The following is a 57,671-nucleotide window of genomic DNA, read 5'->3' as shown; positions in this document are numbered from 1 at the left end:
CAGTTAAACGCTTTGCTGATATCTTAGAGTATCCCTTGTCAACCAATGGGAAGTTTCTTTTTGAAAAACTTCAGAATATCAAAATATCAAAATTAAAATTTGGGTATAACTTAGGCACAATTACAATCGAACTTCCAGATTTAAACATTAAAAAAGGAGAGAAAATCGCATTAATTGGAAAAAGCGGATCTGGAAAGTCTACTATAACTAAAATCATTGCAAAATTAATTGATTGCGATGATAATCAAGTATTTATCAATGGTGTAGACATTAACAAACACAGTACTAAAAATTTAAGAGAAAAGATAACATACGTTGGCAGCCAACCCTTAATGTTTGATGGTACTCTGTTTGAGAATATCTGCATGGGTTTTACTGCAGATGAAATGGAAATTAAAAAGGCTGTAAGGATAACTAAATTAGAGGATCTCATACACAGCCTTTCAGCAGGAATATATACCAGGGTTTACGAAGATGGTGGCAATTTATCATCAGGTCAAAAACAACGTATCAATTTAGCGCGTGCATTAATTCAGAAACCAGAACTTTTAATTTTGGATGAGACTCTCAGCAATGTTGACCAAGAAACAGTGAATTCTATAATGGAAGAGTTATATAAATCTGACCTGACAATAATTTATATATCCCATAAAGAGTTACAACACGATCGATTTGATCAAGTGATAAACATAGATTCTCTAAACAATTACAGAGAAATTCCGACTCCTAAAAACACCATTCATCAAAAGGAGACATTCATGAGCTTTCAAAATTATAAGTTAGAATTGGAATCTAAATTTGAGAGTTCAAATTTTTACAAAGACATTTCTCTAATAGTGGATCAGGAAGTACTTTTTGAATTAATTAGTAATCAATCAGAAGACTTAGAAGAATTCATATTACGATACGAAAAAGAAGAAGAACCAAAATTAACCTGTGGAATTTTAACCTTAAATGAGGAAAAAAATATTAGAAGAGTTTTGGACTCCGTAGTCGGAGAGTTTGACCAAATAATTGTTTTAGATACTGGTTCCACGGATAAAACTCTAAATATTATTAACCAGGAATATAACAATATTGAATTACATTCGAGAAACTGGAAGTATGATTTTTCTTTTCATAGGAATGAAATTATAGAATTGTCACATAATGACTGGATATATTTTATTGATGCTGATAATGTTTTTCTTAAGGAAAATAAAAGCAAGTTAAAACGTATCGCTAAACTAGTAAATTTTCTTAAAGTAGATGTGGTTTTAAGCCCTGTTATTTATGAGTACGATAGAACACTTACAACTGACAATAGAAGATTCTTTTCTAGCTCTACAGGAATTCGCTTTAATGGTGTAGTTCACGAGGAACCTCTCTTGCCTAATGGAAAGATACCTGTGAGTTTAAACATGAAGGTAGAAATTACACACGATGGGTATACGCCTGAGGAATTAGAACAAAAGAAAAAGAAAGAGCGTAACTATCTTCTCGAAACTAGAATGATAGAACAGGAACCGAATAATCCTAAATGGTATTATTACTTGGCAAGAAGTTTATATCATTTATCTCCAAAAGAGAATGCTCAAAAATGCCTTCATTACTTGGAAAAGGGTTTCACCCTTTATGAAATTTCAGATAATAAATCTTATTATCTGCAAAATTTGCTGTTGCAAATATCCATTAATATGGATATGGCTAATATAAACAGAGCAAAAATTTTAATACCAATATTAGAACAATATAATGAACAACTTGTAGATGTGCACTTTTATAAAACATTGGTTCTTTTTAATGAAACAAGAATGGAAATAGCTAATTTTTTATATAAGTCATTTCAGAGTATAAAAATTAACGAAACATATTTCAGTTTAATTGATCCTAGATTTAATCACATATATTCTTTATTCAGACAAATAGCAAATTCATTAGAATTAAATGAACTTCAGGATCTATTTTCGAATGAAGTCGTTGAATCAAATGAACATCAAGATATTCCTGTCCCTCAAAAATAATATAACAGATCATATGTTTATCTCTTGTTTTTAAATTGGGCTAGCTCTTTCCTTAGTAAGAGCTAGCCCTTTTATATTGTCTACAATTTACCCAAAAGATAATTATCCGCCATTTACATAAACGTAAACGAACTACTTTGTGGCTAAATTAAAAAAGATTGTTATTCAGTAATTTTTACAATCCCTTCTTCTTTAGCATCAACTTTACCTGATTTCTCAATAACTACATGCTCGCTTTCTTTTAAGTTTGTAAAAACGATTGGTGTAATAGTTGAAGTTGCATTATTTTTGATGTAATCAAGATCTACTTTTAATAAAGGCTGGCCTTTAACAATCCGGTCATTTTCTGCGACCAATGTCTCGAAACCTTGTCCTTTAAGATTTACTGTATCAATACCAACGTGTATCAGGATTTCACGGCCTGCATCTGAAAGAATTCCTAATGCATGCTTTGTAGGAAACAGGTTAATGATTTTTCCATCAACAGGAGCAACAATTAATCCTTCTTCCGGAATAATCGCAAATCCGTCACCCATCATCTTACCGGAAAATACCTGATCAGGAACTTCCGTAATAGGTACCACTTCTCCTTTAAGAGGAGCAAAGAATACTTCTTCACCAATTACTTCGTTTTGAAGTGCTGCTGGATTTACTTCTTCGATCTGCTTTTCTACACCAGTTTGTGGGGAGACAGGCTCTACAGCTCTTGGTCTTTTACCACTCATGATGTCTTTCATTTGGCCTTTAATTGTTTCGGAACGAGGGCCAAAGATAGCCTGGATGTTGTTTCCTACTTCAAGGACACCAGCAGCACCGAGCTTTTTCAAACGGTCTTTATCAACATTTTTTGCATCGTTTACAGAAACACGAAGACGTGTAATACATGCATCCAGGTGAGCAATGTTCTCTTGTCCGCCCATTGCATCAAGGATATTCGAAGCAAGATCACCAGCCGCCGTGGCAGGTTTTCCTTCTTCAGCATCCTCGTCTGTATCTTGTTCGCGTCCCGGTGTCATGAGGTTAAACTTACGGATTGCGAAACGGAAACCGAAGTAATAAATAACTGCAAATACTAGCCCCACTGGAATAACAAGCCAGGCATGGGTTTGAGGATAAAATAATCCGAACAATACATAATCAATTAGTCCACCGGAGAAAGTCATGCCTATTTTTACATCTAAAAGGTGCATAACCATAAACGATAGACCAGCAAAAACTGCATGGATACCAAATAAAACTGGTGCTACAAACAGGAATGAGAATTCAATTGGTTCTGTAATACCAGTAAGGAAAGATGTCAAAGCAGCAGAACCCATTAAACCTGCTACAAATTTCTTTTTCTCAGGCCTAGCTTCCTGGTAAATTGCCAAAGCAGCTGCAGGTAGTCCGAACATCATAAATGGATATTTCCCTGTCATAAATGTTCCTGCTGTAAGATTTTGTACTCGATCTTTAATCTGTTCCATGAAAATATGTTGATCCCCATGGACCACTACACCTGCATTGTTTGTATAACTTCCAAACTCAAACCAGAAAGGAGCATAAAAAATATGATGCAACCCGAAAGGAATTAAAGAGCGTTCAATTACACCAAAAATAAAAGCAGAAAGGGTTAAATTCGCATTAACCATATTGTTAGAAAAAGCATTTAAGCCAGTTTGAATTGGCGGCCAGATAACAATCATAATTAATCCAAGCACTAAAGCACTTGCCGCTGTTACAATTGGAACAAAACGTTTTCCCGAAAAAAATCCTAAATAGGATGGAAGTTCAATTTCGTAAAATCGATTATACATAGATGCAGCGAGAATACCGACGATGATACCTCCAAATACACCAGTTTGCAGTGTCGGGATACCAAGAATGGCCGCGTAGCTTTGTGGGTTGGATTTTAATGATTGATCATCAATCCCCAAAGCAGTACCCATAGTTACATTTAGAATCAAGAAACCAACGATAGCCGCAAGACCGGCAACACCTTCTCCTCCAGCAAGACCTACCGCTACCCCAACTGCAAACAACAAGGCAAGGTTACTAAAAACAATCCCTCCAGCCTGTTCCATGATTTTTGCAACCATGCTAATCGCGTGATTATGAAGAAATGGAGCCATATCAAGTAAAGCTGGATTTTGTAATAAGTTACCAAATGCCAGTAAAATACCTGCTGCCGGAAGGATCGCTACCGGAAGCATTAATGCTTTACCGACTTTTTGCAAGACGCCAAATGCTTTCTTAAACATAGAAGTACCTCCTAATAATTTTTTACCCATTAAGCGTTTTCAAGCAAAAGCGCTAAAAATAAAAAAGGCATGAGGAAAGAAAACAATTGATGGAAATTACATAGGGATATATTACCCCAAAAATTCCATTTCAATTATCTTCTTCACTCATGCCTGATCGAATCAGTAACACGTGGAAAGATAATAACTATTTCACTTTTTTCTGAAGCCTTTGCAGATGCATGGTTAAATAAACAGCTTCTGCATCGAATACAGGTTTTTTTAGCGTTTGCTGCATTACCTTAATGAGCTTCCACGAGAGATTGTAACACACAGGGTATTCCTCTTTCAATAGAAAAGCAATTTTTTCTGGCTCGTTCACTTTTTCTCCATTATTTACTCTTTCAATAGTAAAGCGAAGATGGCGGACTAGCCTCATATAATCTACGCTTTCCTTATCTATTTCGATGTCTAGCTGCTCTTCCGTCATATCAATGAGCCTGCTGACCAGCTGAGAATGCTGGTTAACCTCTGATAAATTTTTATTTGCAATTGCACTATGGATATGAAGAGCTATAAAACCTATCTCGCCTTTAGGAAGGTCCACATGTATTTTATCCTTTAAAAGCTCCACAACTTCTGCAGCTATATCATATTCGATCGGATAAAGCGTTTTCGTTTCAATCAAAAAAGGATTTTTCATTTCCATCCCGGTTGAAATCCTATTAATGGCAAACATAATATGATCTGTTAAAGCAACATGAATATGCTCATTTAGTGAATTGCCTGTCCTTTGTTTAATAAGCTCAATTGCAGATATAATAACTTCCTGGAGATCGGTCTGCAAAAAGGGCAAAAGTTTTATATAGTTTGCCTGCTCTTTTTCATTTCTTAAAACAAAGAGTTTTTCAACAGAATAGGATTCGATGATATCATCCCGCTTTCTGTTAAAACCAATCCCTTTACCAATAATGACGACTTCCCCGTACGATTCGTGAGCAGCGATGATTACATTATTATTTAACACTTTTTTAACTATAAAATTCATCCTGCCACTCCCTCGCACAAATTGTATTTAGTCTGATTTTCATGTTAGTCATGGGAAACAAAGAAGTCAATCATTCTACATTAAAATTCTCTTGATTGTCGAAAAATAAAAAGACCGCCTGAAAGACGGTCTTACTGAAACTATTATTCGAAGGACGCAGTTAACGGCGGAACAATTTGTTTTTTACGGGATACAACACCTTTTAGAACGGCAATGTTATTATCTAAAGTTATATTGAATGCTTTTTCAACATTTGCGACTCCCTTACCAAGAGCCAAAACCACAGAATCATTTGTTAAAATGTCAGTTACAACAAAAACAAATAAGTCTAAATTCTTTTCCTCTATTACAGTGTTGATAACTTCCTCAACTTCTTTTTGGCGGGAAAGAACATCATTTGTGTCAACGGCATTCACCTGTGCTATTTCTACCTTCGCATTTCCCATTGGAAAAACTTTAGCATCTAATGAAATCAGGTCCTTAACAGATTTATCGTTTAGGTTAGCTCCTGCTTTTAACATAGATAGTCCATAGGAGTCTGCATCAACACCGGCGATTTCAGCTAGTTCACGCGCAGCGTCGATATCCTGTTGTGTACAGGTTGGAGATTTAAACAAAAGTGTGTCAGAAATGATAGCGGAAAGCATTAAACCTGCAATTGACTTTTCGATGTTAACACCGTTTTCTTTGTACATTTTATTTAAAATTGTAGCCGTACAGCCAACTGGCTCAACACGGAAGTATAAAGGATCCTTTGTCTCAAAGTTAGCAACACGATGGTGGTCAATAACTTCTGCTACACGGACCTCTTCCAGATCATCAGCACTTTGCTGACGCTCATTATGGTCTACTAAAATAACCTCTTTTACTTCGGCTGCAACTTTTTCAACAAGACGGGGTGCAGTCATCCCAAAATGATCAAGCGCAAATTGTGTTTCTTCGCTTACTGTACCCAAGCGGACAGGTTCAGCATTGAAGCCCAATTTATTTTTTAAATCAGCATAAGTGATCGCGGAACAAATGGTGTCTGTGTCCGGATTTTTATGGCCGAAAATGAATATTTTCTCCATGATCTCTCTCCTTTAATTAAGATTCCATTTATAATACTATCATTCTTTTTAAAAGAAAAAAACCGCGAACCATCGCGGCTTCTTTCGCAATATAAAAATTACTTCAGGAAGATAAAATAAAGGACGAAAATCACGAAAAACACATACATAATTGGGTTAATTTCCTTTACCCGTCCTTTAACCAGCATTGTAATTGGATAGAAGATAAAACCAACGGCAATACCAGTTGCAATGCTATAAGAAAGAGGCATTGCAATAATAGTTAGGAAAGCTGGGACTGCAATTTCAAACTTAGTCCAATCAATTTTTCCTAAAGATGAAACCATCAGCACACCTACAATGACAAGGGCAGGTGCTGTAACCGGTGCTGTTACTACAGATAATAACGGGAAGAAGAAAAGTGACAGGATGAAAAGTGCTGCTGTAACTAATGACGCAAACCCTGTTTTTGCTCCTGCTGCAACCCCAGCAGATGATTCAATGTATGATGTTGTTGTAGAAGTTCCAAGGATAGAACCAGCAATAGATGCGATGGAATCTGCAAATAATGCTTTTCCTGCTCGAGGAAGTTTATTGTCCTTCATTAACCCCGCCTGGTTGGCAACTGCAACCAATGTACCTGCGTTATCAAAGAAATCAACGAATAAGAATGTAAGAATAATACCAAGCATTGATGTTGTATAGAAAGAACTGTCACCAAAAGAACTAAAAACTGCTCCAAAAGTTGGTTTAATACTTGGCACTGCAGAAACTACTTTATGCGGTGTATCAATAAGACCAAAAATCATACCTACGATAACCGTAATGATCATTCCGTAAAATACTCCACCCTTAATGCCTCTCGTCATTAAAATAACGGTTATTATAATACCAAAAATCGCTAATAAAGTGTTGCCATTTGAAAAATCACCTAAACCAACAAGTGTTGCATCATTTTTAACTATAATACCTGCGTTTTGGAAACCTATAAAGGTAATAAATAAACCAATTCCCGCTCCAACGGCGTGTTTTAATTCAACTGGAATGGCATTTATTATTTTTTCACGTAAGCCTGTTGCAGTCAGTAAAAAGAAGAACACACCGGAAATAAATACAGCACCGAGCGCGTGCTGCCAAGGGATTTTGCTTCCAAGCAGTACAGAATAGGCAAAGAATGCATTTAATCCCATACCAGGTGCCAACGCCAGCGGATAACGCGCAAGCAAGCCCATTACAATTGATCCAATCGCAGCAGCTAATGCTGTTGCGACAAAAACGGCACCGTAGTCCATATGCATTACAGCCGGAAGACCTTTAATATTCTGAAGTGTTAATGTGATCGGATTTACGATAAGTATATACGCCATTGCAAGGAAGGTAGTGATTCCTCCCATCGTTTCACGGCGGTAATTTGTACCGAGCTCTTCAAATTGGAAATACTTTTTCATTTCTCTTTCCCCCTGTTTCTTGTAAATACATCGCGATCCGTATTGTCGTTCCCCAAAAAAGAAATAAAAAAGCGCTCCATTCTACCGGAGCGCTGACTTTGGCATGTGTATAAACCACAAAAAGGAAAGAGGAAACATTCCTTAATCTGACACTGCCTCGTAGTCAAGCCATTTACGGTAGCTTGGTAGAAACTTTTGGGCCTTATTCCCAACATTATACGATGCGTATGTTTTTCATTAATCTATCTGGATTTTAACAGGAAAAAAGTACTATGTCAACATAAAACACGAACATTTTACAAATTTCTACAACTTAACATTCGTATATTAAGAAACTATTCCCATTCAATTGTTGCAGGTGGCTTACTGGTTATATCATAAACGACCCGGTTTACATGAGGAACCTCATTAACAATTCTTGTCGAAATCACCTCTAGTACGTCCCAGGGAATTCTCGCCCAGTCTGAGGTCATTCCATCAATGGATGTAACAGCACGGATTCCAATTGTGTAATCATAAGTGCGGGCATCCCCCATTACTCCAACACTTCTGATATCAGGAAGAACCGTGAAGTACTGCCAAATTTCCCTCTCAAGGCCGGCTTTTTTCACTTCATCGCGCAAGATAGCGTCTGACTCCCTAACAATCTCAAGCTTTTCATCAGAAATTTCTCCTAGAACCCTTATTCCAAGTCCTGGTCCAGGGAATGGCTGTCTCCAGACAATCTCATCAGGTATGCCAAGCTCTGTACCAAGAGCACGAACCTCATCTTTAAACAAAGTATTTAATGGCTCGATTAAAGTAAATTGCATGTCTTCCGGAAGCCCGCCCACATTGTGGTGGGATTTTATTGTTTGCGCAGTAGCTGTTCCGCTCTCAATAATGTCAGTATAAAGAGTACCTTGAGCAAGAAAATCGATTCCCTCAAGCTTGGCTGCTTCATCATCAAACACATAAATGAATTCGTTGCCGATGATTTTCCGCTTTTGTTCCGGGTCGGAAACTCCCTTTAATTTGCCAAGGAAGCGATCTTTTGCATCAATTTTAATAACATTCATGTTGAACCCATCAGCAAATGTTTTCATTACCTGATCAGCTTCATCTTTGCGAAGCAGGCCATGGTCTACAAAAATACATGTAAGCTGGTCGCCTATAGCTTTATGGATTAAAACCGCGACAACGGATGAATCCACACCGCCGCTAAGGGCACATAAAACGTTTCTATCTCCAACAGTCTGCCGGATCTTTTCCATTTCAATTTCAATAAAGTTCTCCATCGACCATTTACCCTTACACTCACAAACCTCAAAAACAAAGTTTTTAAGAAGTTCATTTCCGTACATGGAATGGCGAACTTCAGGATGGAATTGAACTGCGTATAAGCGCCGTTCTTCATCACTCATAGCCGCAATTGGACATGAAGGGTTAATTCCGTCTACCTTAAAGCCTTCTGGCGCCTCCATAACAAGATCTCCATGGCTCATCCATACAATTTGCTCTCTAGGCAATCCTTTGTAAATTTTGGACTCATGCTCCAGGGTTAATAATGCTTTGCCATATTCACGATTTTTTGCCTTTTCCACTCTTCCGCCAAAATGAACAGTCATTAGCTGCATCCCATAACAAATACCAAGGATAGGAAGACCCAAATCAAAAATACGCTCATCACAGCGGAACGAGTTTTCATCATAAACACTGTTTGGGCCACCTGAGAAAATGATCCCCTTTGGGTTCATTTCCTTTATTTCTTCAGCTGTAATCGTATGAGGATGCAGTTCACTGTATACACCCAACTCACGAATCCGCCTGGTAATTAACTGATTATATTGGCTCCCAAAGTCCAGAACCACTATTTTCTCTTGGTTTTGAAGCTCTATTTTCCCCGTCAAAACGGCCACCTCTTTCTTCTATTTCTTCCTCTTATCTTTTGCCTTCAGTACAAAAACATTTCATCCTTTAAGAAAACTTTGCATAAAAAGCCTCTCTCTATTTTAATAGGCATAAAAAAAGAAAACTAAAATTTGCCCGTATAAAAATAAACGAAGGCAGAATTCCAGTTTTCTTAGATTTTAATAAAAGAAATTTCTGCCTTCATAGTCAGGCCATTTACGGCGGCCCGGTAGAGACTTTCGATCCATATCATCGAGGATATATGAAGGTAACGCACAATATTAAATTTGATTAATATTGTAGCAATAGATTAAATTTCAGGTCAAGCAATTGTCTTTTTAATTAAATTTTCCCATAATTCCCTATTTTCATTCCAGCTTCCTTTAGGCAAGCTGTTGTTGTAAATCATCTGCTCATAACGGTTTGTCAGACGACCCATTTCATTGCTAGTAAAAAAAGAATCGACATATTTGGCATAGCTTCTTAATGTTTGATCGTCTCTACGTTTTAGACCATACCGTTCGAGCTGCTTTAGCAATACCATATAGGCCTTCGCAAATTGAGTATCGTTTTTTCTCCACTTAAACAGGAAGATGAAGTAGTGAGGCAGCCATCGGTAGCGAATGTTATACAATAAATATGCAAGAATACCTATAGCCAAAAATCCAAGCAGCACTTTTAACCATTGCATCTGAATAAAAACAGTTGCCTTTTTCAAGGCCGTTTCTTCCTTTTTAACGGCTTTACTTTTAACCGTGTTTTTCTCCATTTCTTCAAGCCTGTTTTTCGGGGTTTTTTTCTGGATCGTAACAGGTGCCGCCTCAGATTTATTTGTTGAGTGGGAATTAATCTCATAGTTCAGCTTAATACTGTTATCAAAGCCCTTGGTTGGCTCGAAAGGAATCCATCCCTGCCCTGGAAAATAAACTTCAACCCAGGAGTGGGCATTATTATTGGTAACTTCGAATACCTGTCTGTTGGAATTTTCGCTATCGTATTTCTGAAACTCGCCTTGCGCATAACCTTTTACCCATCTTGCCGGAATACCAAGTGTTCTTAGCATAACAGTCATGGAACTGGAGAAGTTATCGCAGTAGCCACGCTTTGTTTTGAAAAGGAATTGATCTACGTAGTCATCCTTCTTTCCTGGAACCGCTACCTTCTTTTGATCATAGGTAAAGTCGGGCAGATCAAAGTAATCCTCAATTGCATTTGCTTTATCCCACCAATTTTCTTTGCCAGCCGTAATTTCCTGAGCAAGCCGTTTCACCCTGGAAGGTAGGGAGTTTGGCAGCTGCGTATAGCGAGCCATAAACTCCGGAGACAGCACAGTCTGTTCGTCTCCAGTTATACTTCTTAAAGCAGATACCTTATATTCAGGTACCTCAACATCCATTGAATATTGGGTTGCACGATAGGGCTCTCTGTTTGGCATATAGCTATAAATCTTTTCCAAAACAGGATCCGCTTCAAAACTTACATTTTTACCTGCATTAATCTTCACAGTGCCGTAAGGATATACAATATGGTTGTATAGGAGATTCATGTTTAGTTCAACTTTTTCCTTTTCGGTTTTTATATCCCCAGGAAAACGGCCGAACGGTACTTCCTCGTCCTTATTAAAAAGTTCTCTTGCCTCTTTACGCGGAGAAGTCCACCCCTTACCCGTATAAACCTCTTTTGATTCGACCTTCCAATAATGGCTGCTCTCCGTGTTGGCAGTAAAAACGACACTGTTATCCGGAATAAATGGCCCTCCCAGCCTGGAGTCGTTAGTCCCGTAACCAATTCTAGCTATGCCGCCAGAATTTCCTTCATCTCCGCTTTTGTTGTTAAGCGACGTTAAAAAAGGAACAGGGTCTGGCCAAACGGGTGCTGCCTTTGGTGCTATCATACCAACAAAACCGCTTAAAAAAAGCATAACGGCAAGCGGAATCATCCATTTACGCCTCGAGGTAGAATCCTTTCCAACGTTCTCTTTATTAATAATCCGTGAAAAGGTGAGTATACCCATCACTGTAAAACCAGCGAGAACTGTTCTTACAATTGCCCACTTTGCATTATATGGAGTAAAAGTATCCAAAACAGTTATATATATAATAGTCATAAGGAAAAACACAAAAATTCGCTGCCGGTTAAGAAGCCAATACTGCAACAGATAAACCATCAGCCACAGCAAAGTAAAAAATAGAATTGTCCGGAAGGGATCTGAGAGGGCAGTCCAATCCCCACTTCCAATAAAACCTGCATTTTTACTTAAATCAGTAAAGAAGAGGTTCCACCAGTTAAAATGAAAAAATCCGCCGGAATAGTAGAAGTTGTAGACACTTCCCAGAATGTAGAGTAATTTGATTGTGACCTTCAGTCCTTTGTTTATTTGAAAATAGCCCCCGGCAAAGGACAAGGCAATAAAAACAATAAAAACTCCCAGATAGCTGGTTTCCGTTACTTTACCAATCGGTCTCAGCCATTCCCACAGCATAAAAAAGGCAATGGCATATAATTGCATCGAGGTTTTCCCTCGTTCACCTGCCTGGTTTCTCATCGCAAATTCACCTCCGAGAAAGCCGAGGCAAACTGGCCGTCATGAACTAATACAAGTTTGACACCTCGGGCGTTCGCCATAGCCTTTAAAGTAACTTCGTTCTTATCAGGTGTTTCTTTTGCATCCTTCATTAGAAAAATGGTTGCTGCTCCTTTTCTTTGTCCAAGAGCGCCCGCTTTTTCAATTAACTCCTTTGATACCTTAGCTGTTATTAACATAAAAGCTACAGACTGATGTGCTGAAAAAATCTCTGTCTCCAGCATCTTTTCAAAAGGAACGGAATGATAGGGCTTGATTTTAGCAAGATGATAAAAAATCTGCTGCATCTGCTTTTCCCCTCCCCTGATGGGGAAGGAAGCGGTATCTTTTGTATTCGTCATCAGCCCGGTTTGTGCTCCCTTTTTTAAAATAGCTCTTACAAGAGAAGCTGTAAACGAAACAACCGTTTCAAACCGGTGATCAGGCTGGCAGTCCATAATCACAAATACATCGTGGGACTGACGCTGCTCAAATTCTTTCGTCATTATCTCATTACGCTTGGCGGTCGCCTTCCAATTGATCCAGGAGAATCGGTCGCCTGGCTGGTATTCTCTTACTCCAATGACCATGGTGCTGTCCCGCTGTACTCTTTCCCTTGAAGCCGTCATTCCCTGATCATAATGGTTTTCAAAGGGCTGATAAATTAAATCAGTATAGGCAGGATAAACAAGAATCCTATTTTCCGCGTTCGCCTTTTCTTCTTTTTCAATCAGTCCAAGAGGATCCCCGGTGGTCAGCTTACAAGATTGAAAGAAATGTTCTCCGCGGATGAGATGGTCAATTGTATATTTATAGGAGAACTCTTTTTTAAATCCCGGAAAAAGAAGAACCTTGGTGTTCTTACTGAGGTTTGATTGTTTAAGTTCATCAGATAGCTGATCTTCAACCAAAAGATAAAATAATGGAAAGGAAGATTTTCTTGTAATTCTAATTTCAGCTTTTAAAGGTTCGCCTGCGTTAAAATCCGTTTTAGGAAGAAGCCGTTCAACTTCTATTTCTCCTATGCGGTAAAAGGCCATGCCTAGGCTGTAGATCCCAAAAGGCAAAAAGCTGTAAAACAAAAACCAGCTTACAAAACCCCCTTGAAACATGGCATAGGAAAATGCCCCCGCAAACAGCAGGTATAAAACTAGCCCCTTCCAAATTCTTTTCAATAAAGACGACAATTTTTCCATTTAATTCACAAGCCTCTGAACCGGAACAGGCACACGGGCAATAACCCGGCTAATAACTTCCTCAGCAGTAATACCTTCAAATTTAGCTTCCGATTTCAAAATAATCCTGTGTGCAAAAACAAATGGAGCAAGGTACTGGATGTCATCAGGAAGAACATAGTCGCGTCCCCTCATAAATGAATAAGCCTGGGCTGCCTTCATTAGTGCAATGGAACCACGCGGGCTTGCACCGAGATAAACACTTCCATGGTGTCTCGTTCCATACGCAATATCTACAATATACCGCTTGACGCTGCTGTCCACATAAACCTCTTTTATTTCCGTCTGGATTGCACGCAGTCCTTCAAGGTCTATAACTGGTGTGAGATCTTCAATTGGCGGCACTTTCTGAGCCCGGTTTAAAACTTCCATTTCTTCGCCAATTTCAGGATAACCCATTTTCATTTTTAAAAGAAAACGGTCCAACTGAGCCTCAGGCAGCGCAAAAGTACCTTCATATTCAATCGGGTTTTGAGTGGCCATAACAAAGAACGGCTTTTGAAGTATGTGGGTGACACCGTCAATCGTCACACTGCCCTCTTCCATACCTTCTAAAAGGGCTGATTGAGTTTTTGGGGACGTACGGTTAATTTCATCTGCAAGAATAATATTTCCCATCAATGGGCCCGGTCTAAATTGGAATTCCATATCCTTTGGATTATAAATAGATATACCCGTCACATCGGATGGCAAGAGGTCAGGAGTAAACTGAATCCTTTTAAACTTCGCATTTACAGATTTGGCAAGTGCACGAACCATCATGGTTTTACCGACACCTGGCACATCCTCCAGCAGTACGTGTCCTTCGGCGAGCAAAGCCACGAGGCTTAATTCAGCAACGTTTCGCTTCCCAATCATTACTTTTTCGATATTATTTAAAATTTTCTCTATATCAAGCCGCATTTGTTCCTGCTTCACGAAAATCCCCCTTATGAAAGTTCATAAAAAAAGCATATTTACCCTATATAATTCTATATTTTCTAAAAAAAACCTTTATCGCCATACCTTTTTTTAAAATTTTCCATTTAAGGGACCTGGACTTTCTTAAACAATACTAAAAAGACCCACCTCGTAAATATAGGGAGATGTATTAACATTTTAATAATTAGGCTTAATTGTAAATCCCTTTTATTTCATCATTTATTTGCCATTTCTTTTGCATGGATGCCTTTAAACTTGACTGGTTATTTTCGCTCGCGTGCTCACTTTCCGCAGGCGATCAACCTAGCGAAAAATCAACCATGTGCTTTAAGCACAGCTGGCACTATATGCCCCTTTAGTTACCCCTTTTGCTTTCGAAGAGACATTTGGGGGCACTATACGCCCCTTTAGTTACCCCTTTTGCTTTCAAAGAGACATTTGGGGGCACTATACGCCCCGCCAAATGAAGGGTATCAAATTTATGTATACAAATTAAGAGTTCCGGCAGAGGGGGAAACCATTCATATAAAATCAACAATCATCCAATTTGGTCCCTATTCTGGACGTTAACCATTGGATATGTTTAAGCTAAAAAAGCTGCTTCAAAGACCAGATTAACGGCCCTTTGAACCAGCTTTTTATTACTTCATAACACTGCAAATTATTGATTCTCAAACACAAAGTTTCCGTTCTCAAATACTTTAATTTCTTTACCTGATTTAGTTTTTCCAACAATAGAAAGGTCACTAGTGCCAAACATGAAATCGGCATGTACAAGAGAGTCATTTACACCCATTGCGGCCAATTCTTCCTTGCTGTACTTTTCATTGTTTTTTATATTGATTGGATATGCCTTACCGAGTGCCAGATGGCAGGAGGCATTTTCATCAAACAATGTATTATAGAAAAGAGTGTTCATGCTTGAAATAGGTGACTGATATGGCACGAGAGCAACTTCTCCGAGTCTTGATGAACCCTCATCAGTATCAATCAGTTTACTAAGTGTTTCAATTCCGATCTTGGCATCAAATTCAGCCACTTTACCATCTTTAAATACGAAGTAGAAATCCTCTATCAGACTCCCGTTATAATGAAGCGGCTTTGAAGCTACCACTTTTCCATTAACACCTGTATTTTTGGGAACTGTGAAAATTTCTTCTGTTGGCATATTGGCAATAAATTCAACGCCATCAGCTGCATGCTCCGAACCCCCGACCCATTTATGCTCTTCATGGAACTCAATAGTCAGGTTTGTTCCTAACGAATTTATGTAATGAAGCTCTATAATTTCATTGCTGTGCATGAATTCAATTCTCTGCTTTAATTTTTGCTTATGCTCTTCCCACGCCTTTATAGGATCGGAAAGATCAGACCTAACTGCCTTTAAGATTAATTCCCAAAGCTTTTCAATGGCTGCTTCTGTATCATGCTCTGGAAAAACCTTTTTTGCCCAAGCCGGTGTTGGCACTGAAACAACTGACCAGCGGTTTTGGTTGCTCATTCGTTTTTCCTTGTATTCCTTAATGGCATTTCCCATTGCTCTTTGTGCCTTTGCTATCCGCTCAGGATTAACTCCTTTAAACATCTCTGGGTCTTCAGCATAAACACTTATATAAGCCGCACCAGCTGCAGCTGTCTTTAGATAAAAATCCTGGTCCCATTCAGGATATTTGTCGAGGGAATCTTCCTGTGCATAGAGGAATCTGACTTTGTCCAGTTCAGCAGCATCCCACTTCACGGCAACTTGCCCTGCCCCTTCTTTATAAGCCGCTTCCGCAAGCATATTTACAAAATTAGCTGCTTCAATCGGGGCCAGTATGACCAACAGCTGATCCTTTTGCAGATTCACACCTTGTTTCACGATTAATTGGGCATAATTTTCAATTTGTTCTTGTTTCATGTGTTAATCATCCTTTCAGGCTATTAATCCTCCATATATATTCTTTCCTTTAGCGGACTACACCTCTTATTATTCCCAAATTTAAAAAGCCGCTTAAACACCTTAGTGTCTAAACGGCCTTTATTCTATTATTTTTGGAAATCAATTGCTTCTTCCTTATCCAGATAAATCATTGGAGTGCTTGGTTTTGTTTCAGCAATTACTTCTCCGTTGCGGATTGAGTATCGCACGGATACCTGGCGGCGGATTGCATCATATGAATCCATTGCAGGGAGAACAATAAAGTTAGCTGGTTTTCCAACTTCAACACCATATTGATCTTCAATTTGAAGTGTTTTGGCACTATTCTGCGTTATTAAATCAATAGATTCCATGATTTGCTCATAGCCCATCAATTGGCAAACATGAAGTCCCATTTGAAGTACTTGAAGCATGTTGCCTGTTCCCATCGGGTACCAAGGATCAAAAATATCATCATGTCCGAAGCAAACATTAATTCCAGACTCTAAAAGTTCTTTCACGCGGGTTACTCCGCGGCGTTTAGGGTAAGTGTCAAATCGGCCCTGCAAATGAATATTTACTAACGGATTAGCCACGAAATTAATATTGGAAAGCTTAAGCAGCCTAAATAGTTTAGAAGTATAAGCTCCATTATAAGAATGCATAGCTGTCGTGTGGCTCGCCGTTACTTTTTCGCCAATACCGTAACGATAAGCTTCGGCCGCAACTACTTCAACAAATCTGGATTGCTCATCATCGATTTCATCACAATGGAAGTCTAACGGACGATCATATTTAACTGCCAGTTCAAATGCCTTCTTAACAGATTCAACACCGTATTCCCGTGTGAACTCATAGTGCGGAATTCCTCCAACCACATCCACACCCATCTTTACGGACTCCTCAAGAAGTTCGAAACCATTTGGATAGGAAAGAATTCCTTCCTGCGGAAAAGCTACGAGCTGAATGTCTACCCAGGGTGCCATTTCTTCTTTTACCTCAAGCATAGCTTTTAGAGCTGTCAGCTTAGGATCGGTAACATCAACGTGTGTCCTTACGTATTGAATTCCTTGTGCAATTTGCATCTTCAGTGCTTTTTTTGCCCGAGTTTTAACATCCTCAAGTGTTAAAAACTGCTTGCGTTCCGCCCAGCGCTCGATTCCCTCAAACAGAGTCCCGCTCACATTCCAGCTTGGCTCTCCTGCTGTTAATGTTGTGTCCAGATGGATATGCGGCTCGATAAATGGAGCAAGGACAAGTCCTCCTTCTGCATCAATTACATTTGTGCCAGCCTGCTCGCTGGCGTTTTCTGCTATTTTTGTAATGTTGCCGTCTTCGGCTTCTATCTGCCAAAGACCTTCTTTTCCGCGTAATCTGGCATTTTTTAATATCATCCAATTCACCTTATTTCGATAGTTTTGAGAGAATATAATAGATTACTCCTGTTAATGCGATTGTTGGGTAAGTAGCACCAATTGTGCCTGTAAACATCGCTTTGTTGTGAACTAAGAGGAAGAAAACAACTCCGATTACCCATACAGCCATTGCCTTTAGATTAAAACCGCCCTGGAACCAGTACTTGCCTTTTGTCTTATCAAATTCGTTAACATCGTATGCCTTCTTACGTACAAGATAGAAGTCAACAATCGTGATGGCGAATATTGGTCCAAATACCATTCCGATATAATCTAAGAATCCGATAAAGGAATCAAGGAAGCTTCCAATATACAAAGGTACTACAGTTAAAATGGCAGCGATAATCGTAACCAGCCATAAAGCAGGCATCGGCTTAATTTTTTTCGTGACATTTGTTAAAGAAATTCCTGCAGCCATCAGGTTTACCGCATTGGCTGTTGTACTTGTTAAAATAATAACCAATAGAGCAACTGGCCCAAGTCCCAGCTTCGTAACAATCGTACTTGGATCTGAATTGTTAGGATCATATACACCTGTAGAAATGGCAGTACCGATAGCGCCAATTACACCGACTAAAGCGAACCAGAAAACACCAATATTTGCACCAATCATCGGAGCTACGGTTGCAGTAGCACGATTTTTTCCATAGCGGGTAAATTCTGCAATTGCCGGTACCCAGCCAAGACTGAAGGCTGCCATAGCATCAAATGCTGATCCAATCGGCAGTAGTTTTCCTTTTGGCGGCTGCCAGTTCATGATGTCATGAATCGAAATATGCTGAAGTACTACAATAGTTTCCCAGATTCCCAGGATAAGAATGAAAACAACACCGATACGTTCTACTAATTTAACTGATTTATGTCCCATAGCAATGGAAAGCAGATGAAGAACACTCATGACAACAATTCCAAAAATCATGGTTTTATTTCCGCCTGGCTCACCAAATGCTGGCCATCCTAGGTACTCTTTACAAACCAGACTGACGGATATTGCGGCGATAAATGTGTTAACCGCTGTCCACCCAATAAACTGTGTACTGTTTAATACTGATGGAAGGTAGCTTCCCTTTACACCGAAGGATGGTCTTGTAAGAGCCATTGTGGAAGTTCCAACCTTATAACCCATAAATCCAATTAAAGCCATGATTAGGTAAGCAATAGGGTTCGCTACTAAAGTGACCAGTACAGATCCGCCAAAAGCGGCACCCGCGACGACTCCCCCAACATACCAGGAACCATTATTTGCATTTGCCCCAATCCATGTGGCAATCATATCTCCAAAACTTAAGCTTCTTTCACTCATTGGAACAGCTTCGACTGCTCCATATTCCTTATGTTCCTGCTGAGTCTTATTTGCAACTACAGCTGTTCCAGTTGTTGTTTCCATGACGTTTACCTCCAATAATGAAATTGAAGAGGTACAAAATTCCTTTAACCTTGACCATTTTTGGCATAAAAAAAACTTTCTGCTATGAATCTAACAGAAAGTCTCCGCAAAAATATACTCTACCCAGGGTAGAATAGCCGTCAACCTTGTTAGCCTCACAGGACTAAATTAAAGGTACCTCTTATTGAACTATTGAAAATATACTGCATTTTTCGACAAGTGTCAATGGTTTTTAATCGAAAAACTATAACACTCTTTTCTCTAAGTTCTTCACTGTTTTACTAGTTTCAACCTCTTTTTCATTTCTAAAAGTTCCAAATAGATAATCTGCAAAAGGGGTGCTTACGCCAAACCAGTAATTTTCATTTTTATAATGATGAAGGATATGAACCTTTTTAATCCATCTCCCAAACCTTGTCTTCGGTTTCAGCGGTCGATGTGCAACGTAGTGCTTCCACTCATAGACCAGAAGCATGCCGATCAAGCCCGTTCCGAAAGAGATAGTATTGAGGAATTTTCCATTAAAATAATAAAAGATTGCGCAAAGAATGAAAAAGTTAGGAAGGCTGTACCAGATGGGAAGGAATAGTAGCTTTAAATCATCAGGATAAGTATGGTGATCGTAATGAATTCTTTTTAAAAATTTAAGCAAAAGTAGATTTTTAGGTGCTTTAACATGAAAGAGAAAACGGTGTGTGAAATATTCACTTATTGCAAATACCAAAATGCCAAACATAAAATAGACTAGCACCCATACATTTTGTCCCTGCCATAATACAGTAGCAGCTCCGCTTAAAAATATCAGAAATGCAATTAGAATATCAGAATGAAAAAAGAAGTTTTTATACAAACCTTTCATAGACATTCCCCCTTAGTTGATCTAATTCTAAAGTATTTGGAAATTTCAATCAATATAGCGGAGAGGATTTTAACAGTAAAAAAGCATTTACAGAGTTTAATCCATAAATGCTCTTTTCACTAATTTACTGCAAGTGCACGCTTGCCCATGGCATTATAAATATTTATAAATGTTGATTTTGATATTTTTACATTTTCCTTTACTACTTCACTGTCATTGAAGTACACATAATTAGCATCCACTCCCGTTACCACGATGCAGTGTAATGGAGTTGGGGTATAAATCGATTTTCCTCCAGGAGTCTTCCAATATCGGGCAGAAGGCATCTTGAAATTGATCGTAAACCATGCCAGCACCGGTTTCCCCTGCAAAATATACTGCTCTACTGAGGAAAAGTCTCTGCCTGTTAAGTTAACTCCACCAGGACGGTATCGGTCGAGCAGCCTTTTTAAAGGAGCTGGATTGATGGTATATCCGTTGCCAAATGGCGTTCCAACAAACCCAACGTCAGGGTCACCCCATGTTCTAATGGTTCCGTTTGTATTTCTTACTAATTTAGTAGAGTCATAACGCATTTGCTTTGCTAATGTCGTTTTGTTTACATGGACTCCGTAGTAGGCAAGTGCCATAGCGAGCGAGGTTACCTCACAGCCACTCGGCAGTTCAGGTCGCTGTGCAATAAGCGGCACATTAAGTATTCTGCTGGCAGGTGTTTTGACTGGACTGCCGGTTGTTACATATTGACCGCTTACATATCCAGTTCTTCCATTAAAGTTAATTTTATACCATCCGTTGGTTTCTTTATGTATAACATTAAGTACTGAGCCATTTTTTAATAACCCTAATTTGCTGTATTGTACGCCGGGACCTGACCGAACATTTAATCCGTTTGTATTTAATCTGTAAACTGGCGAAGGTGATGAGGAAGAAGAAGTGACCCTTATATATTGGCCGCTGACATAGCCAGTTTTCCCATTATAAGAAATCTTGTACCAGCCATTGCTAAGTTTTTGGATGACTTGTACAGCTGAACCTTGTCTCAAGCTGCCAATGCGGGAGTAATTCGTTCCAGCCCCTGACCGTACGTTTAAATTGGTAGCTGTTACAGTATAAGCTACCGATGCGGCGTTTACGACCGTTTGATTTGAAAGATTTATAGGCAATTGTGGGAGCAGTACACTGCTTGCAAGAATGGACGCGGAAATTACACCTTTTGATACAGTGCTTTTGATTGGTATTCGTTTTTTCTCAAAGCCGTCAAATTGGGTCATTACTTTTTCTCCTCCAGTTTCCGTTAAATGTCTGATTATTCTGTATTATACATTGACCTACCTACAAAATATAAGGAAATATGTCGATAGTCTAACGATAAGCCCTTACAATTACATAAATGAACCAATTGGCTTAACGGATTTTTTCTAACAGGAGGATTGACTCAGGAAGCAAGTAGGCTGCTATTTCAAAAACTTTCCAACCGAAGAGAATGATATAAATAGAATATGACTCCCAAGCATTTAAACATTCTATTCTTATTTTTCAAATATAAAATTAAAAAAAGTTCATATAATGTTCACATTTCCATTTTTGCATGATATATTATTTACCGTTGATAGAAAACGAAATGGTTCATTGATGTTCAGATAATGAGAATTGTTTGGGTATCCTGTTCTACTTTTCGTCTATGGCGGGAAAGATTGCAAGTATGGTTAAAATGCTTAAGCTGTCACCCCACTGTAAAACGGTTCATGTTATGCATGAATACCGATTTATGGTGGGGTTTTTTGTATTTTAATTTTACAAATTATCCATAAACTCAAAATACTGAGTCGACGCCTATTTCACTAAGAGTTTTCAAAAAATAAGACAGCTGATAAAAATAACCTATATAAGGAGGAGAAAAACATGGCATTTCACAGTCCGCAGTCTATAGCAAAATTAGCTGTAGAAGCTGGTGCCAAAAAGGCAGCAATGCCCACTGGACAAACACTTTTATTAGGATTTTTAGGAGGAGCCTTTATTGCCCTTGGATTTCTGCTGGATATTCGTGTCATCGCAAATTTACCAGCTCAGTGGGGTACTTTAAGCTCACTTTTAGGAGGATCCGTTTTCCCATTAGGACTTATGTTAATTGTCATTGCAGGTGGAGAATTGTTAACAGGAAATATGATGGCACTGCCAATTGCTGTTCTCGCAAGACGTGCTACGGTAGGACAGCTGTTCAGAAATTGGCTGTTAATTTTAATTAGTAATTTCATTGGTGCAGTATTTGTTGCTTATTTCTTTGGACACATTGTCGGATTAACAGAAACAGGGCCGTTTTTAACTAAAACTGTAGCAATTGCACAAGCGAAAATTGATGATACCTTTATTAAGAGTTTAATTTCCGCTGTGGGTTGTAACTGGCTCGTATGTTTAGGCGTTTGGCTCGCCTATGGTGCTGAGGATATCGGCGGGAAAATGCTGGCTATTTGGTTCCCGATAATGGGATTTGTGGCAATTGGCTTTCAGCACGTTGTGGCGAACATGTTCGTTATACCCGCCGCTATCTTTGCAGGTCACTTCAGCTGGGCAGATTATTTTTCAAACTTTATTCCGGTGGTAATTGGAAACGCTATCGGTGGTGCTGTATTCGTAGCACTAATCTATTGGGTCTCTTATAAGGATTCTTTGCAAAACCAGTCTGATGCAAAATTAAAGAAGGCTGCTTAATATAACCATTAAATTTTAAAGTTTTATATATAAAAAATTTGTATTAATAGCAAAAATGACCGGATGTATTGATATTAGGTAATGGACATTGCCCGGATATTCTGCTTCCCTCATTAAAAAAAGGCAGGCTATTGCTTGCATTTTATATGCTTATCGAATCCCCCTGAAACGATTTGCCGCTTTTTAGCCATCCGTTTTACAGGGGGTATTTCTAATGAATTTTTAATAACTAAACAGAGAGATAAGAAACAGTTCTTAGAAAGTTTTGTTTCTAAAGAGTAACGAAATCAAAGGGGGAATTAAAGTGGCAGAAAAAGTGAATGTACATATTAATGGAACAGCTCATGAAATTGAAAAAGGGACTCGCATTTTGGATTATTTATTACAGCAGGAAATGCAGCATCCCCATATTTGTTATTCTGATATTTTAGGACCGGTCCAAAGTTGTGATACATGTATGTGTGAAGTGAACGGAAACATTATGCGCGCTTGTTCTACAGTTGTAGAAGATGGCATGGAAATATTAACGTCCTCCGAACTTGCGAAAAATGCACAAGAAGAAGCAATGGACCGTATTTTGGAAAATCACTTATTATACTGTACAGTTTGTGACAATAACAATGGAAATTGCCGAGTACATAATACGGCTGAAATGATGGGAGTCGAGCACCAAACACGCCCGCATCGATCTAAAAATTATGAAGTAGATATGTCTCATCCGTTTTATCGCTATGATCCAGATCAATGTATTCTGTGCGGACGCTGCGTTGAAACCTGCCAGGACCTTCAAGTCAATGAAACGTTAACAATCGACTGGGAAAGCAATCAGCCACGTGTTTTATGGGATGGCGGAAAAAGCATTAACGAATCATCCTGTGTATCATGTGGCCAGTGTGTGTCTGTTTGCCCATGTAATGCATTAATGGAAAAGTCCATGCTTGGAAATGCAGGTTTCATGACAGGAATCGAAGATGACCTGCTAACACCGATGATTGACCTTGTAAAGACGGTTGAGCCTGATTACCAAACCATTTTTGCCGTTTCTGAAGTGGAAGCTGCAATGCGCGATACACGTATCAAGAAAACAAAAACAGTTTGTACATTCTGTGGTGTGGGCTGTTCGTTTGAAGTTTGGACAAAAGACCATGAAATTCTAAAAATAGAACCTTCCGAAAATGCTCCTGTAAACAGTGTTTCCACTTGTGTAAAAGGGAAATTTGGCTGGGACTTTGTAAACTCACAAGAAAGAATTACTTCACCGTTAATTCGCAAAGGCGATGTGTTTGTGGAAGCAAGCTGGGATGAGGCACTTACTCTTGTCGCAGAAAAACTTGGCGGAATTAAGGAAACTTACGGAAGCGATTCTATCGGCTTTATTTCTTCCTCCAAAATGACAAACGAGGAAAACTATCTAATCCAAAAGCTATCCCGGCAGGTATTTGGAACAAATAACGTTGACAACTGCTCCCGTTATTGCCAGTCACCGGCTTCATGGGGCTTGCAGCAAACCGGCGGCATCGGCGGCGATAGCGGAACCATTAAAGATATTGCGGGCGCAGGTCTTGTTATCCTTGTGGGATGTGCTCCTGCGGAAGGACACCCGGTTCTTGCAACACGAATTAAACGAGCACAAAAACTTCACGGCCAAAAATTAATTACCGTTGACGTGCGCAGACATGAAATGGGTGACCGCGCAGACTTATTCGTTCGTCCAAAACAAGGTACAGACTATGTATGGCTTTCAGCCATTACAAAGTACATGATTGACCAAGGCTGGCATAATGAGAAATTTATTAAAGAGCATGTCAATCAGTATGATGAGTTCCTGCAAATGATTCAGCCTTATTCTCTTGAAGAGGCTGAGAAGATAACAGGTATTTATAAAGAAACTCTCATTCAAATGGCGGAAATGATTCGCGATGCTGATGGAACAGCGGTTTGTTGGGGAATGGGTGTAACCCAAAATATAGCTGGCTCGCACACTTCTGTTGCCATTGCCAACCTGCTTCTTGCAACAGGCAACATGATGCGTCCAAATGCAGGTGCTTATCCTTTACGCGGACATAATAATGTACAAGGTGCCGCTGACATGGGAACAATGCCAAATATTTTCCCTGGATATCAATCTGTAACAGATGACCAAATCCGTGCAAAATTTGAAAATGCTTATGGAGTAAATATCCCTGCAACACCTGGACTAGACAATATTCAAATGCTGGAAGCAATTGATGAAGGTCATATGAAGGCGATGTTCATAGCTGGGGAGGATATGGCATGGGTTGATGCTGACTCTAATCATACACAGGCAATGCTTGAAAAGCTTGATTTCCTTGTTGTACAAGAAATCTTTTTAACTACAACCGCTCAATTTGCGGATGTTATTTTACCTGGAGCTCCTTCTCTTGAGAAAGACGGAACCTTCACTAATACAGAGCGTCGCGTTCAGCGCTTATACCAAGCGCTTGAACTAACAGGAAACAGCAAGCCTGACTGGATGATTCTTACAGAGCTGGCGAATAAAATGGGCTTTGATTGGAATTATTCGCATCCTAGCGAAATCTTTGCGGAAATGGCAAGCTTAACACCTTTCTTCAGCCAGTGTAACTACGATGTCCTAGAAGGATGGAACAGCTTCAACTGGGGTTCAACAGATGGATCAAACACACCGTTACTTTTCACAGATGGCTTTAATTTCCCGGATAAAAAAGCTCGCTTTGGTCTGTTTGATTATGTGGCTCCAGTAGAGTTCCCGGAAGAATTCGATCTCTCATTAGATAACGGCCGTCTCTTGGAACACTTCCACGAAGGAAACCTAACACATAAATCAGAGGGGCTTAATTACAAATTCCCGAAAGTGTTTGTGGAGGTATCACCTGAGCTTGCAAAAGAGCGGGGCGTGAAAGACGGATCTCTCGTCCGCCTTGTATCACCATATGGTGCTATCCGTGTTCCTGTTCTGGTAACAAACCGTGTGGAAGGAAAAACCGTCTATGTACCAATGCACTCGTCCAGTCACGAAAGTGCGGTAAATCTCCTGACCGGTGGAGCTGTTGATGTGGTGACACATACACCGGCATACAAACAAGCAAAAGTCCGTATGGAAATTCTTGAATTGGATGGAGAAAATCCACTTCCAAAATTCAACCCGCGTAATGCCACTCGTACCCCGCAAATGGGTCTTGAAATTTACCGTAAGTGGGAACGCGGCGACTATGCCCCTATTGCAAGCGTAAACGAGCATGTACAGCCAGGTTTGTATGATGGGAGGAATGCATAATGGCAAAACCAATTAAAACAATTCAAAGAACAGAGATAACAGAGGAACACATAAAAGCGGAATCCTTGGAGAGTATTCTCTCCGGGGTTGCGCAAAATAAAGATTCACTTCTTGAGACGCTGCAGCTATTGCAGGAATTACATGACAGCGGCATAATAGATGCTTTAGGAGGTCTCGTTAAAGCCAAAGATAAAGTAGCAAAAATCGCTGTCGGCCAACTGACGCGCAAACCTCTCACAAACATGATTAATAATGCTATGGCTGCAGGTGGTATTTTAACGGAAACTGAACCGGAAACAACAAAAAAGCTTATCTCAAGCCTGTCAGCTGGATTGCAAAAAGCAGAGGAAGGCTTAAAGTCGGACGTTAAGTTTGGGCTTTTTGACTTAGTCAAAGCATTAAAAGATCCTGATATCAATCGTGCCTTAGGATTTGGAGTTAATCTTTTAAAGGGACTTGGGGAAGGCTTAAAAAAATAACAAGGAATAAGGAAACCCACACACATTCGTTAAATGAGTGCGAAATGGTTTCCTTATTGTTACTTTAAAAAATGTCTGGTGAGAGCAAAGGAGGATTAGAAATGACAAAAAACAGCCTGGAACATCAATTCAGTATGCTTGTTCGTGAAATAAGGAAAGAATATGTAGGAAATGGTCCGAAAGAGATCAGCACAAAGTTCGTTGGCACCTGGGCGATTAGTGAAATGAAAGGGAACTTAACCAATGTAGAAAAATTTATGTTAAACACTTCTAACGGCAAGCAGATGGTCCATGAAACGCGGACAAAATTGGTAAAACAAATTTATAAAAAGCCGGAAGTTCTTCTCAAATTTGAAAAATTAATGGGCGCCAGGGTATTAAGGTTATTTTCTGATATCGATCTCGATGAGGATACCGCCATGACTATATTTGTATTTGATCAGCCGATCGAGGGAAGTACCAAGGGGTGACAGGAATGGATCAGCCTATGAAAATGGACAGTGAAGTATGGCGCTATGAGAGTGGCGCCTTGAGTAAAGTCATAGATACGATCGTAACTGAATTTCCTATTACCATTATCTTAAATGACCAGGAATTTGCGACATTGGTTTGCAGCCCTGATCATATAGAAGAGCTGGTAATTGGCTTTTTAGCTTCAGAGGGCATCATCAGGAGTATGTCGGAAATAAAAGAACTTACAATCATCGAGACAACTGGACGTGCAATTGTGAAAACCCATAAGGTCAACAAACTCGATGAGCTTTTTCATTCTAAACGAGTTGTTACCTCCTGCTGTGGAAAAAGCCGCCAAAGCTTTTATTTTTATAATGATGCCAGAACAGTAAAGCCGCTGGGAAATGTTGATGTCACGGTGTCTATAGAAGAATGTTTCCAACTGATGGAGCTTATGCAAAAATCATCCGTTATTTTTCAGGATACAGGAGGCGTCCATAACGCGGCGCTATGTGATAAAAACGGCATCATCGTAGATAGAACCGATATTGGGCGCCATAATGCATTAGATAAGATTTATGGCCATTGTTTGCAGCACTCTATATCGCTTTCAAACAAAATTATCGTTTTTAGTGGCCGGATTTCATCTGAAGTATTGCTGAAGGTTGCCAAAATTGGCTGCGGCATTGTTCTTTCAAAATCAGCTCCGACTGAATTGGCTCTTCGACTCGCAAACGAACTCAATATCACGACAGTTGGTTTTATCCGAAATAAGTCCTTAAATATATATACAAAGCCAGAGCGGATAGAAACACGGGGTGTGCAGATTTTTGAAAAGGCGCCGTCTGAACAGTGAAGAGCAATTTACAGATGTAATTTTGCCAGGGATGATGCTCATTCGCTAATAAGAAAAATTGTTGAAATCAAGTAAAAACAATTACTTAAAAGGGAATAGAGAAAAACATCACACTGTTTAGGTCAACCAAGAACATTTCTGCTTATATATCCGCCCATATATGAAAAAAAGGTCTCGCAGCAGTTCAGTAAACTGATGAAAGGCCTTCTTCTTTAGTGTCTTTTTGTGTGCCCGGGAATCGTATTTTTGTCAACGACGCCCATGCACACTTTTTTGTTATTTCAGTTTAAGGGTAGATATAAGAAGGTTTTAGAACCTCAATTACATTACGTCGCCCGTAAGATGGGAGTTTGTAATATCTTTAAGATTGTGTGCAAAAAATTCGGTATCTCAAGGTCTTGCTGAATCTGAGGTGTAACATCTTGAACGAGGGTTTAACGTTTTTAATGAGATTGCGTTAGCAAAATGTTAGAGTCACCATATTTTCGCCATATACTTCAAGCTGATATTCCTGTAAGCTTTTCATCTTATACACATTTGGGCATTTTCATTATAAAGCTAATGATGGTACATGTAGAAATCTAAGTGTTAATGTTGAATTATGGTTTATCTTACTGATTATATTATCTTTTTGTAGATGTCCTGAAAATATAGGGCGTTTATATGGAATCCAGCCCCAACATTTGATCAATGAACATTATTACCATTTCTCTAAAACTCGTTCTGTTCTTCCTCCTTTTTTGGTTTGAATTTAATATTTACCAAACCAATGCTTAACACAATGAATAAAAGTCCGATTACCAAGTTAATTGTAATAGATTCATGTAAAAGAAAAGAACTACAAATAATAGCAATTAGCGGAATAAGGAAAGTAAACGAACCGACTTTACTAGCTTCTCCCGAACCGACAAGTGTAAAGAAAGCAAGCCATCCAAACGCAATGACAAAGATAGAGATAAAAAGTAAGTTGGTTATAAAGGGTGTTTTCCATTCGATACTAGACCAGCTTTCAAAGCTCGAACCTACACATGATAAAAAGATTCCTCCGATAAGTAGTTGGAGTGTAACCATCCATAGGGAATCGACACGCTTACCGATTTTCTTAACATAAACGGTCCCTAATCCCCAACCAAGGGCAGAACCTAATGCAAGTATAATGCCAAACACTGAAATAGCACCGGTAAAACCACCAGAGCTTATTGTAGCAACACCGGCAAAGCCAAGGATTAAACCAATGATTTTTAATCCATACATGGACTCCCCTAACCAAATCCAACTAAAAATGCCAAGTAAAACAGGCTCAATAAACACAATAGCAGAAAATAGTCCTGCTGGCATATAGCCCAACCCAACCGTTTGCAGACCGTAAAACATTACAATGTTTAGGAAAGCAGAAACAATATAAAAATGCCAATTTTCCTTTAAGTGAAGTTTCTTATATCTAGGTAATGCAAAAATGAGCAAGATAAGTCCGCCTAGAAATGTTCTTACGCCAGCAAACAGTAGTGGCGGTGTATAGTGAAGTGCCATTTTTGATAATGGCCAATTCACTCCCCAAACAATAACAAGAAATACGAGTAAAAAAACAGTTCTTGTTCGCGATATTTTTTCCATAATGGACCTCCATTTTTATTTAAAAGTTAGTCATCATTGCATTTTGTGACACAAAAAAAACGCTACTATTTTCCTAGATTCATCATCTTAGAAAGAGAAGCGTTTAGCTTTTTAGCATCAGTTTAATACTAAATAACCAAAATTTCTTCAAAGCTCTTATTTTTTATTATATAGGCTATTCTACCTAATTAAAAACAGAAAAATAACCTACATAAAAGACAATTTAATATTTTATAATAAATAAATAAATTTGTCAATATGTTTTTATTCAATCCTCTTGTTTTCAACATTTATTCTCGGACGCTGTAATTTATACTAGAAAAAATAGTTTTTTCTCACCAAAGAGAAGGACAGGCCACGGCGCGGATAGAAAGAAAAGGGTACCTTCACTAAAGAATCAGATATGCCTTTTGAAAAATTTGCTCTCGATTGGTTGAAAACTTACAGCCGCAGTGGGGTTAAAGTGCGCAGCGTACTGGCGCGGGAAAAAGAAATAAAACACTTTATAAATGTTTGGGGTCCATTTCCCTTTAGTGGACTGCTAAAAAAATGTACCATGACCGCATTTTTGAATTAAGTGAGCAATACAGCTATTACTATATGGATGGCATTCATGCTTCCCTTTCCTGGGATTGCCGGCCCTATTTCCGTAAAATGTCCTTGGGCAATTACATGGGAAGTGACAACGCAATGGGCCCAGACACTCTTTCCATCTTTGTGTGAATGGTGGGATTCAAGCCTTTCTATCTTTTTCGATGAGGGAGTTTTTGGGCAGTTGGTATTGTCAATGATCAGGAAAAGGATTGGCCGTAAGTCACCGGCTTTCCTTCTTGCCTGTCGTATCCTGGACATCAGATGGTCCATCCTTCTCCTCTGCATCCTGTTAGGAGACCAGGGAGATTCTTTTAGGAATCTCGTCATACAGTTAAGATCGCGTGAATTCCCTCAACTCTTCCGAATCTGAGAAACAGTCTTACGGCCCTCACACAAAATGATGCAATGCATAAAGGAAATAAGGTGTTTCATTTGGGGCTTTGACAATGCGAGACCGAGGGACAGGACAAACTTGACGAGTGCAGGATAATACCATAAACCTATGACATCTCCTTTTTCTTGGTATTGGTTTGTGTGGTAACATTCCATTTCCACTAAAAGTGAGGTGTCATTCTTATTTTTTGGCACTTTCCAAAACTAGTCATAAACCGACAGATTTAACGACAATATTTTTGCAAGACTCAAGTAATTAAATTAGAAACTTTTTGCTCCATATAATCATTCTTCTTCTCATCCTCTTTCTATTTTTAAAATTTATTTCATAATTCAAAATATTAAAGTATAATTAAGAAAATAATTTTTGAAAGCAACAGGAAGTGAAAAAATTGAATTACAGCTTACAGCCATTAGGAGACCATGCGGTCATAATAGAACTTGGTGAAGATATAAATTTAGAGACTCAGCAAAATCTTAAATTGATTACCTCTTTTTTTGATAAAAATTTAGAGGACTGGATGGTCGAATACATACCAGCGTTCACTACTGTTTCTTTGTTTTATGATCCAGTAAAGGTGATGAATCAATCCAGCAAGATACACGCACTTCCATACGATATTGTCTGTACAAAATTAAGATCCTTATTGGGCAGAATTCATGCCGTTAACGAGGACAATCAACGACTTGTTGAAATTCCAGTTTGTTACGGAGGGAATCTTGGTCCGGATTTACAATTCGTTGCTGAACATAATGGCTTGACCCCTGAGGAAGTGATCCATATCCATTCAAGCGGCAATTATATTGTCTATATGATTGGTTTTGCACCAGGATTTCCGTATATCGGTGGAATGTCAGAAAAAATTGCAACCCCCAGAAGAGAAACCCCTCGATTAAAAATCCCTCCAAAAACGGTCGGCATCGCGGGCCAACAAACCGGGGTGTATCCAATCGAGACACCTGGCGGCTGGCAATTGATCGGCAGAACACCTGTCGAACTTTTCCTTCCTGATGAGGAACCCCCAACCCTCCTCAGGGCTGGAGACAAAATTAAATTTAAACCAATCAGCTATAAAGAATACTTGGAACTGGGAGGAGATAAATAATGTTAACGGTAGTTAAGCCGGGGCTCCTTACAAGTGTCCAGGATTTGGGAAGATACGGTTATCAAAAATACGGGGTCATCGCAAGTGGTGTGATGGACCAACTGTCCCATCGCATTTCTAATATATTGGTTGGCAACGAAGAGAACGAGCCTACTTTGGAGATTACATTATTGGGACCGGTTATTCACTTTGATAAAGATACCCTCATTTCCATTTGTGGCGGCGACTTGTCTCCTTCTATTAATGGCGATCCAGTAAGGATTTGGCGGACCATTTTTGTAAAAAAAGGTAGCAAGCTTTCCTTTGGGCCTGCAATAACAGGGAGCAGGGCCTATCTGGCTGTGGCAGGAGGATTTGTGGTTCCCAAGGTAATGGATAGCAAATCAACATATTTAAGAGCGGGTATTGGCGGATTCGAGGGGCGTGCCTTTAAGGCAGGGGACTCACTGCCATTTAACTTGCCAGGTGAGCTTTCAAAGGTCCTATTTGAATACATGGCACTTCAAGCCGGAGACAAGCCTTTCATCGAAATGGATTGGTCCGTTGCCTCCGATTTAATCCCACTTCACCAGAAGGATCCATCCATCCGGGTAATGAAGGGGAAACATTATCCTTTATTTTCACAGGAAAGCAAAGAAAAATTTTTTAGCCAAACGTTTGAAGTGACCCCCCAATCTGACCGGATGGGATACCGTTTAAAGGGTTCTTTTTTACAACTGGAGAATCCTGGAGAACTTATTTCCGAAGCGGTAAGCTTTGGTTCGATTCAAGTTCCGTCAGAGGGCAATCCAATTGTCCTCCTGGCTGATAGGCAAACAACCGGCGGCTATCCTAAAATTGGCCAAATATCATCGGTAGATTTACCGATTATTGCTCAGGCCAAGCCGGGAGACCATATTAGCTTTAGTGAAGTAACTCATGAAACAGCCCAGCAACTCTTTCTAAAGAGAGAGAAAAAAATAAAACAGCTTAAGAACGGGATTTTATTGAAATTCAGATAGGAGGATCATTCAAATGACATTTGTAGACATCAACTGCGACATGGGAGAAAGCTTTGGGGCGTACACACTGGGTAGGGATGCTGAAATCCTCGATTATGTGACTTCCGCCAATATTGCATGCGGGTTTCACGCCGGTGACCCGGCAACAATGAGGAAAACAGTGATATTGGCTTTAGAGAAAAATGTAGGGATTGGCGTCCATCCAGGGCTTCAGGATTTGATTGGCTTCGGTAGAAGAGAGATTAATCTTTCCCCTCAGGAAGCCTTCGACATTGTCTTATATCAAATTGGCGCCCTATATGCATTTGTTAAAGCGGAAGGCGGGAAAATTCAACATGTTAAGCCCCACGGTGCCCTATTCAACATGGCTGCAAAAAATGCCCAGCTCGCTGAAGCGATTGCTGAAGCAGTGTATAAAGTTGACCCTGAGCTAGTCTTTTTCGGCCTGGCGGGCAGTGAACTGGTGAAAGCGGGCAAAAAACTCGGCCTCCGTACTGCAAGTGAGGTCTTCTCCGACCGTACCTACCAGGAGGATGGTTCTTTAACCTCGAGGCGTGAAACAAATGCGCTTATCAAAGAACATGAAGTAGCCGTGAATCAGGTCATCCGGATGGTAAAGGAAGGCAAAGTCACTTCCCTTCAAGGAACAAATATCTCGATACAAGCGGACACAGTCTGCATCCATGGTGATGGCGAAAGCGCATTGAACTTCGCTAAATACATCACCAGTGCTTTAAAGGAATCCGGTATCACAGTTGCCCAAATAGGTAGCTTTATAAAATAAAACTAGCAGGATAATGTCCTTTATGGGCCAGACCCTGCCAAAATTTCAGGGGGTTTAATATGGAGAAAAAATCAACAGCAAGTGTACTACTGGGAGCCGCCTTCCTAATGGCTACCTCAGCAATTGGGCCAGGGTTTCTGACTCAGACCACAATATTTACGCAGTCCCTAATGGCAAGCTTTGGTTTCATTATCCTAATATCTATTATCATTGATATTGGGGCTCAGATGAATATCTGGAGGATTATCGCTGTTTCAGGGAAACGCGCCCAGGATATTGCAAATGATGTCCTGCCTGGGTTGGGGTATTTCCTTGCAGTTCTCATTGTTGCCGGGGGCCTGGCCTTTAACATCGGTAATATTGCAGGTGCCGGATTGGGTGTCAATGTATTATTTGGCTGGTCTGCTGAAATGGGCGCTTTGTTAAGCGGCATCGTCGCCATCGGAATCTTCCTTGTCCGTGAAGCCGGCAAAGCGATGGACCGATTTGCACAGGTCATGGGATTCGTAATGATTGCCCTGACAGTTTATGTGATGTTTACTGCCCACCCGCCTCTTGGGGAAGCAGTTGTAAAAACCTTTGTTCCTGATAAAATTGATTTCCTAGCAATCGTTACACTTGTCGGTGGAACAGTTGGAGGGTATATCACGTTCGCCGGCGGCCATCGCTTATTGGATGCTGGAATACAAGGAAAAGAATCACTACCTGAAGTAACCAAAAGTGCTGTCAGCGCCATCGGAATCGCCTCCATCATGAGGATTTTCCTGTTCCTTTCCGCCCTCGGCATTGTTGCGCAAGGATTAGCAATCGATCCAGCCAACCCACCAGCTTCCGTCTTTAAACTCGCTGCAGGCAATGTCGGCTACAAAATCTTCGGTGTCGTCATGTGGGCTGCCGCTGTTACCTCCGTTGTCGGTGCTGCCTACACCTCTGTTTCGTTTATACAGACTCTAAGTAAGACAGTCGATAAATATAATAAATGGACAATTGTTGCATTCATAGCCATTTCTACTTTAGTGTTCGTTTTGATCGGAAGGCCGGTAAAAATCCTTATATTGGTTGGATCTATAAATGGACTGATCCTGCCGATTGCCCTCGGAGTCATGTTAGTCGCTGCCTACAGAACAAAGATTGTAGGCGACTATAAGCACCCTCTCTGGATGACAATCTTTGGAGTCATTATCGTTATTGCCATGGCCTATATGGGAGGATACACATTAATCAACGGTATTCCACAGCTATTTAAGTAAATTAGAAACGGAGGATAAAACTTATGATCAGAACTGAAGCGATGACACCGAACGAAGTACGTGAAATGATCCGCCAAAACCAGTGGTTAAAACCTACTTCCGGTTTGGCCAATGGCTATATCCAGACGAACCTCGCTGTTATCCCGAAGGATTTGGCGTTTGAGTTTCTCTTATTCTGTCAGCGAAATCCTAAACCATGCCCAATCATTGATGTGACCACGCCAGGTGCAAGTGTGCCGGCCTTGTGTGCCCCTGATGCAGACTTAAGAACCGACATTCCTAAATACAGGGTCTACCGCAAAGGAGTTTTTACCCAGGAGTTAACAGACGTCTTAGAGCTTTGGGATGAATCCATGGTTGGATTCCTCATCGGCTGCAGTTTTACTTTCGAGGAAGCTCTATTGAAAAACGGTATCCCAATCAGGCACATCGAAGAAGAGCGAAATGTCCCAATGTACAAAACAAATATTCCTACGGTAAAAGCAGGAAGATTTGAAGGCCCAACCGTTGTGAGTATGCGCCCAATGACGGAAAAAGACGCCATTCGTGCCGTCCAGGTGACAAGCAGGTTCCCTTCCGTCCATGGGGCACCCCTACATATTGGGAATCCCGCGGCAATTGGGATTGAAGATATCAATCGTCCTGATTTTGGCGACAGCGTCACTATTAAAAACGGAGAAATCCCAGTTTTTTGGGCGTGTGGCGTAACCCCTCAGGCTGTTGCCATGCATGTGAAGCCAGAAATCATGATTACTCACGCGCCGGGACATATGTTTGTGACTGATTTGAAAAACGAACAATTCAGCGTCCTTTAATCATTGAAAAAACTCGTCTATTTTTGACGAGTTTTTATTTTGGAGTTAACACTTACAGACAATTAAATTACCATTACTAAACATTTTTAGTTTCCTACTCTTATACTGATCAATATTACTTTTTAGAAATGAAATGACGTGGTTTCGCAGCACCTTTTTAACTTATTCCCGGTCGTTTTTTTCATCCGCTATAAAGAAGAACTGCCGATTCCACACATCCTTCTTTCACAAACTCCCCTATAAGGAGCGTACCTTGGCTAATCCATTTCAACAGTTAAATCCTTCAGCCATGGCCTTCCTTTTAGAGGCATGACAGTCACATTGGCATTTTGTTTAGCCCGGATGCTGCACAGATAGCCAGCCTTACCGTCCACCAGGGCCATACATTCCTTGCAGGCATTTGCCGATTTGCAGGAATATCTTACTGAAAGCGAAGGGTCAACGTGCTCGCGAATCCAAAAAATGCTGTCTAGAAGACTGGAGCCTTCCGTGAATGGCACTTCATATTCTACCAGTTCGCTTCCTTGTTTGGCATCGCCTCTGACAATACTTAACTTGATTGTACTCACTGTGATTCCTCCTTGCTAACTGGAAGCTGTTCCATCTCCCATTTTTCGGCTTCAGTCAAAGTAAATCTTGAATGATAGGTTTCGGTTTGCTGTTCCGGAAAATCAAGCCGGACATGTGCCCCTCTTGATTCACGTCTTTCCAATGCTCCAAGAATGATAGCTTCCCCAACAAGTGTCATATGATAGGCTTCAAGCTTTTCCACCAAAGACAAAGCAAAGCTATCTTGTTTTGCCAATGCCGTCTTTCTACACACATCACGCAGGGACCGTACTTCCTTTAAGGCATTCTCAAGAGACTCTTTGGTTCTAAGCGGACCTGCTCCCTTCCATAATGCCTTCTGAATATTCCGTCTGATCGATAACATCGATTCTTCATCCTGGTTTGTATTCCTAGGGTGCCAGAAATCCTGCAGTTTCTCCCACTCATTTGTAAGTTCTTCTTCGACAACTGGATTAAAAATATGATTTTGATAAGCTGCTGCCGTTTCGCCTGCAATCCTGCCCGTTACTAGTGCCTCAGTAATAGCATTACCTGAAAGCCGGTTTGCGCCGTGCATCCCGAGGATCAGCTCTCCGCAGGCAAGCAGGCCTGGGACCGTTGTATTCATATCTTTATCAACCTTGACCCCGCCAAGCATGAAATGGGCCATCGGGGCTACCTCCACTAAATCCTTTGTGAGGTCCACCCCCTGGGATTTCAAAATATCTATAACAGGGCCGAAGCCTTCTTTCAGCTTTTCTGATGGCACCATCCGGAAATCGAGATAGGCTCCTCTGTGAGGCGTTCCTCTTCCTGCCTCCACTTCCTTAAAAATGGCGTAGCTTGTCATATCGCGTGTAGCGGTGTACTTTCCTGCTTGCTCCCCAGCATAGCGGTCCATAAATTCCTCGTGCTCTCCGTTCAACAAGCGACCGCCGAGTTTATAGCGAAAGGGATCCCACATTATCGGGTCAATTCCAACAAGTGAAGGGTATAGATGGGCTATCGGGAAAAACTGCACCATTTCCATGTCATATAACTCTGCCCCAGCCTCTGCAGCAATGCAGAATCCGTCACCTGTCATATTCGTAGATGCGCTGTTCCTTTCAAATGCCTCGGTCAACCCGCCAGTGGCTAAAATAACCTGGGAAGCACTGATACCGAACGGAACCATTTTCTCCATTGAAAATCCAACCGCCCCAACAATCTTTCCATTCTCCTTGACAAGGCGGGTGATCATGACATTTTTAAACCGGGTGATTTTGCTATCCTTCCAAATCGTTTTTCTCAATCCCTGTGAAGTGGCTCCCCCAGTATTCAAAATGTCGACATATACGCATCTTTGGCGTGAGTGGCCAGGAGACACAACTTGCGACCGCTTTCCGTCATCGGTCCTTGCCCAGTTCACTCCATACCCTTCAACCTCCAGGATGACCTCTGGCGCCCTGTCTACAATTGTGCGTACAATTCCAGGATCGGCAAGCCCCCTTGCTCCTTCCATTGTATCCTTGAAATGGATATCCGGATTGTCTCCCTCTGCTTCACCTAAAGCAACAGCAACCGTCATTTGGGCAAGAATTGTGGCTCCACCTCTTCCTACAAGGCTTTTATCTGCAATGATTACATTAGCCCCTTTATCTGCGGCCGCCTTTGCCGCCATCATTCCTGCTGCACCCGAACCAATTACCAGGACATCAGTGCTGTATAATTCATTAGCCATTTTTCCATCCTCCCCTTTGTACCTATATGTAAAAAAGACTTATCCTAACATTCATTTAGGGGATAAGTTATGTTTCTACTTATTTTATTTCATAATTCATAATTTTCCAATATAATCGAACAAAAAAATGAGGATGCAACTCCCCATTCAGCAGTATCATGACTCTACCTCGGGAATAAAAGAGATTCAACAACCACTTGGCCATTTGGATATATATACATAACATTTTTAAATATATATGTTTTTATTACATCCAACTTGGAAGAAGAGAAAAAGTTTCCCACCAGTTCATCTGATGAGAAGAGATCTTAATGTTGAAATCTAAAAAGAACAAAAGGCGCAAGCGCCTGGGTAGCCCCAATTGGCATAAGACGAATCACGTAGGAAATCCTGATTGTCAACAGCCCCATAATGGACAGATCCTTTTGGATACCCATTTAACGGAAATTGACTGAGCCACCAAGCGCCTCTTGTTGTTCCGTGCACAACACAACACAACTCGGGGTCCACTTTGAGCAAGAAGACGTGCAGTAGCATTACCGACCCACTGCCGCCCCCAGTTATTACTACTACACTTTCTTATCAGCAAAAACAAATCGCCATTTACAAGCTTCTAATTTTGTCGATTATTTCTCGGGAAATTGTTGAAATTTGAAAAATGAATTAGAATGACGGAACAAAAGGATTTCTGTTTTTTTTATTTGCCTTAAGCTTAAATAGTCTTTAACGCAAATTTACCACCTGATTATTTTAAACGAGACTTAAGAAAAGGAGTGAAATCCTTACTTTATTCAACCAATGATTAATAATGATTTTTTGATATTCTTATGAATTTTTAGCATTAGTCGTTAAATTTCGTGAACACGATCGAGTCGCGCAACCGTTGCTTTAAGCTAAGGCATATCGTTTGTTAGTTGGACATCGCTTCATTTGTGGGGGTGAGATCATTGGATTAACACCATTAAAATCACTTTTTAATTGTTTGGGAGGGTGAAATTGTCTTATGTATCGGTGTTACGCTAACTCTGTTATATTGTATCTTTCTAATCTTTCCTTTTGTTGATACATAAGGTATTTCTCTGTATCGCCTTGGGCCTTTTCCATATCGTGTAACACTTCTAGAGGTTTCAATGTCGGATTGAATAAAGAGAGGCAATCGCCATCTTTAATAATTCATATTCGTTTCTCTCTAGTTTTTGACCATGCTTTTGAACAATGGATACTGCATCCTCACTTCCTTGGTACAGGATGCTCTTTCATTCGGGTGTATGTACAGTCGCATTTCGGACTTCCTTTCTATTACAGATGAAGATTCTATGGATCACTTTGCATGTTATATCGCCCAGCGATACGAAATACAAAAAAACTTGAGCTGCAACTTTAAGCTAAGACATATCTTTGTTAGTTGGACATTCATATTAGGTGTTACTGGTGCTTCATTGGTTAACACCATTAATATCTCATTTAATATTCATATGAATCTGGGTGTCGCTAAATCTGTTTCATTTAATCGTTCTTATCTTCCTTCTGTAATACACAAGGTCTTTAGCTGTATCGCCTTGGGGCCTGTCCGTATCGCGTAACGCTATAAGTGCTTCGTTGTCGGATGGAATACAGATAGGCCAAGCTATATTTTAAAAAATCAATTCGTTTCTCTCTTGGGTTTCACAACAGTGAGTGCTGCATCCTGACTTCCTTTGAAGGAATGTTCGGTCATACGTATGTATACCGTGTTTAAATCGGACTGTGCTTTTCTATTAAGTTAATGCATCGAATTTATTACAAATTATATCGCCTACTGATACACAATACAAAAAAGCCGATCAATCCTCATGCAACTCTATCAGTGACTGACTCTTGTTTTTTAATGCAGGTTCGCAGCTGAATAAATTCTATTTTTGCTTTTAAGGTTGTGTATTTTGTTTAGGTGTATATCGCTTAAAAACCTACCGAAATTTAATTGAGCCTTCGTTTAGCTTCGGCAGATCGCCAATACATTGGTATCGCCGAGTTCTTACAAGATCAAGTACCAAATCCTGTTAAGTTGAAAAACTCTTTCTTAGTTCTATGTTTCAAATATGCTAATCAAATATTGCAAAATGATTTATTAAGTTGAGTGAAACGAGATCCAATACTTTTAACCATCATTATATTTTTAGCAAAAAACCTTAACAGCAACTTATTTCCGGAATATGGAGATAAGCCCTCCCCATTTTACTTTGCGTTTTTGTACCGCTTCTTCTAAGCGTTTATTAAAATCATTTTGTGAACCCCATTCTTTTTTCTGTTCGTCCCGCATATTTTGTATTTCTTTTTGCAAGAGCTCACTTCTTTGTTTTTCTTGCTGAAGCAATGTTTCGTAATGGGCATTTTGTTGTTCAGTTAATTTTTCAATTTTAGCATTTGTTCTTTGTGCTGAATTTCCAATACTTGAACTTATAACATGGTGGTCTTGCTGGAGTTGGGAAACCTTTGTTTTAAGCTGTGACATATCGTTTGTCAGTTGGACATTCATTTCACGTGTTGCTGCAAGTTCATTGACTAAAAACATTAAGACCTCTTTTAATTGATTGGGGTCGTGTGGTAAATTTTCATATGTATCGTTTATCGCTATCTCTGTTTCATTGGATACTTCTAATCTTTCTTTTTGTTGTTCTACAAGTTCTTTAGCCGTATCGTCTAGGGGCTTGTCCGTATCGCGTAACGCTATAAGCGCTTTAATGTCAGATTGAACAAAGATACGTCGGTCGCCATCTTTCAAAAATCCATATCCATTCCGCTCTAAAATTTGGCCATATTTTCGAACTGTGGGAGTTGCAATTCCCACTTCTTCAGCCACCTCCTTGGAAGAGAAAGCTCGTTCATTTGGTTGTATATCGTTTCGCATATCGCACCTCCGCTTATTCAATATGAAGGTTTTTAAATTAATTTGCAAGCGTCATATCGCCCATAACTATCCTATGCGGCGAATGCCGGTATGGTATATCCCTAATCTATCCTTATCGTTGGGGCAGGCATCTTACCCCGCGCCTTATTATAAATCATACTCACACCTCTCTTTGATTGAAGTGGTATAATGAGAAATACGTTAAAAAAGTTACATCAGAGCAACGTTTGTTAGGTTTTGTTTTACTACAATAAGTATAAATGAAATTAAATTAAGGTGAGGACAAACATGAGGACAAAAACCAATTATGCCCATCCCATAGATGGGATGGGCTATAATAATTTATTTAACCAATAGTCTTATTGGCAAAAGATTTATTTCAATGTATCGTTCAATAAAAATATCGTCTTTAAAAACTCTTACCTGTCAATGAATCTTAAATAATGGTTTCTCATTTAAGCTGACACTCAGCAACGCCCGTAAACAGTGCATCCTTCTTTATTCTTTACCATATCTGAGATTTATTCCGCTTTAAAAATCTATTAGTGCTGTCCGTGATGAAAAGATGTTCCAGGTCGGTTTAAAGTCTTGTAACCATTCACTCTTAAAAAAATCTTCCTTTTCATAAGTTAGCTCTTTAAGTACCTCTTGGCTGCAAACATTAACAAATTGCTATTTGTATATGAAACACCGATTTGATTCATTTTACCAAACAGAGAAATTAGTAAATTCCGAAGTGAACTATTTTTACCTTTTTTGTATATTCCATCGCTTATAGGATTTTTTTCTATTTCCTCCGATTGGTAATCATCCGATATAGGTTTACTTACTTTTAAATCCTCAATTCTTGCCTCTCTTAACATCTTAAATTGTTCCGGCATAAAATAAGCAGGCTTCCACTTTATTTTACCTCGGTGTCTTATCACCATGCGTTCAACCTCCTTTTACCTGTATACCTGAAAAGACTCAAGCTGCTCTTTTTTTCGACAAGAGGGAGATGCGTTACCTTATTTCCATGTCAAAGTTAACCCAATAAGTCATCAATAATTAAAAATTTAATAACATAAAATACATATTCTATTAATAATTTTACTTTAAAATAAATTTTAGTGGGGGTAGCATGAGTGGCTATCACTGTATTTGGCGTAGGAGGAGCCAAATACTTGCGCAAAAAACATTTGATTTTATTAAGAGCCTACTGCCCTGCAACATTAAAATTTTCTAGGGCATAAAGAGTTTAACTTAGATAAGTGCATAAAACCACAACTCTTAAAACATACTTCTTTTTCCCGTTGGTCTTAAACCAACGTGCCCCGGTAGTCCAATAAGGATAACAAAAAAAGAATCTCCTTATTAGGAAGACGCCTTTTAAAAAACGTGATTCACTTTAACACACCACAATTACACCAAACGTTCATCCAGAGATAAAATTCTATGCTGTAAGAAATTATTTGAATCTAAAACCCCTATGATAATCTGATTATCTTCTGTTAAGGTAATATATCTAAAATATTCTTTTCCATAAATGGTTAGTTCAGTTTTCATTTTTTTCTCTAACTTTGCAAAGTCATCTTCTGTGTACTCAAGGGGGAGTATATCATTTAGTCCTTCCTCTGGGCTTCCGAGCCACTTAAAAAGAAAATCTTTGAGTGACATTTGTTCAATCATAGATAACCTTTCCTTAAATATTAATTGTTCTACAGTTACTTTTTTCAACGTCATCACTCCTCAATAATACAGTCTATACTTTGAGGTTAATGACAACAACGCTATTACCATGACATTCTATTTACATTTGAGTTACTTGGTGACTTTGTGACTTATTTATTTTTGAAAGGTAATGAAAGTGAGAATTCCCCAAACTTTTGTTTGCCGGATTATTGAAAAAAATATTTTCATCTTCAGCACCCGTTAGAACTTGTTTTGTAGCTTCTCTTTCCCAGAATGAATTTGTTCCAATTACAACTGTTGCATCCAATTCTTCATTTTTGGCTATTTTGGTAATTAGTCCAGCACTAGCAAAGATTTCAAAGGTTTTAGCCGCCTGAATTCTGCTGGTCTCTACCAATATATCCCCTCCAGGAGCAAGCCAGTGAGGTGCCTCTTCCGCTACCTGACACTGAAGGTCTAGTCCATCCTTTCCTACGTCCAGTGCCACTATTTGTTCATTCTTAATCAATAATCTTTCAGTTCAATCCCGCTGGCAGCTTTCGCTATGATTTTCGAAATCATCTTAAACTGTACGACCATAAGGGGGGTACACCTAATATTAAAGTGCATAGATAGATTTTGAAATTTGATTTTTTAATCATGCTTCCGGCAGCCATAAGGCCTATTTTTTAAGGACCCTGATACGGACAGGGACAAGAGAAAAGCACGAGGTCGAGTCCGTAAAGGCAGCCCATACGGTGACTTAATTTACTACAGGAACCCATATTGGTTTTCATTCATGGACACTAGTTAACGGGTGAATTTTGATATTATAATCTACATTTACCTTTAATGTTTTCCAATGCTTTAACCACTCTTTTTCGCTCATGGGTTTGGAAATGGGGCCAAGGGTAAGAGTTCCAATTTTAAAGGGATCTGCTTGTAATTGCTGAAGGTTTTTAAACAGATCGAGTGTTTGTTTTTCTAAATATGTTTCAATCTCTTTATTGAATTTTTCTAACTCGATGCTATTCTGTATGTCTTTAGCCCCGCGATATTCTTCGATACGGCCGTTTACATCAATTCGAATTGATAGTTTGGAATCATTTTCATTCATTTTTTTATGAACCTTTGAACGGATATTACCTAAAACTACAGAGTATTTTGGGATCGGCAGGAATTTAAGGTAATAATCGTTGTTGACGAGCTGGAATATTTGATCGTCCACCCCATGGGCAATGCCTTTTAAATAGTCATCCTTAAAAATAGCAGTTCCATGATATATAAAATTTGTTTGCTGAGCCTTAAAAACAGGCAAAATTGGATCTGAAAAAGGTGAATACAAAAGTTTTTTAAATTGGTGGAGATTGATGATAGACATTTCACCCTGCTTCTTTTTCTCATAGTGCCGAAGCATGCGATAAAGGAAATAATCTAAATTGGGTTGTGACTTGACTTGATTTTTGATGTATTCATCAAAATTCCCTTTAACAATTACTAAATAAAGCCGTTGGGAAATATCGGGATCAGTCAATAGTGTATTAATAATGGGCATGATCCCTTTTTTTGCGAGTTCCTCATTGATTAACACCATACGCAGCTGGCCTGATTTCAATTCACGATAATACTTTAAGTTAAAGTCTTTCCCTCCCTGTTTAAGCAAGTCTACTTTAAGGGAAAGAAGGCGCTTATGTTCTTTAACTAAAGGCGGGCCTAATGTACTGATTTCTAATTTCCCTCCTGCCCCTGGATTAATGGACCAGAAGGTAACAGGTGCAATCTCTTCAATTTCATTGTTATCTACAAATGGGGAACAGCCGGTAAAGAATATATTACTGCTCAAAATAACAATGAGTAAGACTGGTTTTAAATGCTTCATTCCAAACTACGCCCCTTTAGTTTTATAGCAGCCAGCAGCAATGCAGGAACTAATAAAAATGTTACGGAGCTTGACCAAATCTCGAGGGACAGCCATAAGTTATCTTTTATTCCCGGTTCCCAGAACCATTGGTTTACAACGGCAATACTCGTAAAAATCACAGCACAACATGCCAGAAATCCAATTCTTGTTGTCTGTTTATGTACTCTTTTAAAAACAATTCGAATACCGCCATAAAAGCTTAATATTAAAAAAGAAATTATAAATACAAAATGAAACATATGCAGAGAAAGTAAAATCATATCGATCCGTTCAATAATAGGTGATTGCAGGTATCTAGCCATGGTTACAATAGGATAATTGGTTTTACTTAAGTAATTTGAACCAAAGAATAATAAGGATGATATAAAGGAAATTAAAAATTCAACAACAGAAACCAAATTGCCATATGTTAAATATTTAAAAATTGTTTGACCACGCTTGAACCATGGGCTTATACAAATCAAGTACTCTGGACCAGAAAAACTCGACCAAAGAAATAATAGGGATTTCCAAGAATTCATGGACCAGCTAGTTGGAATCAACGGATATAAATCAGAAAGTGATGCAAAGGGCGGAAAAAAAAATGGGATAAAGCATAAAATAACCCAAAAAGAAAATAAGAATGCGATAACCACAAAGTGTATCGTATTCTCCATCCCTTTTGATGACACATAAAAGCTTATAAGTAAAATGGCCAGCACAAGCCAGAGCATGTTCATTGATGGAAAAATAAATTGGTGGATTGCCTCCACATAATTTAATGTCAGGACTATTATTTTTAATAACATAGGAATTAACCCAAATAAAACAAAGAAACGAAATTTACGTTCGCCAAATAGTTGAACAAAAGCAGAATATCCTTGTCCGGAAAAATTTGAAGTAAACCATTTAGAAAATAAAATTAGATTGATTTGAGAAAATATCCCAATTATGACAATTCCCAATATCATATAAGGATGAACTAAATACATAGGTAATATGAGGATAAAGTAAAGTATCTGCAGTCTGTTCACAATAAGCATGGCATAGAAGCCATTTATGTCGGAGGTTTTATTAAACAAGGAAAATGGAGCCAAGATATCATCTCCTGCTTCTGTATCGCCATTTTTGCAAAGTACGTAAATGCTCAGGGCGTCTCTTCATCCAAATTAAAGGACCTCGAATAAACAAATCAAGCCAATCCCTTCCGTAAAATGGAGAAACGGGGGCGAAATAAGGTTGTTTTAGTGATGTAAGTCCATTTAAATGGGCTAGAATTCCTATCATCCCCAGCGCAATTCCAATAATACCCATGAAAGACGAAAATATTAGAAATATAAATTGAATCAACGTGTTTGCCTTGGTCAACAAATAATTCGGACATAAAAAAGCAGCAATCGTCGAAATACCTACTAATACTATTAATACTTTGCTGGCAAAACCTGCCTCTACCGCTGCTTGCCCAATGACAATACCGCCTATTACTCCTAATGTCTGACTTGATTTTGTTGGCATCCTTAGGCTTGCTTCTTTAATGATTTCTAGTATAATTAGCATCAAAAAAGCTTCCCAAAAAGGTGTAAATGGCAATTTGCTTCTGGACTCCACTAATACATAAAGAATTTGTAAAGGAATCATTTCGTAATGATGAGTGGTTAATGCGACATAGAACGGTATCAGAGTGATTGAAATAATAAAACTGATATATCGCAAACCACGTAAAAAACTTGCTACCGGCCAGCGGTTGATATAATCTTCAGGAGATTGAAGCAGGTGAAAAAATGTAATCGGTGCAACCAATGCAAATGGTGTATTGTCTATAAGCATGGTAATTTTACCCATAACCAAAGAATATGCGCATACATCCGGCCGATCTGTTTGGAGAAACTGTGGAAAGATGCTGTGGTGATGATCTTCCATGAAGGCAGCTATTTGTGATGAATCAAAAAATAAATCAAAATTAATATTGGTGAGTTCATTTCGTGCGATTTTAACAAACTCAGGATTGGTCAAACCATCAATGTACATTAACATAACCGTTGTTTCACTATAGGTACCAATGGTAAATTTTTCAACTTTTAATTCAGTCTTAGGAAGCCGCCTGCGGATTAAAGTAATATTTGTTTCTATTTGTTCACTGAAGCTGTCTTTTGCTCCATATAGAATGGTTTCCGTTTCAGATGTTTCAATGGAACGGCCAGTTGTATTTTTCAGCGGCACCGAACACCAAACATTTTGTTTTTGATTAAATACCAGAACGGAACCGAAAAGAAGCTGAGTTTCGGCCTCCTTTAGGGTAGATAATATGGAAACCTTTGAATTAGTAATACAATCACAAACCGAGGCATAGGACGATTGAATTAAGGGTACGACTATTGCTTCATTTAACCGCTCTTGGTTAATTAGGGTTCTTATATAGATGAAGATAATCTTTTCAGAATTATTGGTCTCACGCTCGATGATCTCTGCATCTTCCATATTGGATAGCATCTCTTTTAGGTTTTGTAGATTTACAGCTCTTTTGTCTCTATGGGACTCACTTTTATCACGATCACTTTGCTTCCAAAACATCATAATCCCTCATCTGAAGTATATATTTTTGACACCATCCTATAGAAATAAGTAAGCCATCATGCGAATTTCCTGCTCTTATTGTCCTCAGTTTATTTTCAATTTATTCTTGTTTTGAAACTATTCATCATGGCAAGACCAGAAGGAAGGAAACTATTCCGATTACGGACAAACTGGCGAAGGAACTTGCTGGGTATCAAATTTTCTGTAAGCGATACTGGGGAAACTTGAATGATTATGTCTTTGTCAAAAGGGACAATAAACAGCTTACCGAGAACGCCTTAATGCTGGTGTTCCAGTACCTACAAAAGAAAATGAATTTCAAAGACGTTAGGGTATCAGCACATACCTTCAGACACACATTTTGTCACCGATTGGCTATGTCAGGCATGAGTGCCTTTTACTGATATGGATTTATTAACAAAGTCAACGTCTGACCATTGAAGATTAATGATTTCCCCTCTCCGAATACCAGTTCCTAGAATTAAAACGATAATAATGTAGTCACGATATGCCACGTAGGTTTTCTCACGCTGCTTTATTCTTCTGAAGAAGTTCAACATTTGTCTTATTTGCTCATCGGTGAAAACATCAATCTTAACGTCTGTCTTTTGCATCTTAATCTTTTTAGCTGGATTATTCTTAATGACCTCACATTCCACCATGTAATTTAGAAATGCTCGAATCCTCAATAGCTTGGTATTGATTGTACTAGCCTTGTCTCCTTTTTCTTGGCAATTTATAAGATACTGCCGAACGTGAACATAAGTAATGTCTTCAACGTTCACTACTTGATGTTCAATACAATAATTAATAAATCCACCAAGTAGTGTTTGATAATTTAATATGTTTTTCTTGGTTGTGTTTTTAAATTTCCTGTCGTCTAGGAAGTCCCGAAAAGCAAATTTAAGCAACAAAAAAACCACTCCTCAAATTTATTGAGAAGTGGTTATAGATATTGAAATAAGTTTTTTACATCACTGCTTCACAAAATGGGTGAAAAATAGCTATAACTATTTCTCAAGATGAAGGCTTAAAAGCCTTACATCATGCCGCCCATTCCACCCATACCGCCCATGTCAGGCATTCCCATGCCTGCACCAGCTGGTTCTGGCTTGTCAGCAACAACTGCTTCAGTTGTTAAGAACATAGCAGCAACAGAAGCTGCGTTTTGAAGAGCTGAACGAGTTACTTTAGTAGGGTCAACGATACCGGCTTCTATCATGTTTACCCATGCGCCAGTTGCAGCGTTAAAGCCTGTTCCAACTTCTTCACGCTTTAAGCGCTCAACGATTACAGAGCCTTCAAGGCCAGCGTTGTGAGCGATTGTGCGTACAGGCTCTTCCATCGCACGAAGAACGATGTTGATACCAGTTGCTTCGTCGCCTTCAGCCTGGATTTCAGAAACCTTGCTGTATACGTTTAGAAGGGCAACGCCACCGCCTGATACGATACCTTCTTCAACTGCAGCACGAGTTGAGTTCAAAGCATCTTCAATGCGAAGCTTGCGCTCTTTTAATTCAGTTTCAGTAGCGGCACCAACTTTGATTACTGCTACACCGCCAGCTAATTTAGCAAGGCGCTCTTGTAATTTCTCACGGTCGAATTCAGAAGTAGTTTCTTCTAATTGAACGCGGATTTGGTTAACGCGGGCAGAGATTTGTGCAGAATCTCCAGCACCTTCAACGATTGTTGTATTTTCTTTAGTAACAACTACTTTAGAAGCGCGTCCTAAAGAAGTAATAGTTGCAGATTTAAGGTCACGGCCAAGCTCTTCAGTGATTACTTCAGCGCCAGTTAAAGCAGCGATATCCTCAAGCATAGCCTTACGGCGGTCACCGAAGCCAGGAGCTTTAACAGCAACTGCATTGAAAGTACCACGAAGTTTGTTTACTACCAATGTAGCAAGAGCTTCACCTTCAACATCTTCAGCAATCAGCAATAATGGCTTTCCTTGCTGTACAACCTGCTCAAGCACAGGAAGGATTTCCTGAATGCTGGAGATCTTCTTGTCAGTGATTAGGATATATGGATTGTCAAGAACAGCTTCCATTTTGTCTGAATCGGTTACCATGTAAGGAGAAGCATAGCCACGGTCAAATTGCATACCTTCAACTACATCCAATTCAGTTGTGAAGCCTTTAGACTCTTCAATTGTAATAACGCCGTCGTTGCCAACGCGCTCCATTGCTTCAGCAATCAACTGGCCAACTTCTTCATCAGCAGATGAAATTGCAGCAACCTGTGCAATAGAAGATTTACTTTCGATTGGCTTGGAAATGGTTTTTAATTCTTCAACAGCTGCAATAACCGCTCTTTCGATACCTTTGCGGATTCCCATTGGGTTAGCGCCAGCAGTTACGTTCTTTAAGCCTTCGCGAATCATAGCTTGAGCAAGAACAGTAGCAGTAGTAGTACCGTCACCAGCTACATCGTTAGTTTTGCTTGCAACTTCAGCAACAAGCTTTGCACCCATGTTTTCGAATGCATCTTCTAATTCGATTTCTTTAGCGATTGTTACACCATCGTTAGTAATAAGCGGTGAACCGAATTTCTTCTCAAGAACCACGTTGCGTCCTTTAGGTCCAAGAGTAACTTTTACTGCATTTGCCAATGCGTCAACACCACGAAGCATTGCGCGGCGGGCATCTTCACTAAACATAATCTCTTTAGCCATAGTTCAAAAACCTCCTGTATTTTAAAATTATTTATCTGGTCCGGCAGCTATTTAACTGCCATCTTCACATGATTACTCGCCAATTACAGCAAGGATATCATTTTCACGTACGATTAAGTATTCAGTTCCTTGGTATTTTACCTCAGTACCGGCATATTTTGAGAAGATAATGCGGTCACCTTCAGAAACTTCAAGAGCAACACGTTCGCCATTATCGAGAACACGTCCAGTTCCAACCGCAACAACTTTTCCTTCTTGCGGCTTTTCCTTAGCTGTATCCGGTAAAACAATACCGCTTGCAGTTTTTTCTTCTGATGCTACAAGTTCAATGATAATGCGATCACCTAGTGGCTTTAACAAATCAAACAACCTCCTCAAATTTTTTATGTAGTTCGATTTATTAGCACTCTATCACGTTGAGTGCTAACACAATTATTATAATAATGAATTCATTAATCTTTTGCAAGCATCAGCTTTAAAAAAAAACAAAAAAATTTTCTCTTTTTCAACCTAACCATTATGGCTAAGGTGACGCAATTTTGCCCATCTTAAGTACCTTCTGATTGAAAGAATTCGCCTTTTATGAGTAGAATGAGGAATAGTGCAGAAATTAATTTAAGAGCCTGAAAGGGAGATTATATATTGAAAAAGGAATATTGGATTATTTTATTTGTATATATCGCTATGCAGCTGTCGAGTTTCGTCGGAATTCCGCTTGTCACCCACATACTCGAAGCTTCTGGAAACAGCACTTTAGAATCGCAGCGGCTTGCTATACCCTACTGGCTACTTATTACTTTTACAGCTGCCTTTTTAATTACATTGTTTTTATTGCGAAACGAAAGAAAGTCGCCTGACTTTGCCCGAGGACGTACTTCGGTCGGCAGCTCGGTGGCATGGGCAATCGCCGGTGTTTTTCTTGCCCTTTTTGCCCAATCAATTGCTGCCAGTATTGAAAGACTTCTTGGAATTAATATGGGATCTGAAAACACCCAGGCTATTTTAAAATTAATTCAGGCTTTTCCTTTTGTGATGATTGTCAGTTCAATTATCGGACCCATCCTTGAGGAGATAGTGTTTCGAAAAATTATCTTTGGCAGCTTGTATAAGCGCTTTAACTTTTTCATATCCGGTTTAATTAGTTCTGTCGTCTTTGCGCTTGCCCATATGGAGCCGGTTCACATTTTACTTTACGCTTCAATGGGATTTACCTTTGCTTTTCTTTATGTGAGAACGAAAAATATCTTCGTCTCCATGTTCGCTCACGTGGCGATGAATACTTTTGTCGTCATTGTCCAATCTGTTTATAAAGACCAAATCGAAAGAATGATGCAGGACGCTGACAAAATTCAAAGCTTTATTGGAGGATTTTTATGAGACAGTCACCTTTGTTTTCGGGCATCATTTATTTCCTGCTCGGCGTTCTGTTCACTTATTTTGCCATTCAGGACGTTCAGGACGATGGATGGGGATTCTTTACCTACCTGCTTGTTCTGCTGGCCACTTTTGATGTAGCCTCCGGCCTTAAGATGGTAGGTTTTCATTTTAGGATCAAAAAACATCCAAAAAGGTGAGTTCCGGAATTGGAACTCACCTTTTATTTTTTGGACTGTGTTAAAAAACAGTGTTGATTTCTACTGTGACAACCAAGTATAACAGCACCCTTTTTTAAAGTGCTTCATCTTCTGAAGGATAATGCTTCAGAAAATATATTAAAGATTGCAGCTCAACAGCAAGGTCTATATGGTGCACTCTTATTGTTGGCGGCACATGCAAGCGGGCAGGTGTAAAGTTTAAAATCCCTTTAACGTCTGCCTTAATTAGCCTGTCTGTTACCGGCTGGGCTGCAGGAGCGGGAACAGTTAAAATCACAATTTGTATCTTTTCAGATTCAAGGTATTTTTCAATGTCATCCATATGGTAAACGGGAACATCACCAATTTTGGAACCCACTCTCTCCGGGCTGACATCAAAACCAATTTGAATTTTGGTGTTGTTATTTTTCAAGAAATTATAATTCAATAAAGCCGTTCCCAAATTTCCGACACCAATAAGTGCGACTTTTGTCAATTCATCCTGATCCAGTGTTTTTCTAAAGAAGGTCAATAAGTAATTAACATTATAGCCATACCCCTTTTTTCCAAGGGCACCAAAGTAGGAAAAATCCCGTCTGATAGTGGCTGAATCAACTTTTACTGCATCACTCAATTCTGCTGAAGACACCCGCTGCTTTCCTGATGTATGGAGATGATTGAGAAAGCGATAATAGAGCGGCAGCCTTTTGGCTGTTGCCTGTGGTATTTTCATGGACTCATTACTCATGTTTCTTTCCTCCTCTCCTCTAATGAATTATAATTCCGTCCTTTTGAAATCGCCATTCTTACCTCCGGTTTTTTCCACCAGATAAGTAGGTCCGATGACCATCCCTTTATCAACTGCTTTACACATATCATAAACGGTCAGTGCACACACAGAGGCAGCTGTTAACGCTTCCATTTCAACACCTGTTTGTCCCTTTGTTTTCACTGCCGCAGAAATATTTAACTTATACTCATCCTGGCCTTCCTCTTCCCAGGAAAAGGTTACATTAACACCAGTGAGCGGAATAGGGTGGCACATAGGGATGATGTCCCATGTTTTTTTGGCTGACATAACAGCTGCTACCTGGGCTACAGCCAGAACATCGCCTTTTTTCATTTCCTGGTTGGTAATCTTGTTATAGATTTCCCTGCTAACTTTTATACTCGAGTGGGCATGTGCAGTTCGTGCTGTTTCCGGCTTACTGCTGACATCGACCATTTTTGCCCTGCCTTCATCATTAAAATGTGTAAATTCAGCCATTATAAAAATCCCCTCTCATCAAGATAATACACTATTTATCCCATATTGTGTGTGAACTTTGTATTATACTTCACAAATGTTTATTTGATTTTTATTGTGTTTATATATTAACCTGCTTTATATTTTCGCTTCCATTCTTTTAAATTCCTTTTGCGTATTCACTTTATTGCCGGTGTACCTCTAATCGGTTAAACTTAGGTAAGTACTGAGGTGAATAAAAATGATTTTATTACAGGTTAATCAGCTGGAAAAAAATTATGGCGCTGAGCTTATTTTATCGAATATAAAACTGGAACTGCAAACCAGGGACCGTGTTGCTTTGGTAGGACGGAACGGAGCAGGAAAATCTACACTGTTAAAGATTATTGCCGGCCACCTTTCCTATGACGGTGGTGAAATTATAAAACCAAAGGATGTCACGATCGGGTACTTGGCACAGAATACCGGGCTTGAATCCAATTTATCCATTTGGGAAGAAATGCTGACAGTCTTTGAGGACCTTCGTAAAATGGAGAAAACTATACGCGAGCTGGAGGTCCGGATGTCCGACCGCGAAGCGCTTTCTGACTCTGACAGATATGAACGAATTCTGCGGGAATATGACTCTTTACAGGTGAAGTTCAAGGAACTTGGAGGCTATCAATATGAAGCCGATATTCGTTCTGTCCTGCATGGGCTGAATTTTCAATCCTTTGACCACTCTACAACTGTCTCTTCGTTAAGCGGTGGACAAAAAACAAGATTGGCACTTGGTAAGCTATTGTTAAAAAAGCCGGATATTTTAATACTGGACGAACCTACGAACCATCTTGACATTGATACTTTAACTTGGCTTGAACAATATCTTCAGGGCTATGAAGGGGCCATTCTGATTGTTTCCCATGACCGTTATTTCCTTGATAAGGTGGTTAATCAGGTTTATGAGCTTTCCCGCCGCCAGATTCAAAGATTTCCTGGAAACTATAGCTCTTATTTAAAACAAAAAGCGGAGAACTATGAACGGGACATAAAGCAATATGAAAAGCAGCAGGATGAAATTGCTAAGCTTCAAGATTTCATTCAAAGAAACCTTGCGCGTGCATCCACCACGAAAAGAGCACAGAGCCGCAGAAAAACACTCGAAAGAATGGAAAGAATGGACAGGCCTTTAGGTGATGAAAAGTCTGCAGCTTTTTCTTTTGATATTGAAAAACAAAGCGGAAATGACGTTATTACGATCCAGGATGTAGCTGTAGGATATTCAGGAAAAAAGGTATCGGAAAATATTGCATTCCGGATCACACGGGGTGAGAGCATTGCTCTTGTTGGACCTAATGGAATCGGGAAATCCACCCTTTTAAAAACAATCGTTAAAAAGCTGCCTTCCCTTTCCGGCAGCATTCAATATGGTTCCAACCTTACCATTGGGTATTATGATCAGGAACAGGCAGAATTAACAAGCAATAAAAGGGTCCTGAATGAATTATGGGATGACTATCCTCTCAAAAGCGAAAAGGAAATTCGGACGGTGCTGGGCAACTTTCTTTTTTCGGGTGATGACGTTCTTAAAATTGTATCGACCTTAAGCGGTGGTGAAAAGGCACGTCTTGCCCTTTCAAAGCTCATGATGCAAAAAGCCAATTTGCTTATCCTTGATGAACCGACAAACCACCTTGATTTGGACAGCAAAGAGGTTCTGGAGAATGCACTTGTGGATTACCCGGGAACAATCTTATTTGTTTCCCATGACCGGTACTTCATCAATAGAATTGGTACTAGGGTTCTGGAGTTAAATCCATTAGGTGCAGTTGATTATCTTGGTGACTATGACTATTTTGTCGAAAAAAAACAGGAATTGGCTGAAATAGAAGCGGAAAGCTCTTCTCTTGCTGTAAACAGCAAAATAACGTTATCTGAAACTCAAGAAAAAACTTCTTACCAACAAGATAAAGAAGCCAAAAAGCTCGAACGCCAGCGAAAGCGAAAGCTGGAGGAAATTGAGCAAAAAATAGAAGAGCTTGAAAATGAAATACAGCAATATGAGGAGCAATTATGTGACCCAGTTGTGTTTCAGGATCATGAAAAGGTCCATAAAATCAATCAAAAAAATGAACAGGCAAAACTTCTTCTTGAAGAAGCAATGGATGAGTGGGCCGAGCTGGCAGAATGAAATACTAAAGCTGACAGTAAACGAATGGTTAAAAGCAACACCGGTTTAAAAGCCGGTGTTTTTCTTATCCACAAAGTTATTCACAAAGAAAAGAGCCTATTTACAACATTTTTGTAGTTTTTCCACATTATCCACAGAATGAGTTAAACTTATCCACATTACCCACAGATTCATAGCGGTTTGTCCACATTTATTTAAAAATTCCAAAAAGCGTTTTCTATTTATCCACAATAATTCTTTTTTAACTAAAGTTAAGTTGAAATTCATTGTTGATAGTTGCTAAACTCAACATTAAAATTAACATCGCCTTACACTAGAAAAACTTTGCATTCGCCAAGTCTTTTGCGGATTCCTTAGTTTTACTTATCATGCTAAAACGGCACTTCCTGTCCGTCAGCGTTCAGAAGTTATGGATATAAAATCTGATTAGCCAAAAAAGCAGTGTATCTTATGAATACACTGCTCCTACCTTAATTATAAATATCAATATCTAAACCTGGATTAGCATTCAGTGCTAAGTCAGCCCTTTTTCCTTTTTCGAATAAAATACTTCCTGCTGCCCCTATCATTGCAGCATTATCCGTACATAGAGCCAAAGGAGGAATTACCAGTTCAATATCCGATAGCTCGCTAAATGACTTTTCTAAAGCAGCTCTTAGGCCTTTATTGGCTGCCACTCCGCCAGCAAGCAATACCTGATGGACTTTATATTCCTTTGCGGCTCTTAATGTCTTCGTAACTAAGACATCTATTACGCTCTCCTGAAAGCTGGCAGCAAGATCTTTGGGTTCAATTATCTCCCCACGCTGTTCCGCATTATGAACAGTATTTATGACAGCTGACTTTAAACCGCTGAAACTAAAATCATATGAACCTTCCTCCAGCCAGGCTCTCGGCAAATCAATGGTTGGGGAACCTTCATGTGCCATTCTGTCGATATGCGGCCCTCCTGGATATGGCATATTAAGGGTCCTGGCCACTTTATCATAAGCTTCTCCGGCCGCGTCATCTCTTGTTTCTCCGATTACTTCAAAATGCCCATGCTCTTTCATATAAACAAGTTCAGTATGGCCACCGGATACCACAAGAGATAAGAGTGGGAACATCATTTCTGTTACCAGCCGGTTTGCATAAATATGGCCTGCAATATGGTGAACAGGAACAAGAGGCAGGTTATTCGCAAAGGCTAATGCCTTCGCTGCGTTTACACCAATCAAGAGCGCTCCTACGAGCCCTGGGCCTTCCGTAACAGCAATTGCATCTAAGTCCGTCATTTGAATACCAGCCTGGTTCATAGCCTCCTCCAGGACAATTGTGATCTGCTCGACATGATGTCTCGATGCTATTTCCGGTACAACTCCGCCAAACCGTTTGTGGCTTTCAATTTGAGATGCTACTACATTAGCCACGATTTCCCGGCCATTTTTAATAATAGCCACTGCTGTTTCATCACAGCTAGTTTCCATTCCCATAATTAATTGATCTTTTTTCATAAATTCACCCACATTACTAATGCATCTTCCTGATTATCCGTATAATAATTTTTTCTTATTCCGCCATCTTGAAATCCCATTTTCCGGTAAAGAGACAGTGCAATGTGATTTGATACCCTGGCTTCAAGAGTCATTGTCTTAGCGCCTTTTTCCCTTGCTACGTTCATTAAACACATCATAAGGGCTTCCCCCAGTTTCATTCCTCTATACTCCGGCAAAATGGCTACGTTGGTTACATGTGCTTCATCAATTACAATCCAGACTCCACAGTAACCAACGATCTTTCCGTCCATTTCCAATACTATATAAACAGCAAACTTGTTTTCAAAAAGTTCGTTATAAAAAGCTTCCTTGCTCCAGGGTATGCTAAAAGAAAGCTCTTCAATCCTGTGAACTTGTTCAATATCCTTTTCCTGCATAAAACGAAAAGAAAATGTATTTTCCATTAGTAAAATCCTATCCCTGTTTAGTTTTTCTATTTTTCTCTAACCAATTGGCTTCCGCCTCCGCCAGGCGAATATAGTTAGGAACAAAGCTGTGTATATCTTCGGAAGGCCTGTTTCGCCCCAATAATGCAAGCTCCGACGGACGTGGATTATGTTCTGTCATTTCTGCAAATAGGGCCCGATCGCCAAGAACCTCTTCTATTAGCTGCTGGTGTATATGAATATCAGTACCAATAAAAAGTATTTGTTCTTTTCGGTTCTTCAAACTCTCCGCAAATTCAGCCATCATGGCTAATTGGTCCTTTTCAATTTGCTTTAATTCACCCTCTTCCCCTTTAAATAAAGCCGTATAAACTTGTCCCCTTCGCGCATCAAATAAAGGTGCTACAAGACCATCGAAATATCTCGCTGCTCCTGAGGCTAAAACTTCAAGACTTGAAACTCCTGATAGAGGCACATTAAGTGACCAGGCCATGGTTTTGGCAATTGTCACTCCAATTCGTACGCCAGTATAAGAGCCGGGACCTTTAGCCACTACAATTTTTTCAATATCTGCTGGCTTCCAGTCACAGTCTTTCATTAGTGTTTGAATGGCTGGCATAATCCTTATGGAATGATTTTTTTTGGAATATGTAATATATTCGCCAAGTATTTTATCATTATCAGCTAATGCCACTCCTAAAGCATAATTAGATGTATCTATTGCTAAAATTTTCATAAAAAAATCTCCCTGCATAATTGCTCATATCGGTTCCCATTAGGTTCCAATACTACCCTTCGCTCTTGTTCTAAATCATGATAAAGATAAATGGTCATCCGTTCAGCGGGAAGCTGGTCATCAATCAAATGTGCCCATTCCACTACAGTAACTCCATCACCTTCAAAGTACTCATCAAAACCAAGATCCTCATATGCATTTTCGACACGATAAACATCCATATGATAAAGCGGCATTCGCCCATGGTATTCCTTGATAATAGTAAAAGTCGGACTGTTGACTGTTTTTTTAATATCCAGCCCTCTCGCAAGCCCTTTTGTAAAAGTAGTTTTTCCTGCCCCAAGGTCTCCCTCTAGAGCAATCACATCACCGGGCTGAAGATGCTGAGCAAGCCTGGACGCAAAATCACCTGTTTCCTCCGGACTGCTGGATTGAAATTCATAAGTACTCATTTAATCACCTTTTGTTTAAGATGAGGATTCCCTCACTTAATTATTAATCAGCCTGGCACGAATGGTTCAAAAAAACCTTAGGAAGTACTCCTAAGGTTGCCTAGTCTATTTGTAGTTTACATGATTTTTTTCATTTCGGCAAAAAAGGCAGGTTATCCCATCATTCTTTCTTACTTTGACAAACTCATCATGCTTCTATATAGGACAAACTTAGATTCCTTTTTTATTTTAGCCAAAATGCAAAAAAGCGAAACAAAAGTTTCGCTTTTTCCAAGATTGCGGGGGCAGGATTTGAACCTGCGACCTTCGGGTTATGAGCCCGACGAGCTACCGGACTGCTCCACCCCGCG

Annotated in this window: 47 protein-coding genes, 1 tRNA gene, 2 pseudogenes and 2 riboswitches (1 of these 52 running past the window's edge); of the genes and pseudogenes, 15 read left to right on the top strand and 35 right to left on the bottom strand. The window is 39.5% G+C overall.

Annotated features, from left to right (window positions below; genetic code table 11):
* Positions 1-2,003: the 3' portion of an ABC transporter transmembrane domain-containing protein gene (locus tag G8761_RS22330; RefSeq protein ID WP_166030165.1), read on the top strand. The gene continues 1,372 nt to the left of window position 1, outside the view; 2,003 of the gene's 3,375 nt are visible here — the last part of the coding sequence; its start codon lies off the left edge, out of view; it ends in the stop codon at positions 2,001-2,003.
* Between the two features lie 161 nt (positions 2,004-2,164).
* Here G8761_RS22330 and ptsG read toward each other — a convergent pair whose 3' ends face one another.
* The 13 genes from ptsG to G8761_RS22265 all read right to left on the bottom strand — a co-directional run bounded on the left by ptsG (position 2,165) and on the right by G8761_RS22265 (position 21,208).
* Positions 2,165-4,243 (bottom strand): glucose-specific PTS transporter subunit IIBC, encoded by a 2,079-nt coding sequence (gene ptsG / locus G8761_RS22325; RefSeq protein ID WP_166030164.1) that lies wholly within the window; start codon positions 4,241-4,243, stop codon positions 2,165-2,167.
* Positions 4,244-4,430: 187 nt separating this feature from the next.
* A complete protein-coding gene (gene glcT, locus G8761_RS22320) occupies positions 4,431-5,270 on the bottom strand; it encodes a glucose PTS transporter transcription antiterminator GlcT (protein ID WP_166030163.1) in 840 nt (279 codons plus the stop codon).
* 143 nt (positions 5,271-5,413) lie between these two features.
* Positions 5,414-6,340 (bottom strand): manganese-dependent inorganic pyrophosphatase, encoded by a 927-nt coding sequence (locus G8761_RS22315; protein ID WP_166030162.1) that lies wholly within the window; start codon positions 6,338-6,340, stop codon positions 5,414-5,416.
* 98 nt (positions 6,341-6,438) lie between these two features.
* Positions 6,439-7,767, bottom strand: a complete 1,329-nt coding sequence (locus G8761_RS22310) for an NCS2 family permease (protein WP_166030161.1) — start codon at positions 7,765-7,767, stop codon at positions 6,439-6,441.
* Between the two features lie 140 nt (positions 7,768-7,907).
* Positions 7,908-8,009, bottom strand: a riboswitch (purine riboswitch).
* A 93-nt stretch (positions 8,010-8,102) separates the two neighbouring features.
* Positions 8,103-9,656 (bottom strand): glutamine-hydrolyzing GMP synthase, encoded by a 1,554-nt coding sequence (gene guaA / locus G8761_RS22305; RefSeq protein ID WP_166030160.1) that lies wholly within the window; start codon positions 9,654-9,656, stop codon positions 8,103-8,105.
* Positions 9,657-9,841: 185 nt separating this feature from the next.
* A riboswitch (purine riboswitch) is annotated at positions 9,842-9,943 on the bottom strand.
* Positions 9,944-9,979: 36 nt separating this feature from the next.
* Positions 9,980-12,202, bottom strand: a complete 2,223-nt coding sequence (locus tag G8761_RS22300) for a transglutaminase TgpA family protein (RefSeq protein WP_166030159.1) — start codon at positions 12,200-12,202, stop codon at positions 9,980-9,982.
* The gene (locus G8761_RS22295) at positions 12,199-13,416 is read right to left on the bottom strand and encodes a DUF58 domain-containing protein (protein ID WP_166030158.1); all 1,218 of its coding nucleotides are present in this window, start codon (positions 13,414-13,416) and stop codon (positions 12,199-12,201) included. The genes G8761_RS22300 and G8761_RS22295 overlap by 4 nt, the downstream gene beginning before the upstream one ends.
* Positions 13,417-14,358, bottom strand: coding sequence for an AAA family ATPase (locus tag G8761_RS22290; protein WP_166030169.1), 942 nt, complete (start codon positions 14,356-14,358; stop codon positions 13,417-13,419). It abuts the gene before it with no gap.
* A 679-nt stretch (positions 14,359-15,037) separates the two neighbouring features.
* Positions 15,038-16,276 (bottom strand): aminopeptidase, encoded by a 1,239-nt coding sequence (locus G8761_RS22285; protein ID WP_166030157.1) that lies wholly within the window; start codon positions 16,274-16,276, stop codon positions 15,038-15,040.
* A gap of 128 nt (positions 16,277-16,404) precedes the next feature.
* On the bottom strand, positions 16,405-17,670 hold the full coding sequence (locus tag G8761_RS22280; RefSeq protein WP_166030156.1) for a cytosine deaminase: 1,266 nt from the start codon (positions 17,668-17,670) through the stop codon (positions 16,405-16,407).
* Positions 17,671-17,680: 10 nt separating this feature from the next.
* Positions 17,681-19,078: a cytosine permease gene (locus G8761_RS22275; protein WP_166030155.1), complete on the bottom strand. Its 1,398-nt coding sequence runs from the start codon at positions 19,076-19,078 to the stop codon at positions 17,681-17,683.
* A 244-nt stretch (positions 19,079-19,322) separates the two neighbouring features.
* A complete protein-coding gene (locus G8761_RS22270) occupies positions 19,323-19,937 on the bottom strand; it encodes a sterol desaturase family protein (RefSeq protein WP_166030154.1) in 615 nt (204 codons plus the stop codon).
* A gap of 119 nt (positions 19,938-20,056) precedes the next feature.
* Positions 20,057-21,208 (bottom strand): SH3 domain-containing protein, encoded by a 1,152-nt coding sequence (locus G8761_RS22265; RefSeq protein ID WP_166030153.1) that lies wholly within the window; start codon positions 21,206-21,208, stop codon positions 20,057-20,059.
* 631 nt (positions 21,209-21,839) lie between these two features.
* Between G8761_RS22265 and G8761_RS22260 the strand changes: the two genes are divergently transcribed.
* The 5 genes from G8761_RS22260 to fdhD all read left to right on the top strand — a co-directional run bounded on the left by G8761_RS22260 (position 21,840) and on the right by fdhD (position 27,711).
* Positions 21,840-22,646 (top strand): formate/nitrite transporter family protein, encoded by an 807-nt coding sequence (locus G8761_RS22260; protein ID WP_166030152.1) that lies wholly within the window; start codon positions 21,840-21,842, stop codon positions 22,644-22,646.
* Between the two features lie 304 nt (positions 22,647-22,950).
* A complete protein-coding gene (fdhF, locus tag G8761_RS22255; RefSeq protein WP_166030151.1) occupies positions 22,951-25,923 on the top strand; it encodes a formate dehydrogenase subunit alpha in 2,973 nt (990 codons plus the stop codon).
* Positions 25,923-26,402 (top strand): helical membrane plugin domain-containing protein, encoded by a 480-nt coding sequence (locus G8761_RS22250; protein ID WP_166030150.1) that lies wholly within the window; start codon positions 25,923-25,925, stop codon positions 26,400-26,402. Before fdhF ends, G8761_RS22250 begins: the two co-directional genes overlap by 1 nt.
* A gap of 101 nt (positions 26,403-26,503) precedes the next feature.
* Positions 26,504-26,872 carry a Na-translocating system protein MpsC family protein gene (locus tag G8761_RS22245; protein WP_166030149.1) on the top strand — a complete coding sequence of 123 codons (369 nt, stop codon included), beginning with the start codon at positions 26,504-26,506 and terminating at the stop codon, positions 26,870-26,872.
* 5 nt (positions 26,873-26,877) lie between these two features.
* Positions 26,878-27,711: a formate dehydrogenase accessory sulfurtransferase FdhD gene (gene fdhD / locus G8761_RS22240; protein ID WP_166030148.1), complete on the top strand. Its 834-nt coding sequence runs from the start codon at positions 26,878-26,880 to the stop codon at positions 27,709-27,711.
* Between the two features lie 711 nt (positions 27,712-28,422).
* Here the strand turns inward: fdhD and G8761_RS22235 are convergent.
* Both G8761_RS22235 and G8761_RS22230 read right to left on the bottom strand, forming a co-directional pair.
* Positions 28,423-29,325, bottom strand: coding sequence for a DMT family transporter (locus tag G8761_RS22235; RefSeq protein ID WP_166030147.1), 903 nt, complete (start codon positions 29,323-29,325; stop codon positions 28,423-28,425).
* Between the two features lie 573 nt (positions 29,326-29,898).
* Positions 29,899-30,177 (bottom strand): hypothetical protein, encoded by a 279-nt coding sequence (locus G8761_RS22230; protein WP_166030146.1) that lies wholly within the window; start codon positions 30,175-30,177, stop codon positions 29,899-29,901.
* Positions 30,178-30,704: 527 nt separating this feature from the next.
* Here G8761_RS22230 and pxpB point away from each other — a divergent pair.
* Genes pxpB through G8761_RS22205 form a run of 5 tightly spaced genes read left to right on the top strand, consistent with a single transcriptional unit; the run spans position 30,705 to position 35,268 of the window.
* Positions 30,705-31,418: a 5-oxoprolinase subunit PxpB gene (gene pxpB / locus G8761_RS22225; RefSeq protein WP_166030145.1), complete on the top strand. Its 714-nt coding sequence runs from the start codon at positions 30,705-30,707 to the stop codon at positions 31,416-31,418.
* Positions 31,418-32,419: a 5-oxoprolinase subunit C family protein gene (locus tag G8761_RS22220; protein ID WP_166030144.1), complete on the top strand. Its 1,002-nt coding sequence runs from the start codon at positions 31,418-31,420 to the stop codon at positions 32,417-32,419. The genes pxpB and G8761_RS22220 overlap by 1 nt, the downstream gene beginning before the upstream one ends.
* A gap of 13 nt (positions 32,420-32,432) precedes the next feature.
* Positions 32,433-33,203, top strand: coding sequence for a LamB/YcsF family protein (locus G8761_RS22215; protein ID WP_166030143.1), 771 nt, complete (start codon positions 32,433-32,435; stop codon positions 33,201-33,203).
* Between the two features lie 59 nt (positions 33,204-33,262).
* Positions 33,263-34,453: an NRAMP family divalent metal transporter gene (locus tag G8761_RS22210; protein WP_166030142.1), complete on the top strand. Its 1,191-nt coding sequence runs from the start codon at positions 33,263-33,265 to the stop codon at positions 34,451-34,453.
* 23 nt (positions 34,454-34,476) lie between these two features.
* Positions 34,477-35,268 carry a putative hydro-lyase gene (locus G8761_RS22205; protein ID WP_166030141.1) on the top strand — a complete coding sequence of 264 codons (792 nt, stop codon included), beginning with the start codon at positions 34,477-34,479 and terminating at the stop codon, positions 35,266-35,268.
* Between the two features lie 257 nt (positions 35,269-35,525).
* On the opposite strand, the gene G8761_RS22200 is transcribed toward G8761_RS22205, so the two are convergent.
* From G8761_RS22200 to G8761_RS22160, 10 genes and pseudogenes are all read right to left on the bottom strand, one after another.
* Complete coding sequence (locus G8761_RS22200; protein ID WP_166030140.1) at positions 35,526-35,837, bottom strand: 2Fe-2S iron-sulfur cluster-binding protein; 312 nt, start codon at positions 35,835-35,837, stop codon at positions 35,526-35,528.
* Positions 35,834-37,537, bottom strand: coding sequence for an FAD-binding protein (locus tag G8761_RS22195; protein ID WP_166030139.1), 1,704 nt, complete (start codon positions 37,535-37,537; stop codon positions 35,834-35,836). The genes G8761_RS22200 and G8761_RS22195 overlap by 4 nt, the downstream gene beginning before the upstream one ends.
* Before the next feature lie 2,179 nt (positions 37,538-39,716).
* Positions 39,717-40,424 (bottom strand): hypothetical protein, encoded by a 708-nt coding sequence (locus G8761_RS22190; protein WP_166030138.1) that lies wholly within the window; start codon positions 40,422-40,424, stop codon positions 39,717-39,719.
* A gap of 629 nt (positions 40,425-41,053) precedes the next feature.
* On the bottom strand, positions 41,054-41,353 hold the full coding sequence (locus G8761_RS22185; protein ID WP_166030137.1) for a YolD-like family protein: 300 nt from the start codon (positions 41,351-41,353) through the stop codon (positions 41,054-41,056).
* Between the two features lie 472 nt (positions 41,354-41,825).
* A complete protein-coding gene (locus G8761_RS22180; RefSeq protein WP_166030136.1) occupies positions 41,826-42,140 on the bottom strand; it encodes a hypothetical protein in 315 nt (104 codons plus the stop codon).
* 229 nt (positions 42,141-42,369) lie between these two features.
* Positions 42,370-42,594, bottom strand: a pseudogene (locus G8761_RS27410) (putative protein N(5)-glutamine methyltransferase); the annotation flags it as partial.
* A 5-nt stretch (positions 42,595-42,599) separates the two neighbouring features.
* Positions 42,600-42,763: pseudogene (locus tag G8761_RS27950) on the bottom strand (FAD-dependent monooxygenase); the annotation flags it as partial.
* Between the two features lie 104 nt (positions 42,764-42,867).
* On the bottom strand, positions 42,868-43,953 hold the full coding sequence (locus G8761_RS22170) for a Ger(x)C family spore germination protein (RefSeq protein ID WP_166030134.1): 1,086 nt from the start codon (positions 43,951-43,953) through the stop codon (positions 42,868-42,870).
* Complete coding sequence (locus G8761_RS22165; protein ID WP_166030133.1) at positions 43,950-45,071, bottom strand: GerAB/ArcD/ProY family transporter; 1,122 nt, start codon at positions 45,069-45,071, stop codon at positions 43,950-43,952. The genes G8761_RS22170 and G8761_RS22165 overlap by 4 nt, the downstream gene beginning before the upstream one ends.
* Before the next feature lie 4 nt (positions 45,072-45,075).
* Positions 45,076-46,545: a spore germination protein gene (locus G8761_RS22160; RefSeq protein ID WP_166030132.1), complete on the bottom strand. Its 1,470-nt coding sequence runs from the start codon at positions 46,543-46,545 to the stop codon at positions 45,076-45,078.
* A gap of 41 nt (positions 46,546-46,586) precedes the next feature.
* On the opposite strand from G8761_RS22160, the gene G8761_RS27945 reads away from it, so the two are divergent.
* Complete coding sequence (locus G8761_RS27945; RefSeq protein WP_166030168.1) at positions 46,587-46,952, top strand: tyrosine-type recombinase/integrase; 366 nt, start codon at positions 46,587-46,589, stop codon at positions 46,950-46,952.
* On the opposite strand, the gene G8761_RS22150 is transcribed toward G8761_RS27945, so the two are convergent.
* The 3 genes from G8761_RS22150 to groES form a co-directional block, all read right to left on the bottom strand.
* Positions 46,929-47,462, bottom strand: a complete 534-nt coding sequence (locus tag G8761_RS22150) for a tyrosine-type recombinase/integrase (RefSeq protein ID WP_166030131.1) — start codon at positions 47,460-47,462, stop codon at positions 46,929-46,931. The genes G8761_RS27945 and G8761_RS22150 overlap by 24 nt on opposite strands.
* Before the next feature lie 125 nt (positions 47,463-47,587).
* Positions 47,588-49,222 (bottom strand): chaperonin GroEL, encoded by a 1,635-nt coding sequence (groL, locus tag G8761_RS22145; RefSeq protein ID WP_166030130.1) that lies wholly within the window; start codon positions 49,220-49,222, stop codon positions 47,588-47,590.
* A gap of 72 nt (positions 49,223-49,294) precedes the next feature.
* Positions 49,295-49,582 carry a co-chaperone GroES gene (gene groES, locus G8761_RS22140; protein ID WP_166030129.1) on the bottom strand — a complete coding sequence of 96 codons (288 nt, stop codon included), beginning with the start codon at positions 49,580-49,582 and terminating at the stop codon, positions 49,295-49,297.
* A gap of 282 nt (positions 49,583-49,864) precedes the next feature.
* Here groES and G8761_RS22135 point away from each other — a divergent pair, with 282 nt between their 5' ends.
* Positions 49,865-50,599 (top strand): CPBP family intramembrane glutamic endopeptidase, encoded by a 735-nt coding sequence (locus G8761_RS22135; RefSeq protein WP_166030128.1) that lies wholly within the window; start codon positions 49,865-49,867, stop codon positions 50,597-50,599.
* Positions 50,596-50,796: a YdiK family protein gene (locus tag G8761_RS22130; protein ID WP_166030127.1), complete on the top strand. Its 201-nt coding sequence runs from the start codon at positions 50,596-50,598 to the stop codon at positions 50,794-50,796. Before G8761_RS22135 ends, G8761_RS22130 begins: the two co-directional genes overlap by 4 nt.
* Positions 50,797-50,890: 94 nt before the next feature.
* On the opposite strand, the gene G8761_RS22125 is transcribed toward G8761_RS22130, so the two are convergent.
* Together G8761_RS22125 and moaC are read right to left on the bottom strand one after the other, a co-directional pair.
* Positions 50,891-51,544, bottom strand: coding sequence for a redox-sensing transcriptional repressor Rex (locus G8761_RS22125; RefSeq protein WP_166030126.1), 654 nt, complete (start codon positions 51,542-51,544; stop codon positions 50,891-50,893).
* A 27-nt stretch (positions 51,545-51,571) separates the two neighbouring features.
* Positions 51,572-52,063, bottom strand: coding sequence for a cyclic pyranopterin monophosphate synthase MoaC (gene moaC / locus G8761_RS22120; RefSeq protein WP_166030125.1), 492 nt, complete (start codon positions 52,061-52,063; stop codon positions 51,572-51,574).
* Positions 52,064-52,283: 220 nt separating this feature from the next.
* On the opposite strand from moaC, the gene G8761_RS22115 reads away from it, so the two are divergent.
* Positions 52,284-54,212 carry an ABC-F family ATP-binding cassette domain-containing protein gene (locus tag G8761_RS22115; RefSeq protein WP_166030124.1) on the top strand — a complete coding sequence of 643 codons (1,929 nt, stop codon included), beginning with the start codon at positions 52,284-52,286 and terminating at the stop codon, positions 54,210-54,212.
* Positions 54,213-54,682: 470 nt separating this feature from the next.
* Here G8761_RS22115 and tsaD read toward each other — a convergent pair whose 3' ends face one another.
* From tsaD to G8761_RS22090, 5 genes are all read right to left on the bottom strand, one after another.
* Positions 54,683-55,705: a tRNA (adenosine(37)-N6)-threonylcarbamoyltransferase complex transferase subunit TsaD gene (tsaD, locus tag G8761_RS22110; protein ID WP_166030123.1), complete on the bottom strand. Its 1,023-nt coding sequence runs from the start codon at positions 55,703-55,705 to the stop codon at positions 54,683-54,685.
* Complete coding sequence (rimI, locus tag G8761_RS22105) at positions 55,702-56,151, bottom strand: ribosomal protein S18-alanine N-acetyltransferase (RefSeq protein WP_166030122.1); 450 nt, start codon at positions 56,149-56,151, stop codon at positions 55,702-55,704. Before rimI ends, tsaD begins: the two co-directional genes overlap by 4 nt.
* A gap of 10 nt (positions 56,152-56,161) precedes the next feature.
* Positions 56,162-56,869 carry a tRNA (adenosine(37)-N6)-threonylcarbamoyltransferase complex dimerization subunit type 1 TsaB gene (tsaB, locus tag G8761_RS22100; protein WP_166030121.1) on the bottom strand — a complete coding sequence of 236 codons (708 nt, stop codon included), beginning with the start codon at positions 56,867-56,869 and terminating at the stop codon, positions 56,162-56,164.
* Positions 56,866-57,321: a tRNA (adenosine(37)-N6)-threonylcarbamoyltransferase complex ATPase subunit type 1 TsaE gene (gene tsaE / locus G8761_RS22095; protein WP_166030120.1), complete on the bottom strand. Its 456-nt coding sequence runs from the start codon at positions 57,319-57,321 to the stop codon at positions 56,866-56,868. Before tsaE ends, tsaB begins: the two co-directional genes overlap by 4 nt.
* 276 nt (positions 57,322-57,597) lie before the next feature.
* Positions 57,598-57,671, bottom strand: a tRNA-Met gene (locus G8761_RS22090).

It is taken from the genome of Neobacillus terrae (assembly GCF_011393025.1).
In the GTDB taxonomy this organism is placed as follows: Bacteria; Bacillota; Bacilli; order Bacillales; family Cytobacillaceae; genus Neobacillus_A; species Neobacillus_A terrae.
This window is presented reverse-complemented; position numbering and strand designations above follow the sequence as displayed.

What these genes read in the sequence shown, in the direction of transcription:
- tsaD (WP_166030123.1), bottom strand. Translation starts at nt 55,705, where the DNA reads ATGAAAAAAGATCAATTAATTATGGGAATGGAAACTAGCTGTGATGAA.
- G8761_RS22295 (WP_166030158.1), bottom strand. Translation starts at nt 13,416, where the DNA reads ATGGAAAAATTGTCGTCTTTATTGAAAAGAATTTGGAAGGGGCTAGTT.
- G8761_RS22130 (WP_166030127.1), top strand. Translation starts at nt 50,596, where the DNA reads ATGAGACAGTCACCTTTGTTTTCGGGCATCATTTATTTCCTGCTCGGC.
- G8761_RS22270 (WP_166030154.1), bottom strand. Translation starts at nt 19,937, where the DNA reads ATGAAAGGTTTGTATAAAAACTTCTTTTTTCATTCTGATATTCTAATT.
- fdhD (WP_166030148.1), top strand. Translation starts at nt 26,878, where the DNA reads ATGGATCAGCCTATGAAAATGGACAGTGAAGTATGGCGCTATGAGAGT.
- moaC (WP_166030125.1), bottom strand. Translation starts at nt 52,063, where the DNA reads ATGGCTGAATTTACACATTTTAATGATGAAGGCAGGGCAAAAATGGTC.
- G8761_RS22125 (WP_166030126.1), bottom strand. Translation starts at nt 51,544, where the DNA reads ATGAGTAATGAGTCCATGAAAATACCACAGGCAACAGCCAAAAGGCTG.
- G8761_RS22265 (WP_166030153.1), bottom strand. Translation starts at nt 21,208, where the DNA reads ATGACCCAATTTGACGGCTTTGAGAAAAAACGAATACCAATCAAAAGC.
- G8761_RS22160 (WP_166030132.1), bottom strand. Translation starts at nt 46,545, where the DNA reads ATGTTTTGGAAGCAAAGTGATCGTGATAAAAGTGAGTCCCATAGAGAC.
- tsaB (WP_166030121.1), bottom strand. Translation starts at nt 56,869, where the DNA reads ATGAAAATTTTAGCAATAGATACATCTAATTATGCTTTAGGAGTGGCA.
- G8761_RS22245 (WP_166030149.1), top strand. Translation starts at nt 26,504, where the DNA reads ATGACAAAAAACAGCCTGGAACATCAATTCAGTATGCTTGTTCGTGAA.
- G8761_RS22215 (WP_166030143.1), top strand. Translation starts at nt 32,433, where the DNA reads ATGACATTTGTAGACATCAACTGCGACATGGGAGAAAGCTTTGGGGCG.
- G8761_RS22235 (WP_166030147.1), bottom strand. Translation starts at nt 29,325, where the DNA reads ATGGAAAAAATATCGCGAACAAGAACTGTTTTTTTACTCGTATTTCTT.
- G8761_RS22310 (WP_166030161.1), bottom strand. Translation starts at nt 7,767, where the DNA reads ATGAAAAAGTATTTCCAATTTGAAGAGCTCGGTACAAATTACCGCCGT.
- G8761_RS22275 (WP_166030155.1), bottom strand. Translation starts at nt 19,078, where the DNA reads ATGGAAACAACAACTGGAACAGCTGTAGTTGCAAATAAGACTCAGCAG.
- G8761_RS22315 (WP_166030162.1), bottom strand. Translation starts at nt 6,340, where the DNA reads ATGGAGAAAATATTCATTTTCGGCCATAAAAATCCGGACACAGACACC.
- G8761_RS22170 (WP_166030134.1), bottom strand. Translation starts at nt 43,953, where the DNA reads ATGAAGCATTTAAAACCAGTCTTACTCATTGTTATTTTGAGCAGTAAT.
- G8761_RS22210 (WP_166030142.1), top strand. Translation starts at nt 33,263, where the DNA reads ATGGAGAAAAAATCAACAGCAAGTGTACTACTGGGAGCCGCCTTCCTA.
- G8761_RS22185 (WP_166030137.1), bottom strand. Translation starts at nt 41,353, where the DNA reads ATGGTGATAAGACACCGAGGTAAAATAAAGTGGAAGCCTGCTTATTTT.
- G8761_RS22195 (WP_166030139.1), bottom strand. Translation starts at nt 37,537, where the DNA reads ATGGCTAATGAATTATACAGCACTGATGTCCTGGTAATTGGTTCGGGT.
- G8761_RS22285 (WP_166030157.1), bottom strand. Translation starts at nt 16,276, where the DNA reads ATGAAACAAGAACAAATTGAAAATTATGCCCAATTAATCGTGAAACAA.
- G8761_RS22290 (WP_166030169.1), bottom strand. Translation starts at nt 14,358, where the DNA reads ATGCGGCTTGATATAGAGAAAATTTTAAATAATATCGAAAAAGTAATG.
- G8761_RS22280 (WP_166030156.1), bottom strand. Translation starts at nt 17,670, where the DNA reads ATGATATTAAAAAATGCCAGATTACGCGGAAAAGAAGGTCTTTGGCAG.
- glcT (WP_166030163.1), bottom strand. Translation starts at nt 5,270, where the DNA reads ATGAATTTTATAGTTAAAAAAGTGTTAAATAATAATGTAATCATCGCT.
- G8761_RS22115 (WP_166030124.1), top strand. Translation starts at nt 52,284, where the DNA reads ATGATTTTATTACAGGTTAATCAGCTGGAAAAAAATTATGGCGCTGAG.
- rimI (WP_166030122.1), bottom strand. Translation starts at nt 56,151, where the DNA reads ATGGAAAATACATTTTCTTTTCGTTTTATGCAGGAAAAGGATATTGAA.
- G8761_RS22220 (WP_166030144.1), top strand. Translation starts at nt 31,418, where the DNA reads ATGTTAACGGTAGTTAAGCCGGGGCTCCTTACAAGTGTCCAGGATTTG.
- G8761_RS22250 (WP_166030150.1), top strand. Translation starts at nt 25,923, where the DNA reads ATGGCAAAACCAATTAAAACAATTCAAAGAACAGAGATAACAGAGGAA.
- G8761_RS22205 (WP_166030141.1), top strand. Translation starts at nt 34,477, where the DNA reads ATGATCAGAACTGAAGCGATGACACCGAACGAAGTACGTGAAATGATC.
- groL (WP_166030130.1), bottom strand. Translation starts at nt 49,222, where the DNA reads ATGGCTAAAGAGATTATGTTTAGTGAAGATGCCCGCCGCGCAATGCTT.
- G8761_RS22190 (WP_166030138.1), bottom strand. Translation starts at nt 40,424, where the DNA reads ATGCGAAACGATATACAACCAAATGAACGAGCTTTCTCTTCCAAGGAG.
- G8761_RS22300 (WP_166030159.1), bottom strand. Translation starts at nt 12,202, where the DNA reads ATGAGAAACCAGGCAGGTGAACGAGGGAAAACCTCGATGCAATTATAT.
- G8761_RS22260 (WP_166030152.1), top strand. Translation starts at nt 21,840, where the DNA reads ATGGCATTTCACAGTCCGCAGTCTATAGCAAAATTAGCTGTAGAAGCT.
- tsaE (WP_166030120.1), bottom strand. Translation starts at nt 57,321, where the DNA reads ATGAGTACTTATGAATTTCAATCCAGCAGTCCGGAGGAAACAGGTGAT.
- ptsG (WP_166030164.1), bottom strand. Translation starts at nt 4,243, where the DNA reads ATGTTTAAGAAAGCATTTGGCGTCTTGCAAAAAGTCGGTAAAGCATTA.
- G8761_RS22230 (WP_166030146.1), bottom strand. Translation starts at nt 30,177, where the DNA reads ATGTCCAGGATACGACAGGCAAGAAGGAAAGCCGGTGACTTACGGCCA.